This is a genomic window from Acinetobacter sp. NigerLNRRAM0016 (assembly GCF_054112845.1).
Map to the genome: position 1 here is coordinate 1 of NZ_JBSYVT010000001.1, position 57,671 is coordinate 57,671.

The 57,671-nt window shown below is 42.7% G+C and carries 57 protein-coding genes (1 of these 57 running past the window's edge); 33 read left to right on the top strand and 24 right to left on the bottom strand.

The features are described 5' to 3' along the window. Nucleotides 1-50: 50 nt before the first annotated feature. The 9 genes from ACWQ4X_RS00005 (at nt 51) to rdgB (ending at nt 11,541) form a co-directional block, all read left to right on the top strand. Entirely contained in the window at nt 51-2,270 is a 2,220-nt protein-coding gene (locus ACWQ4X_RS00005; protein ID WP_457902274.1) for a TonB-dependent receptor domain-containing protein, read from the top strand. 215 nt (nt 2,271-2,485) lie between these two features. Beyond that, nucleotides 2,486-4,765 (top strand): TonB-dependent receptor, encoded by a 2,280-nt coding sequence (locus ACWQ4X_RS00010; protein ID WP_457902275.1) that lies wholly within the window; start codon nt 2,486-2,488, stop codon nt 4,763-4,765. Nucleotides 4,766-4,861: 96 nt separating this feature from the next. Further along, a complete protein-coding gene (locus tag ACWQ4X_RS00015) occupies nt 4,862-5,545 on the top strand; it encodes a Fe2+-dependent dioxygenase (protein ID WP_457902276.1) in 684 nt (227 codons plus the stop codon). Nucleotides 5,546-6,063: 518 nt separating this feature from the next. Next, on the top strand, nt 6,064-7,761 hold the full coding sequence (gene leuA, locus ACWQ4X_RS00020) for a 2-isopropylmalate synthase (RefSeq protein ID WP_100240582.1): 1,698 nt from the start codon (nt 6,064-6,066) through the stop codon (nt 7,759-7,761). Between the two features lie 101 nt (nt 7,762-7,862). Continuing rightward, nucleotides 7,863-9,023 (top strand): homoserine O-succinyltransferase MetX, encoded by a 1,161-nt coding sequence (gene metX / locus ACWQ4X_RS00025; RefSeq protein WP_142769531.1) that lies wholly within the window; start codon nt 7,863-7,865, stop codon nt 9,021-9,023. Then, nucleotides 9,023-9,616, top strand: a complete 594-nt coding sequence (gene metW / locus ACWQ4X_RS00030) for a methionine biosynthesis protein MetW (RefSeq protein ID WP_016168236.1) — start codon at nt 9,023-9,025, stop codon at nt 9,614-9,616. Before metX ends, metW begins: the two co-directional genes overlap by 1 nt. Continuing rightward, entirely contained in the window at nt 9,613-10,200 is a 588-nt protein-coding gene (locus ACWQ4X_RS00035; protein ID WP_457902277.1) for a tetratricopeptide repeat protein, read from the top strand. Before metW ends, ACWQ4X_RS00035 begins: the two co-directional genes overlap by 4 nt. A gap of 93 nt (nt 10,201-10,293) precedes the next feature. After that, nucleotides 10,294-10,788, top strand: a complete 495-nt coding sequence (locus ACWQ4X_RS00040) for a hypothetical protein (protein ID WP_457902278.1) — start codon at nt 10,294-10,296, stop codon at nt 10,786-10,788. A 126-nt stretch (nt 10,789-10,914) separates the two neighbouring features. After that, nucleotides 10,915-11,541: an RdgB/HAM1 family non-canonical purine NTP pyrophosphatase gene (gene rdgB / locus ACWQ4X_RS00045; protein ID WP_457902279.1), complete on the top strand. Its 627-nt coding sequence runs from the start codon at nt 10,915-10,917 to the stop codon at nt 11,539-11,541. 54 nt (nt 11,542-11,595) lie between these two features. Here the strand turns inward: rdgB and ACWQ4X_RS00050 are convergent, their stop codons facing one another. Beyond that, nucleotides 11,596-12,474, bottom strand: coding sequence for an AEC family transporter (locus tag ACWQ4X_RS00050; RefSeq protein WP_457902280.1), 879 nt, complete (start codon nt 12,472-12,474; stop codon nt 11,596-11,598). A gap of 152 nt (nt 12,475-12,626) precedes the next feature. Here ACWQ4X_RS00050 and tatA point away from each other — a divergent pair, with 152 nt between their 5' ends. The 4 genes from tatA (at nt 12,627) to ACWQ4X_RS00070 (ending at nt 16,440) form a co-directional block, all read left to right on the top strand. Then, nucleotides 12,627-12,845, top strand: coding sequence for a Sec-independent protein translocase subunit TatA (tatA, locus tag ACWQ4X_RS00055; protein WP_142769536.1), 219 nt, complete (start codon nt 12,627-12,629; stop codon nt 12,843-12,845). 18 nt (nt 12,846-12,863) lie between these two features. Continuing rightward, nucleotides 12,864-13,328 (top strand): Sec-independent protein translocase protein TatB, encoded by a 465-nt coding sequence (gene tatB, locus ACWQ4X_RS00060; RefSeq protein WP_457902281.1) that lies wholly within the window; start codon nt 12,864-12,866, stop codon nt 13,326-13,328. Next, nucleotides 13,325-14,107, top strand: a complete 783-nt coding sequence (gene tatC, locus ACWQ4X_RS00065; protein WP_457902282.1) for a twin-arginine translocase subunit TatC — start codon at nt 13,325-13,327, stop codon at nt 14,105-14,107. Before tatB ends, tatC begins: the two co-directional genes overlap by 4 nt. Nucleotides 14,108-14,265: 158 nt before the next feature. Then, complete coding sequence (locus tag ACWQ4X_RS00070; protein ID WP_457902283.1) at nt 14,266-16,440, top strand: PhoX family protein; 2,175 nt, start codon at nt 14,266-14,268, stop codon at nt 16,438-16,440. 40 nt (nt 16,441-16,480) lie between these two features. Here the strand turns inward: ACWQ4X_RS00070 and ACWQ4X_RS00075 are convergent, their stop codons facing one another. Then, entirely contained in the window at nt 16,481-17,275 is a 795-nt protein-coding gene (locus ACWQ4X_RS00075; protein ID WP_457902284.1) for an NRDE family protein, read from the bottom strand. 93 nt (nt 17,276-17,368) lie between these two features. Between ACWQ4X_RS00075 and lgt the strand changes: the two genes are divergently transcribed. The 3 genes from lgt to ACWQ4X_RS00090 all read left to right on the top strand — a co-directional run bounded on the left by lgt (nt 17,369) and on the right by ACWQ4X_RS00090 (nt 19,039). Next, nucleotides 17,369-18,181: a prolipoprotein diacylglyceryl transferase gene (gene lgt, locus ACWQ4X_RS00080; protein ID WP_142769541.1), complete on the top strand. Its 813-nt coding sequence runs from the start codon at nt 17,369-17,371 to the stop codon at nt 18,179-18,181. Between the two features lie 94 nt (nt 18,182-18,275). Continuing rightward, nucleotides 18,276-18,656, top strand: a complete 381-nt coding sequence (locus ACWQ4X_RS00085) for a hypothetical protein (RefSeq protein WP_457902285.1) — start codon at nt 18,276-18,278, stop codon at nt 18,654-18,656. Next, nucleotides 18,656-19,039 carry a hypothetical protein gene (locus ACWQ4X_RS00090; RefSeq protein WP_457902286.1) on the top strand — a complete coding sequence of 128 codons (384 nt, stop codon included), beginning with the start codon at nt 18,656-18,658 and terminating at the stop codon, nt 19,037-19,039. Before ACWQ4X_RS00085 ends, ACWQ4X_RS00090 begins: the two co-directional genes overlap by 1 nt. Before the next feature lie 83 nt (nt 19,040-19,122). Here the strand turns inward: ACWQ4X_RS00090 and ACWQ4X_RS00095 are convergent, their stop codons facing one another. Next, on the bottom strand, nt 19,123-19,632 hold the full coding sequence (locus tag ACWQ4X_RS00095) for a peptidoglycan amidohydrolase family protein (RefSeq protein ID WP_457902287.1): 510 nt from the start codon (nt 19,630-19,632) through the stop codon (nt 19,123-19,125). 411 nt (nt 19,633-20,043) lie between these two features. Here ACWQ4X_RS00095 and thyA point away from each other — a divergent pair, with 411 nt between their 5' ends. The 5 genes from thyA to msrA all read left to right on the top strand — a co-directional run bounded on the left by thyA (nt 20,044) and on the right by msrA (nt 23,742). Next, the gene (gene thyA / locus ACWQ4X_RS00100; RefSeq protein ID WP_374531072.1) at nt 20,044-20,886 is read left to right on the top strand and encodes a thymidylate synthase; all 843 of its coding nucleotides are present in this window, start codon (nt 20,044-20,046) and stop codon (nt 20,884-20,886) included. A gap of 70 nt (nt 20,887-20,956) precedes the next feature. Then, nucleotides 20,957-21,469, top strand: coding sequence for a dihydrofolate reductase (locus tag ACWQ4X_RS00105; protein ID WP_457902288.1), 513 nt, complete (start codon nt 20,957-20,959; stop codon nt 21,467-21,469). 23 nt (nt 21,470-21,492) lie between these two features. After that, nucleotides 21,493-22,530 (top strand): lipoprotein N-acyltransferase Lnb domain-containing protein, encoded by a 1,038-nt coding sequence (locus ACWQ4X_RS00110; RefSeq protein WP_457902289.1) that lies wholly within the window; start codon nt 21,493-21,495, stop codon nt 22,528-22,530. A gap of 112 nt (nt 22,531-22,642) precedes the next feature. Next, nucleotides 22,643-23,098, top strand: a complete 456-nt coding sequence (locus ACWQ4X_RS00115) for an META domain-containing protein (protein WP_241625802.1) — start codon at nt 22,643-22,645, stop codon at nt 23,096-23,098. 119 nt (nt 23,099-23,217) lie between these two features. Beyond that, nucleotides 23,218-23,742, top strand: coding sequence for a peptide-methionine (S)-S-oxide reductase MsrA (gene msrA / locus ACWQ4X_RS00120; protein ID WP_100240564.1), 525 nt, complete (start codon nt 23,218-23,220; stop codon nt 23,740-23,742). Between the two features lie 51 nt (nt 23,743-23,793). Here the strand turns inward: msrA and ACWQ4X_RS00125 are convergent, their stop codons facing one another. From ACWQ4X_RS00125 to ACWQ4X_RS00145, 5 genes are all read right to left on the bottom strand, one after another. After that, complete coding sequence (locus ACWQ4X_RS00125) at nt 23,794-24,198, bottom strand: ExbD/TolR family protein (RefSeq protein WP_100240563.1); 405 nt, start codon at nt 24,196-24,198, stop codon at nt 23,794-23,796. Continuing rightward, nucleotides 24,198-24,821 (bottom strand): MotA/TolQ/ExbB proton channel family protein, encoded by a 624-nt coding sequence (locus ACWQ4X_RS00130; RefSeq protein WP_100240562.1) that lies wholly within the window; start codon nt 24,819-24,821, stop codon nt 24,198-24,200. Before ACWQ4X_RS00130 ends, ACWQ4X_RS00125 begins: the two co-directional genes overlap by 1 nt. Before the next feature lie 19 nt (nt 24,822-24,840). Continuing rightward, a complete protein-coding gene (locus tag ACWQ4X_RS00135; protein ID WP_457902290.1) occupies nt 24,841-25,614 on the bottom strand; it encodes an energy transducer TonB family protein in 774 nt (257 codons plus the stop codon). 215 nt (nt 25,615-25,829) lie between these two features. Beyond that, nucleotides 25,830-26,696: a formyltetrahydrofolate deformylase gene (purU, locus tag ACWQ4X_RS00140; protein WP_100240560.1), complete on the bottom strand. Its 867-nt coding sequence runs from the start codon at nt 26,694-26,696 to the stop codon at nt 25,830-25,832. A gap of 81 nt (nt 26,697-26,777) precedes the next feature. After that, nucleotides 26,778-27,470 (bottom strand): TetR/AcrR family transcriptional regulator, encoded by a 693-nt coding sequence (locus ACWQ4X_RS00145; protein WP_100240559.1) that lies wholly within the window; start codon nt 27,468-27,470, stop codon nt 26,778-26,780. A gap of 116 nt (nt 27,471-27,586) precedes the next feature. Here ACWQ4X_RS00145 and ACWQ4X_RS00150 point away from each other — a divergent pair, with 116 nt between their 5' ends. The 4 genes from ACWQ4X_RS00150 to ACWQ4X_RS00165 all read left to right on the top strand — a co-directional run bounded on the left by ACWQ4X_RS00150 (nt 27,587) and on the right by ACWQ4X_RS00165 (nt 31,473). Beyond that, nucleotides 27,587-29,035 (top strand): coniferyl aldehyde dehydrogenase, encoded by a 1,449-nt coding sequence (locus tag ACWQ4X_RS00150; RefSeq protein ID WP_457902291.1) that lies wholly within the window; start codon nt 27,587-27,589, stop codon nt 29,033-29,035. A 165-nt stretch (nt 29,036-29,200) separates the two neighbouring features. Beyond that, nucleotides 29,201-29,437 carry a 50S ribosomal protein L28 gene (gene rpmB / locus ACWQ4X_RS00155; RefSeq protein WP_000048256.1) on the top strand — a complete coding sequence of 79 codons (237 nt, stop codon included), beginning with the start codon at nt 29,201-29,203 and terminating at the stop codon, nt 29,435-29,437. Nucleotides 29,438-29,453: 16 nt separating this feature from the next. Then, the gene (gene rpmG, locus ACWQ4X_RS00160) at nt 29,454-29,609 is read left to right on the top strand and encodes a 50S ribosomal protein L33 (RefSeq protein WP_003654787.1); all 156 of its coding nucleotides are present in this window, start codon (nt 29,454-29,456) and stop codon (nt 29,607-29,609) included. 145 nt (nt 29,610-29,754) lie between these two features. After that, nucleotides 29,755-31,473, top strand: coding sequence for a cation:proton antiporter (locus ACWQ4X_RS00165; protein WP_457902292.1), 1,719 nt, complete (start codon nt 29,755-29,757; stop codon nt 31,471-31,473). Between the two features lie 64 nt (nt 31,474-31,537). On the opposite strand, the gene ACWQ4X_RS00170 is transcribed toward ACWQ4X_RS00165, so the two are convergent. The 13 genes from ACWQ4X_RS00170 to ACWQ4X_RS00230 form a co-directional block, all read right to left on the bottom strand. Then, complete coding sequence (locus ACWQ4X_RS00170) at nt 31,538-31,816, bottom strand: hypothetical protein (RefSeq protein WP_100240659.1); 279 nt, start codon at nt 31,814-31,816, stop codon at nt 31,538-31,540. A gap of 107 nt (nt 31,817-31,923) precedes the next feature. Next, nucleotides 31,924-32,427 (bottom strand): DUF6586 family protein, encoded by a 504-nt coding sequence (locus ACWQ4X_RS00175; RefSeq protein ID WP_100240556.1) that lies wholly within the window; start codon nt 32,425-32,427, stop codon nt 31,924-31,926. A gap of 159 nt (nt 32,428-32,586) precedes the next feature. Beyond that, entirely contained in the window at nt 32,587-32,838 is a 252-nt protein-coding gene (locus ACWQ4X_RS00180; protein ID WP_457902293.1) for an RNA recognition motif domain-containing protein, read from the bottom strand. Between the two features lie 73 nt (nt 32,839-32,911). Beyond that, nucleotides 32,912-34,900, bottom strand: coding sequence for an ATP-dependent helicase (locus ACWQ4X_RS00185; protein WP_457902294.1), 1,989 nt, complete (start codon nt 34,898-34,900; stop codon nt 32,912-32,914). A 108-nt stretch (nt 34,901-35,008) separates the two neighbouring features. Then, nucleotides 35,009-36,148: a glycerate kinase family protein gene (locus ACWQ4X_RS00190; RefSeq protein WP_457902295.1), complete on the bottom strand. Its 1,140-nt coding sequence runs from the start codon at nt 36,146-36,148 to the stop codon at nt 35,009-35,011. A gap of 93 nt (nt 36,149-36,241) precedes the next feature. Then, nucleotides 36,242-36,814 (bottom strand): HdeD family acid-resistance protein, encoded by a 573-nt coding sequence (locus tag ACWQ4X_RS00195; RefSeq protein ID WP_457902296.1) that lies wholly within the window; start codon nt 36,812-36,814, stop codon nt 36,242-36,244. 133 nt (nt 36,815-36,947) lie between these two features. Next, entirely contained in the window at nt 36,948-37,706 is a 759-nt protein-coding gene (locus tag ACWQ4X_RS00200) for a hypothetical protein (RefSeq protein ID WP_457902297.1), read from the bottom strand. A 40-nt stretch (nt 37,707-37,746) separates the two neighbouring features. Beyond that, nucleotides 37,747-38,724 (bottom strand): NYN domain-containing protein, encoded by a 978-nt coding sequence (locus tag ACWQ4X_RS00205; RefSeq protein WP_457902298.1) that lies wholly within the window; start codon nt 38,722-38,724, stop codon nt 37,747-37,749. A gap of 91 nt (nt 38,725-38,815) precedes the next feature. Beyond that, on the bottom strand, nt 38,816-41,461 hold the full coding sequence (topA, locus tag ACWQ4X_RS00210; protein WP_457902299.1) for a type I DNA topoisomerase: 2,646 nt from the start codon (nt 41,459-41,461) through the stop codon (nt 38,816-38,818). Nucleotides 41,462-41,497: 36 nt separating this feature from the next. Next, nucleotides 41,498-41,947, bottom strand: coding sequence for an ammonium transporter (locus ACWQ4X_RS00215; RefSeq protein WP_142769559.1), 450 nt, complete (start codon nt 41,945-41,947; stop codon nt 41,498-41,500). 112 nt (nt 41,948-42,059) lie between these two features. Next, nucleotides 42,060-43,061 carry a PIN domain-containing protein gene (locus tag ACWQ4X_RS00220; RefSeq protein ID WP_457902300.1) on the bottom strand — a complete coding sequence of 334 codons (1,002 nt, stop codon included), beginning with the start codon at nt 43,059-43,061 and terminating at the stop codon, nt 42,060-42,062. A 22-nt stretch (nt 43,062-43,083) separates the two neighbouring features. Further along, the gene (locus ACWQ4X_RS00225) at nt 43,084-44,076 is read right to left on the bottom strand and encodes a hypothetical protein (protein ID WP_457902301.1); all 993 of its coding nucleotides are present in this window, start codon (nt 44,074-44,076) and stop codon (nt 43,084-43,086) included. Nucleotides 44,077-44,210: 134 nt separating this feature from the next. Beyond that, the gene (locus ACWQ4X_RS00230; RefSeq protein WP_100240547.1) at nt 44,211-44,456 is read right to left on the bottom strand and encodes a SlyX family protein; all 246 of its coding nucleotides are present in this window, start codon (nt 44,454-44,456) and stop codon (nt 44,211-44,213) included. A 33-nt stretch (nt 44,457-44,489) separates the two neighbouring features. Between ACWQ4X_RS00230 and ACWQ4X_RS00235 the strand changes: the two genes are divergently transcribed. Next, nucleotides 44,490-46,400: an ATP-binding cassette domain-containing protein gene (locus tag ACWQ4X_RS00235; protein WP_142769561.1), complete on the top strand. Its 1,911-nt coding sequence runs from the start codon at nt 44,490-44,492 to the stop codon at nt 46,398-46,400. 101 nt (nt 46,401-46,501) lie between these two features. Here the strand turns inward: ACWQ4X_RS00235 and ACWQ4X_RS00240 are convergent, their stop codons facing one another. Beyond that, the gene (locus ACWQ4X_RS00240) at nt 46,502-47,473 is read right to left on the bottom strand and encodes an acyltransferase family protein (RefSeq protein ID WP_457902302.1); all 972 of its coding nucleotides are present in this window, start codon (nt 47,471-47,473) and stop codon (nt 46,502-46,504) included. Nucleotides 47,474-47,674: 201 nt separating this feature from the next. On the opposite strand from ACWQ4X_RS00240, the gene lpxL reads away from it, so the two are divergent. After that, entirely contained in the window at nt 47,675-48,610 is a 936-nt protein-coding gene (gene lpxL / locus ACWQ4X_RS00245) for an LpxL/LpxP family Kdo(2)-lipid IV(A) lauroyl/palmitoleoyl acyltransferase (RefSeq protein ID WP_457902303.1), read from the top strand. Nucleotides 48,611-48,707: 97 nt separating this feature from the next. Continuing rightward, nucleotides 48,708-49,814, top strand: a complete 1,107-nt coding sequence (locus tag ACWQ4X_RS00250; RefSeq protein ID WP_457902304.1) for a glycosyltransferase family 4 protein — start codon at nt 48,708-48,710, stop codon at nt 49,812-49,814. Between the two features lie 298 nt (nt 49,815-50,112). On the opposite strand, the gene ACWQ4X_RS00255 is transcribed toward ACWQ4X_RS00250, so the two are convergent. Next, entirely contained in the window at nt 50,113-51,231 is a 1,119-nt protein-coding gene (locus tag ACWQ4X_RS00255) for an endonuclease/exonuclease/phosphatase family protein (protein WP_457902305.1), read from the bottom strand. A gap of 190 nt (nt 51,232-51,421) precedes the next feature. On the opposite strand from ACWQ4X_RS00255, the gene asd reads away from it, so the two are divergent. The 5 genes from asd (at nt 51,422) to truA (ending at nt 57,350) form a co-directional block, all read left to right on the top strand. After that, entirely contained in the window at nt 51,422-52,540 is a 1,119-nt protein-coding gene (gene asd / locus ACWQ4X_RS00260; RefSeq protein WP_100240541.1) for an aspartate-semialdehyde dehydrogenase, read from the top strand. 142 nt (nt 52,541-52,682) lie between these two features. After that, nucleotides 52,683-54,128, top strand: a complete 1,446-nt coding sequence (locus tag ACWQ4X_RS00265) for a FimV/HubP-related protein (RefSeq protein WP_457902306.1) — start codon at nt 52,683-52,685, stop codon at nt 54,126-54,128. Between the two features lie 68 nt (nt 54,129-54,196). Continuing rightward, nucleotides 54,197-55,516 carry a hypothetical protein gene (locus tag ACWQ4X_RS00270; protein ID WP_457902307.1) on the top strand — a complete coding sequence of 440 codons (1,320 nt, stop codon included), beginning with the start codon at nt 54,197-54,199 and terminating at the stop codon, nt 55,514-55,516. Nucleotides 55,517-55,562: 46 nt separating this feature from the next. Next, entirely contained in the window at nt 55,563-56,534 is a 972-nt protein-coding gene (locus ACWQ4X_RS00275) for an asparaginase domain-containing protein (protein ID WP_457902465.1), read from the top strand. A gap of 18 nt (nt 56,535-56,552) precedes the next feature. After that, a complete protein-coding gene (truA, locus tag ACWQ4X_RS00280; protein ID WP_457902308.1) occupies nt 56,553-57,350 on the top strand; it encodes a tRNA pseudouridine(38-40) synthase TruA in 798 nt (265 codons plus the stop codon). 66 nt (nt 57,351-57,416) lie between these two features. Here truA and ACWQ4X_RS00285 read toward each other — a convergent pair whose 3' ends face one another. Then, nucleotides 57,417-57,671, bottom strand: partial view of an AraC family transcriptional regulator gene (locus tag ACWQ4X_RS00285; RefSeq protein ID WP_100240537.1) — the 3' portion only. Its footprint extends 753 nt past the window's final position; the window shows 255 of its 1,008 coding nt (coding positions 754-1,008); its start codon lies off the right edge, out of view; its stop codon occupies nt 57,417-57,419.

Sequence of the window (57,671 nt, forward strand, 5' to 3'; positions counted from 1 at the left end):
TTTATATTTATTTTCAGTTATTTATCTCGTCCAACTTTGGAATTCTATTTATGAGTAAGTTCAACCTTCGCCCACTCAGTCTTGCGCTACTTGGTTTATCCACCAGTTCTGCTTTTGCGGAAAGCAGCTCCGAAAGCTCCTCCTCTACGCATCAATTATCCACCATTGTGGTTTCCGCAGCGGGGTTTGAACAAGATATTAAGAATGCGCCAGCGACAATGACTGTCATCACAGCAGAAGATTTAAAGAATAAACGCATTAATTCAATTGCAGATGCCTTAAGCGATGTTGAAGGTGTCGATATCAGCCCAACAGCAGGTAAAACGGGTGGTTTAAATATTCGTATTCGCGGCATGGATTCAGAATACAGCTTAGTTTTAGTCGATGGACGACGCCAAAACAGTACAGGTGACATTACGCCAAATGGCTTTGGAGAATCAAATAACAGTTTTATCCCCCCTATTTCTGCAATTGAACGCATTGAAGTCATCCGCGGTCCAGCCTCGACTTTATATGGTTCCGATGCAATGGGTGGCGTTGTTAATATCATCACCAAGAAAGTCAGCAATGAATGGACGGGTGCAGTTACTTTAGAAGGTACTTTACTTCCAAATAGTTCAGAATTTGGCAATCAACGCTCCGTTGATGCTTATGTAACAGGTCCAATTATTCCAAATTTACTGGGTATTCAATTAAGAGGACGTAAAGCTGAACGCGATCAATCTCATCTGACTCGTTCGGATGATGAAGGTGGTTCTTCTGAATTGAATATGGGCAACAACCCAACCAAGTCAGATTTAGAAACTATTGGTGTACGTCTTACTTTAACACCAACAGATCAACACGATCTTTCTGTTGAGTATGAACAAACTGAACAGTGGTATGACAATAGTAATGGGCAGTTGGGTACGCTTGGTGCAAATGGTGGCTATGATAAAGCTCAAGAATATAACCGTGACAAAATCATTTTAGCCCATACTTGGCGTAATCAAATCGGTACACTTGAATCAAGTATTGCCAATACTCAAACTGAAACCATTGGGCGTTTGATTCCAGCACGTGCGCAAAATATGTCTCAAGCCATCACACCTCGTTTACTGGAAAGTGAAGACACGATTTTTGATACCAAATTTACCACTCAATATTTTGATCGACATAATATAGCTTTAGGCGGTCAATGGTGGGATGCCAGTCTGCAAGATGGCTTAAGAGAAAACAAAGAAATTTCATTTACCCAAATCGGATTATTCGCTGAAGATACATGGGCACTGACGGATCATTTAGCACTTACTTTAGGTCTACGCTTTGATGATCACGATACCTTTGGAGACTTTTGGACTCCTCGTGCCTATTTAGTCTGGAATGCGAATGATAACTGGACATTCAAAGGCGGTTATTCTGAGGGCTATAAAGCGCCACGCTTAGAGCGACTCACCAACGGTATTTATAATGTTGGCGGTCAAGGGCGTAATCCCCTCTTTGGTAATCCAAATTTAAAGCCTGAAACCAGTAAGAATTTTGAGTTCGGGACATCTTTCACCAACAATAAAAACTTCGACTATAACATCACCGCTTTTTACAGCCAGATTGAAGATAAAATTGTCAGTGGCAATACTGAATTCAGCTGTAATACCGATACAACGTCAACTTCTGGAAGTAGCTGGTCTAAAGCAGACTGTGAAAAATATATGGCTTCTATTGGCACACCATGGATGATGGGCTATCACCCAACCACTGGCAAAGCTGATTCTTGGAACGTCACACGACCAACCAATGCCGAAGATGCTGAAGTCTATGGAATTGAAACGGGGTTAAATTGGGAGTTCTATCCTGCATGGAACTTCGGTATTAACTACACGTGGACCGAAACTGAAATTACAGATTCTAAGCTTGGTAACCCACCTCTCAATGACACGCCAGAACATATGGTCAATGCATCACTTAAGTGGCAAGCTGATGACAACATTCAACTGTGGGCTCGCGGTGAATACAGAAGTGAACGCGCACGCTATACAAAAACTTATGCCAATCTGACCAAAGATGAAAAAGCCATTTACAATGCTTTAGGTGACTACAAAGCATATGCTCTTCTACATGTCGGCTCCAATTTCACTGTGAATGATCATTGGGACGTTGGTGTTGCACTTTATAACGTGTTTGATAAAAACTTCACGGATTATGAAAAAGTTGCAGATATTGGCTGGTATAACCACTATAGCAACACACAAGAAGGTCGCAGAGTCCAATTAAGTACGACCTTTAAATTTTAATATTTAAAATCCCAATAAAAAACCCTGTCTTGGCAGGGTTTTTCTATATCCATATAAAATCATGCACTTATATACAAACTGTTACACAATCTCATTTATTTTTACATTTTCTTTACAACCCTTTATCGGCAATTCCAATCAATTACAATTGGTAAAATAAATAAGAATTATTATTATTCGCATACGAATTTTTACTACTCTTTGTGAGTTCAGAAATGTCTTTTATTAAAACGCGTAAAAAATTAGTGTCGACGGCAATTGCCTCTTCTTTATCGGTAATCGCTACTACTGCAATTGCACAGGATGACGCGACAAAACTTCCAACAATTCAAGCACAGGCAAGTGCAGACACACAAAAGAGTTTAAAAGTAGATAATTCTGCAAATAGCAAATATGTTGCTCCTTTATTAGATACGCCAAAATCAGTTTCGATCATTTCAAAACAACTGATTGAAGACACTAACGTTACAACGCTAAGTGATGCCCTTCGTACCGTTCCTGGGATTACTTTAGGTGCTGGTGAAGGAGGTAACCCAAATGGTGACCGTCCTTTCATTCGTGGTTATAACTCTGAAAGCTCAATGTATGTTGATGGTATTCGTAATGCATCATCACAAAATCGTGAAATGTTTGCCGTTGAACAAGTTGAAGTGACTAAAGGCTCTGCATCAACTTTAGGCGGTGCAGGTTCAGTTGGTGGCAGCATCAACATGATTTCTAAAGTGGCTAAAAAAGGCGACTTTTTAGAAGGTTCTGTTGCTGGCGGTACAGATAACTATCAACGTATTACCCTTGATGGAAATAAAGACTTTGGTAATGGTATCGCTGCACGTGTAGCTGTGATGGGACACCACAATGACAAAGCAGGTCAGTCAGACGGTACTGAATATGCTCGCGCAGGTATCGCTCCAAGTATCACCTTTGGTTTAGACAGCGACACTCGTGCTACGCTCAGTTATTACTATTTAAAAACTGACGATACACCTGATTCTGGTGTGCCATACAACAACCCAACAGGATATTCTCAATATTCAGGTAAACCGATTGATGTTAAGCAAGGGGTTTACTACGGCTGGAAAGATCGTGATTTTCAAAAACAAGAAAATCAAATTGGTACAATCAAGCTTGAACACGATCTAGCGGATGACTTAACACTAACAAACACCGCAGTTTATAGCCAATCTAAAAATGATTACCTTTGGACCAACCCAGATGACTCAAAAGGTAATATTTACAAAACTGGCACGGTATGGGCTCGTGTTAATTCACGTGTAGCAGATACAAATACCTTTACCGACCAACTTGCGCTAACTGGTAAATTCAATACAGGTTTCTTAAAGCATAGCTTTAATTTAGGTGCTGAATACTCCGACCAAGAAACTGACCGTACGCAATACATTATTAATAATTTATCATCTACTGGTGCAGCTAATAGCTCTTCTATTACTGGAAATAGCTCTTGTGATGCTACTGCGATTGCATCAGGTTGGTGTACTTCTGTCCAAAATCCTAATCGTGGTGACTGGACAGGCAGTATCAGTACAGATGGTGCTGACCGCTACAATATCCAGACAAAATCTACTTCTGTTTATATCTTGGATAGCATCGAGTTTAATCCGCAATGGTTATTAGACTTGGGAATTCGTTGGGATAAATTCGATACCGAACAAACTATGGTTGCTGGTCGTTTTAATAGCTCATATAGCGAAGGAACAATCACACAAACTGAAAGTGATACCGATTTCATTAACTATCAAGCAGGTTTAACCTTTAAACCTGTGGAAAATGGTTCAATTTACGCAAGCTTTGCAACTTCAGCTAATCCTGTCGGTGTAGATGCAGGTGATGGCTCTGAAGCGATTGGGGCAAATTACAGCAACCTAGATCCAGAGGAAAGCCGTACATTTGAATTAGGAACAAAATGGGATCTGTTTAATGATCGTCTTAATTTAACTGCTGCTATTTTCCGTACAGAAAAACAAAACGCACGTGTTCAATTAGATTCAACGACTTACGCCAACATTGGTGAAAGTAAAGTTGACGGACTTGAGCTTGGCTTAAACGGTAAAATTACAGAAAAATGGGATATTTCTGCGGGTTATACTTATTTAGACAGCGAAGCAACAAAAAATGGTGTGAGCTGCCGCGGCACCACTTGTACAGATCAATCAATCTATAATGGAAATCAGCTTCCAAACGTTCCTAAAAATAGTGCAACGCTGTGGACAACTTATCAAGTTATGCCAAAGTTGACACTTGGTACAGGTGCAGTAGCAATGGACAAGGTTTATGGTGACCTTGCCAATACCAAATGGGTTCCAGGCTATGTTCGCTATGATGCTATGGCGCGTTATAACGTGAACAAAAATGTAGATGTACAGCTAAACGTGAACAACCTTTCGGACAAACGCTATTTTACAAAAGCTTATGCATCACACTATGCCACTGAAGCTGAAGGTCGTAGCGCAGTACTTGCTGTAAACTTTAAATACTAATCCCATAAATTAATTATGGAATTGTGATATAAAAATAGCCTCTGCATGCAGAGGCTATTTGCATGTATTAAGTTATTCTAAATAAAAGGTGTTCGCGTGATTCATCATATCCCTAATGTACTGACAAAAGAACAAGTTCAATACTTCCGTGATGAAATGGACAAAATTGAATGGGTCAATGGAAAAGTTACCGCAGGCACTCTATCTGCGACAGTAAAACAGAATCAGCAGCTCCCTGAAGATCACCCGCTAACACATCATCTTAGTACGATTATTTTAGAATCGCTCGGGCAGCATCCTTTATTTCTTTCTGCAGCTATTCCCTTAGATATTATTCCCCCTCTATTTAACCGTTACGAAAACAATGAATCTTTTGGTTTTCATGTCGACAATTCCATTCGTCGTATTCGTGGTACCAATGAACGCTTGCGTACCGATTTATCCTGTACGGTATTTTTAAGTGAGCCTGAAGAATATGAAGGTGGTGATCTCGTGGTTGAGGACACTTATGGCTATCATGAAGTTAAACTTCCTGCAGGGGACATGATCCTCTACCCTTCTACCAGTTTGCATGAAGTAACTGCGGTAACGTCGGGCTGTCGTATTGCTTCCTTCTTTTGGGTACAAAGCATGGTACGCGATGATGCTGAACGCCATATGTTGTTCAATCTTGATCAAACTGTGCAAAACCTGCGCATGCAGTTGGGTGATCAACATGAAGAAGTGATTAAACTCACCAACCTTTACCACAACTTGATGCGCAAATGGGCTGAACTTTAAGACCTTAAAACCAATTTAAAATGCTCGCTACTGTAGTCGCCCACATCCAAACAGTAGCGAGAAAAATTTAAGTAAATATTGTGATTTACTTTTATAATCATTTAACCAACTACCAATACTCAATAAAAAATACTCATAAATAAAAAAAATTAGAAAAAAAATCTCATTATTTTTTTATTCAATCTGATATTCGGAAAACATTCTCAACACAAGCGCGATATGATATGACTATAGACTTAGCACTGATGCAATTTTTCCTAAAAGGTTTGCATAAGTGAAACCTTTGTATTGATCTTGATGGTTACATGATGAAAACGAATGATATTTTTGCTTTTCCGACTCACGCTCAACCTCAATTGAATCTCCTGATGCTGCGCCACGCGCGCGTATAAAAATTTTGCTTTTTTAAGCAATCCCCCCTGAATATCCCTTTAATTTTGTTTAAATAGACACCATATATTAGTAGTACGTTGCATTTTAATAAGACCGAGCAACAGGCACTACACAAGGAGTTCCTCATGATGTTGGCTGATCCAAGTAAAAAATACCGTCGCATGTACCAGCGTGTAGACTTGCCTGACCGTCAATGGCCAAACAACGAAATTACCCAAGCGCCGATTTGGATGAGTACCGACCTTCGTGACGGTAACCAAGCAATTTTTGAACCAATGGACATGGAACAGAAGTTTAAAATGTTCCAAATGTTGGTCAAAATTGGCTTTAAACATATTGAAATTGGCTTCCCTTCTGCGTCTCAAATTGACTTTGACTTCACTCGTAAATTGATTGAAGAAGGTCATATTCCTGATGACGTATACATTGAAGTTTTAGTTCAAGCACGTGACCATTTGATTCAACGTACCTTCGAATCGTTACAAGGTGCAAAACGCGCGATTGTGCATATCTACAATTCAAACTCGCCAACATTCCGCCAAAAAGTATTGAATGTGGATGTTGCTGGTGCAAAACAATTAGCAATTAACGCAGCGACAAAAGTTAAAGAATATGCAGCGCAACAACCAGAAACTGAATGGGTCTTCCAATACAGCCCAGAATGTTTCTCTGCAACTGAATTAGAAGTTGCCAAAGATGTCTGTGATGCTGTGACTGAAATCTGGGATGCACGCCCAGACCATAAAGTGATTTTGAACTTACCAGCTACAGTCGAAGTATCGACTCCAAACGTTTACGCAGACCAAATTGAATGGATGCACCGTAATATTGCCCGTCGTGACGGCGTGATTATTTCTGTACACTGCCACAATGACCGTGGCTGTGGTATCGCGGCTTCTGAATTGGCGATTATGGCAGGTGCTGACCGTGTAGAAGGTTGTGTCTTTGGTAATGGTGAGCGCACAGGTAACGTAGACGTTGCTGCGATTGCCTTGAACATGTACACCCAGGGTGTTGCACCAAACTTAGACTTCTCCAACATTAATGAAGTGATTGCGACTGTTGAAGAATGTACTGGCTTACCTGTACACCCACGTCATCCATATGCAGGTGACTTGGTCTTCACAGCATTCTCTGGTTCACACCAAGATGCGATTAAGAAAGGCTTTGAATACCAGAAAAATGAAGAAATCTGGGACATGCCATACTTACCAATCGATCCGAAAGACTTGGGTCGTGACTACGATGCGGTAATTCGTGTCAATTCACAATCTGGTAAAGGTGGTATTTCCTACTTGTTAGAATCGAACTACAACGTGGTATTACCGCGTCGTTTACAAATCGAATTCTCTCAAGTGGTACAGCAAGTGGCGGATGAAGAAGGTGTTGAAGTTTCAGCACAACAAATCTGGAACTTGTTCAAAAATACCTATGTTGAAACCAAAGACGCGCATTATTCAGCGAAAAATTACCGCTTGTCAGATGAAAATGGCAACCAAGTGATTGAGTTGGATATCGAACTTGATGGTGAAATTCAACATTTACGTGGCGAAGGCAATGGTCCAATTTCGGCAATGTTAAATGCGCTTCAATTACCAATTGATGTCTTGAACTATGAAGAACGCAGTATCAGTTCAGGTGCACATGCCAAAGCCTTGGCCTTGATTGAAATTCAGGTAAAAGGTACAGGTAAATCTGCCTTTGGTGCGGGTGTTCATGACAACATTGTGACTGCCTCAATCGAAGCCATCCTTGCATGTACCAACCGCTTAATTGCACAAGGTGTGCTTAGCACTGACCAAGTGATTGCTGCTGCGGTATAAGTATTAGCAATAATAATTAGCACTAAAATGACTTTAGAAGGATACCCTCAAGTGGTATCCTTTTGTTTATTGTTCTAAAAAATTTAAGGCGAAGTATTTCTGTGTCTTTTCCAGCTGACTCAGTGGGTCTCGTAACCCCACAAAAGTTCCAATTCGAAGAGCCGTTAGAACTAGAATGTGGTCGTGTTTTACCACGTTTCGAAATGATGGTTGAAACCTACGGCACACTCAACGCAGATCACTCGAATGCCATTCTCATTTGTCACGCCTTGTCGGGACATCACCATGCAGCGGGTTATCATCATGAAGATGATAAAAAAGCAGGCTGGTGGGATTTATGTATTGGTCCTGGAAAAGCGATTGATACTTCAAAATTCTTTGTGGTTGCCTTAAATAACATTGGTGGCTGTAGCGGTTCTACGGGTCCTACTTCGCCTAATCCAGAAAATGATAATCGTCCTTATGGTCCAGATTTTCCTTTAGTGACGGTACGTGACTGGGTCAAAACGCAAGCCATGTTGTCAGATCGCTTAGGTATTCAAACGTGGTATGCGATTATTGGCGGCTCTTTGGGGGGCATGCAGGCTTTACAATGGTCGGTGGATTATCCTGAACGCTTACAGAAATGCGTGATCATCGCCAGTGCCCCAAAACTCTCTGCACAGAATATTGCCTTTAACGAAGTGGCGCGTCAGTCGATTCTGTCGGATCCAGATTTCCATCAAGGCCGTTATTTAGAACATGACAGCTATCCAAAACGCGGCTTAATTTTGGCGCGTATGGTCGGTCACATTACTTACCTGTCTGAAGAAGCCATGAAACAAAAATTTGGTCGTGACTTGAAGTCAGGCAAATTTATGTATGGTTTTGATGTCGAATTCCAAGTCGAAAGTTATTTGCGTTATCAAGGTGAACAGTTCAGTCGTAACTTTGATGCCAATACCTATTTAATTATGACCAAGGCACTGGATTATTTCGATCCGTCACGTGAATATGAACATTCATTGACACAAGCCATGTCAAATACCCAATGTAAATTCTTGGTGGTGTCATTTACCACGGACTGGCGCTTTACGCCTGAACGTTCACAAGAAATTGTGGATGCGCTGATTAGCAACCATAAGCCTGTCAGCTATCTAGACATTGAGGCAGAACAAGGTCATGACTCGTTCTTGTTCCCGATTCCGCTCTATGTAAAATCATTACGTGCATTTTTAGGTGGTGAAGAACACCTTAAATCTACCCCTAAGGAGGCTGTGTAATGCGTATCGATCATCAACTGGCAGAAGCATGGATTAAACCAGACTCCAAAGTGCTCGATTTGGGCTGTGGTGATGGTGAATTACTGGCTCACATGAGCAAACAGCACAATATTCGTGCATATGGCTTAGAAATTGATCAGGAAAAGATTGCAATTGCCATCAGTCGCGGGTTAAATATTATTCAGCAGGACTTAAATTTAGGTTTAAGCCGTTTTGCCGACCAGTCTTTTGACTATGTGGTGATGGCACAAGCTTTGCAAGCTGTAGATGCGCCAGACGTATTGTTACGTGATATGGTGCGTGTGGGGAAACAAGCTATTATTACCTTTCCAAACTTTGCGCATTGGAAGACCCGTTCTTTCTTGGCTTTAAAAGGAATGATGCCTGTTTCAGAAGCTTTACCGTATATGTGGTATAATACTCCAAACATCCACTTATGTACTTTTCGAGATTTTGAAGCACTTTGTGCAGAAAACAACATCCGAATAATTAATCGACTCGCCGTTAATGGGGATCAGCAAGGTAGTTTACTTAGTAAACATATCCCGAATCTGTTTGGTGAAGTCGCAATTTATCGAGTGAGCGCGCTATGAAAAAATTATTATTAAGCACACTAGTTTTTGGACTTTTTAGCATTCAGTCTCATGCTGAGTACGTTTCGCCATCTGCTTCAATTTCTAGTCAAGCTGCCCAATATTCAACCATGGATATTGATAACTTAGTCAAAGCTGCTAAAGCGGGTCAACCTGCTGCACAGTTTTACTTAGGTACCAAATACCAAAAAGGTAAAGATATCAAGCAGGATGACCGTCAGGCGTTTGCTTGGTTTAAAGCTGCTGCTGATCAGGGTTTATCCCCTGCCCAGTTAAATGTCGGTCGTATGTATGCTGATGGTGTCGGTGTTGCCAAGAATGAAACTCTGGCTCGCCAATACTTTGAAAAGGCGGCTAGCCATGGTGACAACCGTGCCAGCTTCAACCTTGCCATGATGGAAGAGCAAAAGAAAAACTACATTGGTGCTTACCAGTGGTATGAACTTTCGACCCGTGATGGCATGCTCGACAATAAAGTGATTAGCATGTCAGAAGGCAAGAAAACCGCTTTGGCTGCCAACTTGACTCAAGACCAGATTCGCTTGGCACGTGACCGTGCCGACAAATGGATTCAAGCGCAATAATACGACTCTAGAATGAAATAAATTTTCTTATCAAACCGACTTTTTTAAGTCGGTTTGATAAATCTAAAAAAGTTGAAAATTATTAATAATATTATGAAGCATCAATATTTAGATGAACTTATTCACGATTGCAAAATAGCAAAACAATCAAAGCCAACAAACATTTATATTTATTCAAGTAATGATAATCTAGAAAATTTTTTGACACTTTATGGAAAAAAACTAAAACAAAATACATCCGCTATTTATATCATCAAAGAAATCAACGGCAATCCCAAGGAAACTCATTCCCGATTTATACAATTTAAAAGCAACAACGAAATGGCTTGTCCAAAGATTAATCCTCATCCCTCGGAAGTCCTTTATGTTGGATCTTCTTCCAAAAATATAATTAACCGCTTAAAACAGCATGTTTTAGGCACTCATACTAAAACTTATGCCTTAAGGTTAATAAATTGGTTTCAAGGTGATTACGAGATTGAAATTAGGACATATAGTGTTTCTTCTAATGTCCTACAACTGATTGAGGATGATTTATCGTATACCTTACGTCCGGCATTTGGAAAAACAGGAAGTAATAATAAATAGTGAATACTAAACAAAAATTTAAGGTTGGAAAGTTTTCCTACTATTAATTAGCGCCAATTACAGACTATCCTCTTCTATAAAAACAGCCTAGAATCTCACTTATTTTATGCTGATCTAAAAACTAATATGTCTACTCAATCATGGCTTAACCAAGGCACATTAGTGCTTGCCAGTAACAACAAAGGTAAAATTGCTGAATTTGAGAAACTTTTTGCTGAATTGCAACTGCCAGTAAACGTAGTACCACAAGGTCAACTCAATATTGAAGATGCCGTGGAAGATGGTCTCAGTTTTGTTGAAAATGCCATCATCAAAGCCCGTCATGCCAGCCGTATTTCAGGCAAGCCAGCGATTGCAGATGACTCGGGTATTTGTGTCCCAGTTTTAGGTGGTGCACCAGGCATTTATTCTGCACGTTTTGCAGGTGAACACGGCGATGATGCTGCCAACAATGAAAAGCTATTAGAGCAATTGAAGCCGCTACGCAAAGATGGTGAAGCGATTGAAGGGATGTTCGTGTGTGTTTTGGCACTGGTACAACATGCCGATGATCCACTCCCACAAATTTTCCAAGGCATCTGGAAAGGTGAAGTGTTAGAAGCAGCACGTGGTGAAAATGGTTTTGGCTACGACCCATTATTCTGGTTACCTGAACTGGGCATTTCTAGTGCTGAAATGAGTAAAGAAGAAAAGAATAAAATCAGCCATCGTGGTCAAGCTATGCAGTTATTCAAACACAGTCTGGAAAAATAATTTTCCAGCTCATGATGCATCAATCCCTCTCTATTCAGAAGTGAGGGATTCTCCTCAAGACAACAGATGTAATAAAACCCCATAGAGACTCACCACCACGCAACTCACCATTGTTCCCGAAGCAATATATTTGGCTGAAGTTCCCGTGCCCTGATAATGCGTTTCCAACGCCACAATATTGGCTGCTGGCGGCAAACAGAACAACAAGAACATGACTCCAATGTAGTGTTCAATCTGTGGAATCGGAACAAAACGATAGGTCAAACCACAAAGCATTACACCGCACAATAATTTTAGTGCAGCAGTTTGGCTACTTTGCCACAAATCAGCGGCTTGGACTTTGGTGTGCCGCAGCCACATCCCCAAAACACACATGCCTGAAAAGCTCATAGCCAACTTCGCTGCGGTATAAATCCAATTTACCCCATGCTGTTGTAGCCAGTGCTGTATACCAAACAACCAGAATAATGCTGCCAAACTTAAAGCAACAATTGGGGGCGAAAATGCTACTTTTTTCAAAATAGCAGCCATGGGCTGCGGCGTATCACTGACTGCGGTTACTGCCCAAAGATTGCCAAAAATAGAACCCCCAATATATAACGCCACCATGGCAGGGCTGATTTCTGCACCAAACAAAGCGATGGCAAAAGGAAAGCCCAACCATGCCATATTGACATAACTAAAGCACAAGGCACTCAGCTTGTTTTTGGCAAAATAAAGAAAAAAATAGAACAGCAGAATGGCGACCACAAAGCTAAATAGCATCAAGCTCAAGCTTCCAGCTTGGTAAAACACCATATTGTAAATAATCACGATGGGAATAAAACAACGGGCTAACAGGCTAGATAGTACTGTTTTTAATTGCGAAACAACTGGTGTCGTGGCAAGCATTAAACCTGTTAAAAATGCCAATAATGGCAACAGCAAAGCCACATCTATATTCCTTGAAATTTCACCTAATCATCATAACACCCATTGCTCCGACAATGCGCCTAATCCGCTGTCTTGAAATTGCAACCCTATCGTCACATCCCTGTCATCTTGAACTGTTGTGATAAGGCATAAATAAAAATGAGGAAATTATGATGGCTGGTTTATCAATTTGGCATGTGCTGATTTTTGCAATTGTAGTGATCTTACTATTTGGTACATCAAAACTGAAAAATTTAGGTAAAGATGTGGGTGGTGCCATTAAAGATTTTAAAAAATCAGTAAAAGACGATGAAGCGACTTCAGCACTGAATGAACCACGTACTTTAGAACATCAAAATACTGCTGAAGTGAAAACTTCAACACGCTCATAAGTTACAGGTAATCATTCAATGCTCAATATTGGAATGACTGAACTGCTGACCTTCGGCATCATTGCATTATTGGTGCTTGGGCCAGAAAAATTGCCAGAAGCTGCACGTTTTGCGGGCAAGTGGTATGGCAAATTGAAACGCATGATCAGCAATGTACAAAATGACATTGATCGTGAATTACGCATGTCTGAATTACGTGAACAAATGCAAAATGAAATGAAGCGCATTCAACAGCTTGAGCAAAAAATGCAGGCCCAAATGCAGGAATTACAACAACAAAACCATAGCGCGGTCGAACAACAACAGCAAAACAGCGTTACTCAAAATAAGAATTTAGTTTTGACTTATATTCCATGCTCACAGCAAAAACACGCCATGCTTCATCGACACCCTGCTTCTTCGCTCAAACTGCTTGAGAATGAGAAGCCCACAACTTCTCTGGATCCTCTGATTGAATTGCCTGAATTAAAGGTGGCGGTATGAACATGCCTGTAGAGTCTCAAAATCTGCCCAGTGCGATGCAACCTACGCAAGCCCCTTTAGAAGAAATGCCGATCACCAAACATTTGATTGCCTTAAGACAGCATTTATTCAAAATTGTCGGCTTATTGATTGCCCTGTTTTTTTGCTTATTGCCTTTTGCCAATCAGACTTATCAGTTGATGTCTGAACCTTTGCGCGTGCAGTTACCGCTTTCATCGTCCATGATTGCGACCGATGTCACAGCAACCTTTATGGCACCCTTTAAGCTTAACTTTTTTGTAGCACTGATGTTGGCAATGCCGTTTATTCTTTATCAAATCTGGGCATTTATTAAACCTGCACTGTATGAAAAAGAAAAAACGCTGGCGCTACCTTTATTGGTGGGCAGTATCAGCTTGTTTTATGCAGGCATTGCCTTTGCCTACTATGTGGCTTTGCCCTCAATCTTGCATTTCTTTATGAGTGTAACGCCTGAAACTGTGGCACCGATGACCGATATTAATAGTTACCTCACCTTCTGTTTAAAACTGTTTTTGGTGTTTGGTCTGACCTTTGAAATACCCGTGATCACCCTATTGCTGATTTTAATTGGTCTGGTTTCGACGCAGCAGCTGGTTGAAAAACGTCGCTTTATTGTGGTGGGATGCTTTTTTGTCTCCATGTTTGTGACCCCACCCGATGCCTTGTCTATGATTATGTTGGCAGTCCCAATGTGGATGCTGTTTGAGTTGGGCCTTTTATTTGGCAAACTAATTGAAAAGAAACGCCGCCTCGCATAAAGCACGTCATTACTTTAATTCGGCAGACTTCGGTCTGCCTTTTTCATCAAAATGACTTGATTTCTTCACCAGATTTTCACTGTTTGGTAAAAGTCTTGTCATATTTATTCCATAAGTTAATGAGGACTTTATAACTCATTGATGAATTAGGAAAAATCATGACCGAGCTGACGCCATATCATGAAGATCAGGAACTAGATAACAACACCTCTGATAATGTGCACTTCCGTGACATTTTAGAACAACGTATGACTCGTCGTAGCTTGATTGGAAAAACCGCAAGCGGTGCAGTCGCGCTAGCTTTGGCATCCTCATTAACCGCGTGTAGTGACGATGATGATAATTCAACCCCACCAAGCGCAACTGTAGATCCAGAGCAAAAGCCAACAGAATTAACCTTCTCTGTGGTTGATAAAAACCTGAATGACATTGTGACTGTACCTGAAGGCTATGAAGCAACAGTATTGTATGCACTAGGTGACTCAATTAACCCGAGCTATGCAGATTGGGACGACAACAATGTTCCATCAGGTCCAAGCTTCCAATTCCGTTCTGGTGACTGCCATGATGGTATGCACTACTTCGGTTTAAACAGCAGTACCAGTAAATTCGATGACACGGTTTCTACCGAAGGTTTACTGGTCATGAACCACGAATATATCAACCAAACCTTCTTACACCCGACAGGCGCCACCAAAGTCGATGGTCGCCGCCCTGAAGATGAAGTGATTCGTGAAACCAATGCACACGGTGTGTCTGTTGTGCATATTAAGAAAGACAGCGCTACACAAAAAGTTGAGATTGTAAAAAGCTCACTGTTTAACCGTCGTATTACCGCATCGACCGTAATGGACTTTGCAGGTGTAGCAGCAGATTCAGATTTAGTCAAAACCAAGTTTTCTCCAGCGGGTAAACAAACCCGTGGTACGCATAACAACTGTGGCAATGGTTACACCCCTTGGGGCACCTACCTCACCACAGAAGAAAACTTCATTGGCTATTTTGCTCGTAGCTCAACAGATGATGCAAACCGCAGTGCTTCAGAAATTATTGCCCTTAAGCGTTATGGTCTAAAAGCAGGTTCGAGCTCACGTTATGGTTGGGAAACTGCACAAGGTCAACTTGAATCTCAAGACCTCTATGACCGCTGGAATGCCGATGTCGTCGCTAACCTAGCGACTGAAGACTACCGTAATGGCCCAAATACGTTTGGCTGGATGGTCGAGATTGACCCATTTAGTCGTAGTGCAAACCCAGTGAAACGTACCTCTTTGGGTCGTTTTGCACATGAAGATAGCGCTTGTCGTGCGGTAGAAGGTGAACCTTTAGCTTTCTATATGGGCGATGACTCGCGTGGTGAATACATCTACAAGTTTGTCTCTTCTGCCAACTGGGACAGCAAAGATGTAAATGGTGGATATACCGCTGGCGACAAATACATGGATAACGGTACGTTATATGTCGCTAAATTCAACAGTGATGGTTCAGGTGAATGGCTAGAACTCAGCTATGGTAAAAATGGTTTAGATGCATCCAATAGTGTCTATCCATTTAGCTCGCAAGCGGATGTCGTCACGTTTGCTCGACTTGCAGCCGATGCTATGGGTGCAACCAAAATGGACCGTCCAGAATGGGCTACAGTCAACCCTGTAAATGGCGAAGTTTATGTGACTTTGACCAACAACTCGAAACGCGGCACCGACTATCCAACCGATGCAGCCAACCCACGTAACTATAGTGACCCTGAAGGTGGTAACGGTAACGTCAATGGTCATATCATTCGCTTTAAAGAAGCGGGCGACAAAACTACCGCGACAACTTTCGCTTGGGATATCTATCTATTCGGCTCTGAAGCTTCAATGGATTCAAACATTAACTTGTCGGGTTTAACTGACAATAATGATTTGTCTTCACCTGATGGCATGTGGTTCGACCCACGTGGTGTACTCTGGATTCAAACTGATGATGGCGCGTATACCGATGTCACCAACTGTATGATGTTGGCGGCACTTCCAGGTCAAATTGGCGATGGCGCAGCAACAACAGCAATCAATGGTCAAGCGACCATCGCTGGTGCTCAAGTCACTGACAAAACCTTACGTCGCTTCTTGGTGGGTCCTAAGGAATGTGAGATCACAGGCATTGCCATGACACCAGACTACAAGGCTATCTTCATTAATGTACAGCACCCAGGTGAAGATTCGGACAGCTATGATGCTGCGACCAGCCATTGGCCTGCAACGCAAACAGATGCTAACAACACGACTGCACGCCCTCGTTCTGCAACTGTGGTGATTACCCGTAAAGATGGCGGTGTCATTGCTGGTGCATAATATTCTATTTTAGAAAATGCCGACCGAGTGTCGGCATTTTTTATCTTGAAGATTGATCCATTAAGGGAATTTTTAGCTCTACGCTTTGCCCTTGTGTTTCACCTTGCTGTGATTTCTCCTGCCAATCCCAGTGCTCATGCCCCATTCTTAAAAAGTTGGAACAACGGGTGCCATAGACAGGACTTTGAATAAAGGTCGACGACAACAGTGCTTCCATCTCAGCACTAATGCCCGTATCAGGTAACAGTTCTGGAATAATTTTGCGTTCATCTTCCAAAATATCCCACACTGCATATTGCAACTCGGCTTCTGAACTTTGTTCACGTTGCAACATCGGCAATAATTCTTGGGTAAAGCGCTTGCGCAAATGTCGGGTTTTCTCCCAATGCTCGGTCATCAAACCATTGGATACCACATATACCCCTTTGGCCAATACTTGCGGTGCTTCCCCGCGATTACTCATATAAATTGCCTGCTCTCGATCCCCCAAGAACAAATTAAACCCAGCATAGTCTCGTTGCTGCTGTTCCAGCTGTTTGGCAAAACGAATGGGTGCCAGATCCGACTCTAAAAAGGCTTGTACCAAATGTCCGCGTGAGGTGGAATAAGTTTGCTGATCTCGTCCATCACGGAAATTGGTCACAATTGCCCAACGCCCTGTCGCGGTCACTCCCATCCATGTACCACCAGACTGTAAATCCTTGCCTGCAATGACAGGACTATCTGACCATGTGGATAAGGCTTGTGTAGGACGATGATAAAACTCATCCCGATTAGAAATGAGACATAACGGCGTGTGTTCTAAAATATGCCATGCGATTGCCACAATACACATAAAATTTGCTCTATATCTTTACACATTGAATGTACAACATTTTTCATTGTATTCCGCTAAAATCTGTGCAAAACAGAATGACTAGGAACAGGCATGCTCACCTATCCAAATATCGACCCAATTGCGATTTCGTTGGGTCCTTTACAAGTGCATTGGTATGGACTGATGTATTTACTGGCCTTTCTCTTTGCATGGGGCCTCGCCACCTATCGTGCCAAACTCAGAACAGGCTGGACCTCAGACATGGTCTCAGATCTGATTTTCTATGGCGCACTGGGTGTCGTCATTGGTGGTCGCGTAGGTTATGTCTTCTTTTATGGCTTTGAACAATTCCTTGCCAATCCACTGTGGTTATTCCAAGTCTGGACTGGTGGCATGAGCTTCCATGGCGGTTTCCTTGGGGTCATGATTGCAATGTTGCTTTGGTGTAAAAAGTATCAAATGACATGGTTCCAAACCTTAGACTTTATTGCACCGTGTGTCCCGACAGGCTTGATGTTTGGTCGTATCGGCAACTTTATTGGTGGTGAATTGTATGGCCGCCCTGTGTCCGATCCTAACTTTGCACTCGGTATGATTTTCCCGACCGATCCACTGCAACTGGTACGCCACCCGTCACAGCTGTATCAAGCACTGTGTGAAGGTCTTATTCTGTTTATCGTACTCTGGTGGTTCAGTTCTAAACCACGTCCACGTATGGCAGTATCCGCCCTGTTCCTGATTGGTTATGGGATTGCACGTTTCGTGGTCGAGTTTTTCCGCGAACCCGACAATGGACAACTGTTCATTGCATGGATGAGTAAAGGACAATTCCTGACCATTCCAATGATTCTGATTGGTTTCTGGATGATGTGGTATGCCTATCAGAAGAAAATTTACGATTGGGGTCCGCTCAAAAACACTTAATCGCCTTCCTCCCATGCTCTAGAGCACGATCCGTGCGTCGTGCTCTGACATATGCTAAAGTTTAAACTCTTATACTGACCCTCTCCTGAAAATTATGCTCGAATTCTGGTTTGATCCCAAAATCGCGGTGTTCAAAAAACTGGCACTGTTGGTACTGCTTGGCGCAGTGACAGCAGCACTGTATTGGATGCAACCGTTACAACCTGATGCGATTCTAATGTTCATGGGAACAGGAATTGTGTTTCTGATTTGCCGTTACTGTAAAATCCATTTTGCAGCGAAAAATCCTACAGGACTGTTCTATCGCGTGCTGACTTGGATTCCGCTGGCACTGCTCTTGGCCTTAATCTTTATGCATCTCCAGTCTGGGGACATCCTGATCCCGGGTGCACAAGGTATTGGCTTTATGACTTTAGCCATTTGCCTGTTTTCACCCTTATCACTGCTGAATCAGCATAAGCAAGACCAACACTGATGCTGGACTTTTGGTATTCACTGCGTTGTAGCCGCGAGATCAAGCTGGTCAGCAGTATTGCCGTCTGTATCGGAATTTATCTCTGTTCAACAGTCGTAGAATTGCCCGCTTTGTGGGTCGGTTTAAGCCTGATGTTGGGTATGCTGACGCATGTGCTGTATAGCGTTTATCTAAAGCTTGCACCCGCCTCAGCTTATCGAAATACGCTCCATAACGGGATTTATATCTTTCAGCTATTTGCCCTTTTCAGCCTAGCTTATCTACTCCCCTCACAGCACAAATGGATCCTGTGGTTACAGTGTCTTGGCTTTGAACTGATTGGTTTGTTCTTGGTTTCGATTTATAGCAATCGTGCCAAACGCCATGATCAACCCGATGAATAGCTGTACTTAAAATTCAGTCAAAAAAAGACCGTTTATCTGTTTCAAATAAACGGTCTTTTTTATGCCTGATTCACACGCATGGATTAGTGATCTAGGCGATAATAACTGTATTGCACATTGGCATTCTTATACACAGCATAACCTGATTGCTGAAAATCAGACACCCAACCCGAACCTGAATACCCTGCAATATGCCCATAAGTATGACCTTTGGTGCGGTCAATAATATAGATATCGCCTTTTTTCGGTTGGTCAAACGATGGGCTAATACGGCGGTAGCCTAATCGCTCGAGTGTATTGCCCCAATCCGCAGCCGCAACAGGATGACCCTGTACATTTGCACCAGCAGACTGTAATGCCAGACGAATACTCTTGGCACATTTCTGGGTGCTAGTACGGCGCGTGATACTGCTTAATTTCTGCGTGAATTTATCAATATCAACACGCTGAGAATTACTTGAGGTGTAGTTACGATTGCGTTCTGTGTTTGAGCGTTTGCTATCTGGTCTTTGTTGCGCATTCGAACGAATAATGATTTGTGTTTCGGCAGGAGCATGAACATCACTCATACCCGTATTAACATCATAAATCATCCTTAAAACCTCAAACTTCTTACATCAAACACAAAAAACTGAGTGCTGATAGTAGCTCGTGAAACTTAATTTTTCATACGTAAAATGTAAAAAAATATAAACATGTAACAGAGCAACAGATAACTTACTCTTTTTCTAGACATTGCATGATCGCTTGGGGCTGCTCTTTTGGTCAAAAAACAATCAACACTCTAATTTACTTCTCATAGAAAAACGCGTTTAATCTGGCTTGATTCAATACATTTCACATAACTTTTTATCGTAGCAGCCACCCGAACTGAGCTTTCCAATCGTGGGTGCTTTACACCACACAATTCAGTATAATCGACCCCATATTTTAGAATTTAGATTGGGACAATCAGGTCATTCCAAAACAGGTTTGCTTGCCCAAATTATTTATTTGAGAGTTTTATGAAAACGTATTTAGACCTTCTACAACACATCCTCGATCACGGCGGTGATAAAGGCGACCGTACAGGTACAGGTACGCGCTCGGTATTTGGTCATCAAATGCGTTTTGACCTGAATCAAGGTTTCCCTTTACTGACCACCAAGAAAGTCCACTTCCGTTCGATTGTGATTGAACTGTTGTGGTTCCTCAAAGGCGACACCAACGTTAAATACTTACAAGATAACAAAGTCAGCATTTGGGATGAATGGGCAACGGCTGATCAGACCGCTCGTTTTGGTCGACCTGAAGGCGAACTCGGTCCGGTCTATGGTCATCAATGGCGTAATTTCGGCGCAACCCAGATTGAAAATGGTCTGTATGCGCAAGACGGTTTTGACCAAATTGCTTGGTTGGTGAATGAGATTAAAACCAATCCAAATTCACGTCGTTTAATTGTTTCAGGCTGGAATCCGCAAGAAGCAGGACAAGTTGCGCTGCCGCCTTGCCATACTCTGTTTCAGTTCTTTGTTCAGGATGGCAAATTGTCTTGCCAACTGTATCAGCGTAGTGCAGATGTATTTCTTGGTGTGCCATTTAATATTGCTAGCTACGCTTTGCTGACGCATATGATTGCGCAAGTCTGTGGCTTAGGGGTCGGTGATTTTGTCTGGACAGGTGGCGACACACATTTGTATGCCAACCATTTTGAACAAGCCAAACTGCAACTCAGCCGCGAGCCTTTAGGCTTGTGTCAGTTAAAACTTAATCCTGAGATTCAAGATATTTTCGATTTTAAATTCGAAGATATTGAAATTGTCGGTTATGAGTCACATCCAGCAATTAAAGCCCCTGTTGCCGTTTAAGCTTCAGGTGAGATGCTTTCCAGATTGAGAAAGCATCTTTTTTCACAATAATTCAGTAGGTCAGTGATTAATGGCATTCCAAAATTTAGAAGTTGTGCATGTCGTGGCAATGGATCAGCAACGCTGTATCGGCAAAAACAACGATTTACCTTGGCATATTTCTGCCGACCTCAAGCATTTTAAAGCCATCACCCAAGGTGGTGTGGTGGTGATGGGACGTAAAACGCTGGAGTCGATGGGACGTACCTTGCCCAAGCGTGTCAATTGGGTGATTACCCGCGACCCACACTGGTCTTTTGAAGGCACCAAAGTGGCGTATAGCATTGAAGAAGCGCTGAATCAGGCGGTTGCCGATGTACACGCATCAGAAAAGCCAGAGAGCATTTTCATTATTGGTGGCGGTGAAATCTTTAAGCAAACCATGCAGATTGCAGATCGTCTGGAATTGACCCATGTCGAGCTTGATGTACAGGGTGATGCATATTATCCTGAAATTCCAGCTGAATTTAAAAAAGTCAGCTCAGAAAAACAACAAGATGAAAAAACTGGAATTGCATTCGAATTTGCAACCTACACCAAATAATCCATCTACATGAGTGGCTGAATATGCAGCAAAAAGGATCAGGTTCATTGTTGTTCAGAACACTACAATGGTTGATCCACTGTATTTTCAGTCTGTTTGTACTGCTGTCATCACTTTGGCTGTGCCTCGCTCTATGGATTCAACAACCGATTCATGCGGTCGTGACCTACGGCTTAATGCTTGCGTGGGCATGCTTTTCCCTCAGTATCTTGGGCATCTATTTTAGTCTGCATCTGATCAGTCGCAACAAAGACATTCTGCTGTATGTTTTTGGCTTTGTCTTGGCACTGGGCTGGTACTTTGGTTTAGATGCGCGACAAGACCGAGACTGGAATCCTGAAGTCTCTCGATTACTCAGTTATCAGATGCAAGGACATCAGGTGACCTTGCACAATGTACGTGATTTCCACTGGCATGCAGATGGTAGTTATCAAGCCGCATGGCAAACCCGCGTACTGGATTTAAATCAAATTACTGGGGTCAATATCATTACCTCCTACTGGACGGGACCACAAATTGCCCACACGCTGGTGAGTTTTGATTTTGCCAATCAAGCCCCACTCACCTTTTCCATTGAAATTCGGAAAGAGCAAGGCGAAGAGTTTTCTGCCATCGGTGGCTTTTTTCGGAAATATGAGCTGAATCTGGTCGCGGCCAATGAAACGGACATCATTTATACCCGCAGCAATATTCGCCATGAGCAGGTTTATTTTTTCCCAATCAAGATGTCCAAAGCGCAAAGCCAAGCGTTATTTCTGGAATATTTAGATAAAGCCAGTGAACTGGCACAGCAGCCTAAATGGTATAACACCCTCAGCAGTAACTGCACCACGCTGGTATTTGACATGATTCAAGAGGTTTCCCAAAAACCACTCCCTGTCGATTACCGTCTTTTGGTTTCGGGCTATTTACCGAATTATCTCTACGACTTAAATGCAATCTCACATCGTTACAGCATGCATGAATGGTATCGCCGTGCCCATGTCAATCCCAAAGTTCAATCTTTAGCGTCAGTCCAAGATTATTCCCGCACCATTCGTCAAGGACTACCAACGCATTAAGTTGCGTCGTCACAACGGCAAAGGACAAGAAGAAATACGATAATCAACTGGAAATTTGCATCTGCTTTGTTTATAAAATATCGGATAAAGTCAAAAAAAGTGGAATTACAACATGTTAAAAAAAACCTTAAGTGTTGCCCTCCTCGGCTCTGCCTTGCTTTTCACAGGTTGCCAATCTACGCCAACGTCTTCTGCTACTGAGATGAATAATCTACAAATGCTGCAAAACCATACTTGGATCGCGATTCAGATTGGTTCGCAAATGATTAAAACCAATCCAAGTGCCCGCAATATTCCAGCACTGCAATTTAATGAAGCAACCAAACGGGTTTCTGGTGCCGATGGCTGTAACCGTTTGATGGGCACCTATCAAGCAACGGGCGATACACTGGTACTGTCTCAGATGGCATCGACCAAAATGGCGTGTATTGATAGTACCATTCCCAACCAATTTAACGCTGCACTGGCGAATGTGACCAACTATCAGGTGTATAACAACACCCTGAAACTGATGGATCGTCATGGTAATTTACTGATTGAATTTGCCAGCGCGAAACAACCGCGTTAATCTCCTCTTTATATAAAGGTCTGTATTACAGACCTTTTTTATATTTACAACTCAACTTACATCGTTGTGCCACAATGTTCTCTTATAGTGGCGAGCAAAATTGAATTAAGGAAATTGTCATGCAACAGGCATTATTGGGCGGAGGCTGCTTTTGGTGTGTCGAAGCCGTGTTTCTACAATTGAAAGGCGTAAGCAAGGTCGTAAGTGGTTATGCAGGTGGGCTGACCGAAAATCCAAGTTATGAAGACATCTGTCGTGGCGATACTCAGCATGCCGAAGTGATTCTGATTGATTTTGATGAAACGCAAATTCAATACACGCAATTGCTTGAAGTATTCTTTGCTACGCATGATCCAACCACTTTAAACCGTCAGGGCAACGATATTGGCACACAGTATCGCTCGGTGATTTATTATTTGAATGCAGAACAACAGCAACAAGCTGTACAAATCATTGATGAATTGAAAGCACAAGGCATCAACATTGTGACTGAGCTCAGCCCTGCACCAAGCTTCTATCCTGCAGAAGAGTATCACCAAAATTTCTTTGCCCGTAATCCGTCACAAGGCTACTGTAACTTTGCCATTCCACCTAAGCTGCTCAAGCTTCACAGTAAGTTCCAGTCCCTACTCAAAAGCGAATAAGCAGGCATAAAAAAAGCGACCAATTAGGTCGCTTTTTCACCTCGAAGAGGCTTAATTTTCACTCACAAAAGCAATATCACTGAGTCCGGCTTCACTCGCACGTGACATTACTTGTGCAACGGTGTCATAACGTGATTCTTTATCTGCACGCAATTGTACCGTTGGTTTTTGCTCTGCCTGACCAGCATCATTAAAACGGGTCTGTAACTCGTCTAAAGTGATGATTTGGTCATTCCAAGCCACTTCACCATTGGCATTGATACTGACAGTAATCGCTTCAGGTGGTGGATTCACAATATCCGCAGTGGTTTTGGGTAAGGTTAATGGAATTGATGGGTTGGCAACGGTCGCAGTCACCAGAAAGATGATCATCAATACCAACATAATATCGATGAGCGGAATGAGGTTCATCTCATTCATGCCCGAATCGTTGTCTTCACCCAATTGAAAAGCCATTAAACTTGACCTCCAACTAAACCTTGTTGTGTTGCTTTCGCTTCAACTTGCTGTGTCGCAGTTTCTTGTTGCAACATGGTATCAATCAACAAGCTATGCGCTTGATCTTGTAATTCATTCGACAAGGTACGGTTGGCACGCACACAAATGTTGTACGCCAATACCGCAGGAATCGCCACAGCCAAACCAAGACCCGTCATAATCAAGGCTTCACCCACTGGGGTTGCCACTTGAGCAAGACCTGCCTGACCACTTTTACCTACCGCAACCAAGGCATGGAAAATACCCCAAACCGTACCGAATAGACCGACAAAGGGTGCAATCGATGCGATGGTACCGAGTACCGATACGCCTTTTTCAGCATTGGCTTTTTCAACAGAAATCTGGCGCAATAACGCTTGTTCAGCAACGGCTTTACGCTGTTCAAAACTGAGCGGTTGTAATTTCGCCTTTAACTTCGACAATGCTGCTGCAAGTTGAGCATGTGCTTGTTGTTTAAGCTGACGTGTGCCCATCAGACGTAAAATAAAAATCGTCCATGTTGCGATAGACATTGCCAATAATACGAAATACAGGGTTTTACTCACCGCATCCGCATGTTGCCAATAAACTGAAAAGTTCATACTCGAACTCCTGAAATAGTTAGCCGTTAGGATTCAATGTCAATTCAAATGGTTGCTCAGCACGAATTGGATAAGCAACACCATTTTCCTTGTACGGTTTGAATTTTGCACTACGCACTGCGCGTAAAATCTTTTCATCTAAAGCAGCAACACCCGTCGATTTAGTCACACGAGCATTGGTAATTTTACCTTTTTCATCCGCCTCAATCAGCACCACAATGGTACGGGTCTCACCTTTCAAGTCATTATTGCCATAACTTGGTTTTGGTGAACGACTCCATTGCACCCCAGAACCACCAATCGACACACTCTTGGTTGTCGGTGTTGGTGCCACTCTTTCTGGTACGGGTTCTGCCACAGGTGCAGGCTTGCTGACCACTTTGGTTTCGACCGTAGGTGTACTCACCACTGCAGGTTTTTGTGGCTGGATTGTCGGCTGTGTAACAGGTTTGACGGTTTCTGCTTTTTTAACTTGTTGAACTTTTTCCACCTTCTTCGGAGGTTGTGGCTGCGGTTTTTCCACCACTTTGACCTCTTTTACTTCCTTAGGCTTAGGCTGTTCTTTTTTCGGTTCAGCTTTCGGCTTTGGCGGTAAAGGTTTTGGTTGTTCTTGAATTTTGACAAATCGTACTTTTAATGGCTCTTTGTCTATGATCGGAAGTTCAGGCGCTTTCATGTGGCTGACCGCCCACAATACCCCAACATGCCCAATGGCAACTGCAATTAAGGCTGAGATGACTTTCTTTTTCATCGGATTTGGAGCTTGCATAGACGGGATAGAAATTTGACTCATTAGAATCTGCGACCTAAAAGAAGCGACTGCTCACGACAGTTTAATCGTGGATTTAACAATCAAGCTCATCGGTTAGTACAATTAAAGTATCGCAATAATAAATGAGAAGTGTTTTCATTTGCAACTATTAATTTCACTGTTTTGATGAGTTTTTTGAATCAAAATAAAAAAAGGACCGTTAAAAAAAAGGTCCTTTTCGCATATGCTAAAAATAGTTATTGGAAAACAACTGTTTTATTGCCATCCACAATAATACGGTCTTCCAAATGCCATTTCACAGCACGCGCCAAAACATTACGTTCAACGTCCTGACCCAATTCGCGCAATTGATCAACGGTAAAGTCATGATTCACGCGCTCAACATCCTGCTCAATGATTGGGCCTTGGTCTAAATCGGCCGTCACGTAATGCGCAGTCGCACCAATCAATTTCACCCCTTTCTCATAGGCTTGTTTGTAAGGGTTTGCCCCCACAAACGCCGGCAAGAACGAATGGTGAATATTGATGATCTTCATTTCCCAGTGCTTCACAAACTCTTCATCCAGAATTTGCATATAACGCGCGAGTACCAGCAAATCATTGCCTTGCATCAATTCATCAATTTTTGCATAAGCTTCGCGTTTGTTTTCTTTATTGACTGGAACCACTTCGAATGGAATACCGAAGTTTTCAACCGCTTCACGCAAATCAGGATGGTTCGACACCACTTTGGTAATTTCACAAGGCAAACCACCACGTGCATGACGCCATAACAGCTCAAGCAAAGCATGGTCGACTTTAGACACCAAAATACCGACTTTTTTCACGTCACTAACAAATGCAAAACGCCATTGCATGGCATAACGCTCTGCCACATTCACTGCAAAGGTCTGAATCAGACTTTCTTTACGTGATTGCAGATGGTCTAATTCAAACTCAACACGCATGAAATAACGCCCGCCCGTAGCTTCCGTCGCGTATTGATCAAGTGCGGTAATATTTGCTCCCTGATGATACAAAAAGCTCGATACAGCCTGCACGATACCTGGCTTATCTTCACAAGTAATCAGTAAGCGTGCCGTGTTAGCAGTGGTCATGTTCATGTTGGTTCTTGTTACACCTAATTTAAATAAGCCGAGTATTCTAGCGCGTTTTAAACGCTTTCTAAATAGCTTGTTTCAGCTTCAATTGTTTTTCGCGTGTGACAGACTGGCAAATAGCTCTGAAGGACCAAAACTTTCCAGTAAGCGCTCATACGTTTCACGGCTTTCACCGCGTAAATACGCCCCCTCAAGGAACACCATTTGACGCAGTGCCTGCCAGACCCACTTTTCTTCCAAATGATTCGAGTCACTGATATGACCCGACATATATAAGAAGTTGGTCCAGTTGGTGAGTACAATCCACAGGTTAATCACCAAGGCTTCAATTTCAGAGGCCGTCATTTGCATCAGCCCTGCATCCACAAAAGCCTGATAAATCTTTTGACCCTGTTGCATCACCTGACCGGCAAAACGCGGATACATTTTGCGGAAATCTTCATTATTTTCCACCAAGTGATACACATCACGGTGTAGGAAACGATAGGCCCACAATTGGTTGCTTAAGACTTGGAAATAACTGATTTTGTCATTTACATCCAATGCCCGATCGTCAGGAAGTGCGAGCATTTCCAGCGTTTCTCTCTGGTATTGCTCCATCAACTCCTTAATAATTTCGTTTTTATTGCGAAAGTGGTAATACAAATTGCCTGGGCTCATACCCAATTCAGCCGCAATATGATTGGTCGTGACTGAGCGTTCACCACGTTCATTAAACAGCTGCAAACTTAATTGCAAAATGCGTTCTTTGGTTTTCACCGTTTTGGAGTGAGACATCCTAAAGTAACCATATATTCAATGGGTTAGAAAACTAACACAGTAAGTGACTTGACTATTTAGAGCATTTGCTCTAAAAATTTAATTATCCGCTTTAATGTAACTGGTAGTGCGTCATGAACAGTCAAACAAAAACAACGGCAATGACACCACATGCTTTTGATCTTCAATACTTACACGACGTACTTGAACAACAAAAACATGCTTACCAACGTTATCCTTTACCCACAGCAAAGGAACGTATTGATCGTTTAGCACGGCTTAAGCGTATCTTGGTTAAGTACCAAGATCAATTCGCAGAAGCAATTGACCTCGATTATGGTAACCGTTCTATTGCCGAAACCAAAATCGGCGAATTACTCACTTGCCTCGAGCAGATTAAATATTATAGCAAGCATTTGTCTAAATGGATGAAGCCCTCCAAGCGACACGTCGGAATCATTCATCAGCCTGCCAAAGCATGGGTGGAATACCAGCCTTTAGGCGTGGTCGGCATTATTGCACCGTGGAACTATCCTTTATTACTGTCTGTCGGTCCACTGATTTGCGCATTGGCAGCAGGCAACCATGCCATGATTAAGGTTTCCAGCTCTTCTTGTAATTTTGGTCGTGTACTTGAACTGGCGTTATCTGAAATTTACCCACAGGAACTGGTTGCCGTGATTAATGGCGGTGGTGTTATTTCCGATGCCTTTAGTCATTTGGCTTTTGACAAAATTATTTTCACAGGCTCGACCAATGTCGGTAAAACGGTCATGGCAGCCGCTTCAGAAAATTTAGTCCCCGTTATTTTAGAGTTAGGTGGCAAATCCCCTGTCTTGGTCCATCCGTCTATTGATCTAGATGATGTCGCGCAGCGGGTTGCGGTGGGTAAACTCTGGAATGCAGGTCAAACCTGTGTTGCTCCTGATTTTATGTTCTTACCGAAAGGCAAAACCCCAGAGTTTATTGAAAAGTTTAAAGCCTGCGTTTTAGAGATGTATCCAGACTTCAAGGACAATCAGGATTACACTGCGATTATTAATGACAAGCAATACCAGCGTCTGCAAAGCTATTTAGATGATGCACAAACACGTGGTGCACAGATTATCGAGATTAACCCGCTGCAAGAACAGCTCAGTGATGTGCGTAAAATCGCGCCTACGCTGGTTGCTGGCGTCACCCCAGATATGCAGATTATGCAAAATGAAATCTTCGGTCCGCTCTTGCCCATCATGGAATATGAACAAATTGACGATGTAATCGACTTTATTAATAGCCGTCCTCGTCCACTTGCTTTATACTACTTCGACTTTGATCAGGCGCGTGCGGAATATGTCGCACAGCGTACCCATTCAGGGCATTTTGGACAAAACACGGTATTAACCCATGTTGCACAAGACGATTTACCATTTGGTGGCGTTGGTGCATCGGGAATGGGAAAATATCATGGTCCAGAAGGTTTCTTCAGTTTGTCGAATGAACGGTCTATGATGTCGAATCCAAAGCTTTACAGCTTTAAATACATTCTCCCACCGTTTAATAAGCCGATTCACAAATTGATTTTGAAAACTCTTCTTCGCTAAGTGATCAAGGCATGATCTATTGCACCAGATCGTGTCCCGTTTTACGAAAAATCGCTTGTCTTTTAAGCGCATTTTTGGTATAAAACGCCCCTTGAATGAATTCAATCCGTTTATTTTTGACTGGCCATACAGATTTGCTGTTGGCTAAATCAATGGAGTTACACCATGTCTAAGGTTTGCCAAGTTACCGGCAAGCGTCCAGTCGTTGGTAACAACGTCTCACACGCCAACAACAAAACTAAGCGCCGGTTCGAGCCGAACCTGCATCACCACCGTTTCTGGTTAGAAAGCGAAAAACGTTTCGTACGTCTTCGTTTAACCACTAAAGGTATGCGTATTATCGACAAATTGGGCATTGAAAAGGTTGTTGCTGACCTACGTGCTCAAGGTCAAAAGATCTAAGTAAGGAGTCAGGACAATGCGTGATAAGATTCGCTTAGTTTCTACAGCTGGTACAGGTTATTTCTATACCACTACTAAAAACAAACGTACTATGCCGGAAAAAATGGAAATCAAAAAATTTGATCCAAAAATCCGTCAACACGTAATCTTCAAAGAAGCTAAAATCAAATAATTTTAGATTCTTAAAAAGAAACGACCTATTCTTAGGTCGTTTTTTTTTGCATTTTTTTTATGCGCCTTGATAAACTTAAATAACTTTTTGGCATTCTTTGTGCTTATTTTCTTTTCACCCTTAACTTGTGTTTAAGGAGTTTTTAGTGCCACATAATGTAGACCTCATCATATTACTGGCTTTTGGTTTTGGCTTAGCGCTGATCTTTGGTTATCTTGCCGCACGTTTACGCCTCCCCCCGCTGATCGGATATTTAATTGCGGGCATTATTATTAGCCCCAACACCCCGGGGATTGTTGCGGATATTCAACTCGCCAACCAACTTGCCGAATTGGGCGTCATGTTCCTGATGTTTGGCGTAGGCATGCACTTTTCCCTGAATGACCTGTTACAAGTGCGACGCATTGCCCTACCGGGTGCGATTCTGCAAATTGCCGTGGCGACTTTGCTGGGGATTGGTGTCTCCATGCTCTGGGGGTGGAGCTTTGGCTCTGCACTGGTGTTTGGTCTAAGCTTATCCTGTGCCAGTACGGTGGTATTACTTAAAGCCTTAGGTGATCGAGGTCTACTCAATTCGGTTAATGGTAAAATTGCCGTGGGCTGGCTCTTGGTTGAAGATCTGGTGATGGTCTTGGTTTTGGTCTTGCTCCCTGCTACCGCCGTCTTGCTCGGTGGAGAGCCCATGACGGCGCATGCTGAAAGTGGCAATATCTGGCTGACACTGGGACTCACCCTTTTGAAAGTCGCTGGATTCATTGCCTTCATGTTAATTGTCGGCAAGCGTCTAGTACCGCTGATTATGCAATTTGTTGCCCGTCTCGGCTCACGTGAGCTGTTTACCCTGACTGTGGTTGCTGCAGCCGTATCAATCGCCTTTGGCGCATATAAGGTCTTTGGTGTTTCAATGGCACTTGGTGCTTTCTTTGCAGGTATGGTGGTCAAGGAGTCTGACTTTAGCCACCGTGCAGAAGAAGAAACCCTGCCCTTACGTGAAATTTTCTCAATCCTGTTTTTCGTTTCAGTCGGCATGCTGTTTGACCCAAGCATTTTATGGGAACAGCCTGAACACGTCTTGGCTGTGGTTGGGATTATCATGGTGGGTAAAACTATTGCCGCGATGGCATTGGTGCTGTTCTTCCGCTACCCAATCAATACTGCCTTGACGGTGGGTGCATCTCTAGCACAAATTGGTGAATTTTCCTTCATTCTTGCTACGCTGGGCGTATCGTTAAAACTCCTTTCACTGGAAGGACAGAATTTAATTCTGGCAGGCGCCTTAATTTCAATTACCCTGAACTCGTTTATCTTCTCTGCAATTGAACCGATTCAGAACTGGATTCGTGAACGCTCCTCCCTTGCACGCCTCTTGGAACGTAGTGGTGACCCTCTCGCCATGCTACCCGATGAAGTCTCGCAGGATTATCTGCGTGATCAGGTGGTGATAGTCGGTCATGGTGAAGTGGGACGTCGCATCACCAAAACCTTGATGGCAGAAAAAATTAAAGTCGTGATTGCCGAAGAAAACCGTGAGATCGTCGAAGACTTGCGTGAAAAAGGCATTGCTGCCGTTTCAGGTGTGGCCACTGAACCGGGCGTACTGATTCAAGCGCATATTCAACATGCACGGCTATTGGTGCTATCTCCAATGGATATTCTTGATATTCACAAAATTGTCGATATTGCCAAAACCCTGAACCCGCAAATTCAAGTGCTGATCTGCGCAGAAAGCAAACAAGAAGCCGAAGTGATCCGTAAAGAAAATATCGGTGAAGTGTATTTAGCCAAAGAAGAAATGGCGAAAAATATGAGTAATCATATTCTCAATCAAATTGAGATTGCCCATCACCAAGCACCAAGTCATTAAGCTTTAAACATAAAATAAACATAAAAAAAGCGCACTTCGTGTGCGCTTTTTTCGCTAATGGAACTCAGCTCATAAACTGTGGTTTTTCGTCCACAACCTCGGCTTGCCATTCATTCACTTGTTTTTCAAGCAAGCCAAACAACGCTGCCTGTATCATGTGCTGTGCAATCACGGCAGTTTGATCACCTAGCAATGCTTTGACTTCATCGCTAAATTGAATTTTAACCAAAGGATCTTTTTCCGAGCCTGCATTTCGCAACGCCAACTCACCATCTTCAAGTTGAACTAATTCTAGAACCGCTTCCTGATTCCCAAATAATTCTTTCAATTGCTCTATAGACATATATTTCTCCATGTTCAACATGGTGGCAAAGGCAGTTGCGCTTTGCATCCTTAGACTTATTAATATCGGGTCAAAAAACGAAACTTCAAGCATTTGCTTGGCTTTGCCTAGAATTCCACCATTTCGTTACGAAAACCATCGATTAACTGGGTCAAATCACGATGCCACTCACGTAAAATTTTGGTGTCAGGCAACCATGCCTGAGGCGTTTGCGTCACCTTAATAATGAGATTCGAAGAAGTTTCATCCTCTGGCTCTGGCGCACTTGGTTCTGGCGCATACTGACACATGCGATAAGCACGCTTAAGCTCTGCAATAAAGCCATCTTTCGAGAGTTGTTGCATCACCACGACTTCAGGTGATACTTGACCTTTGGCCGCCATCTGTTCTTCAATCGACTTTAAGGTCGGCTGAAAATCATTTAGACGGTAATAACGCACTAATTCCTGTAAAAATGCAAGAACTGCACCATGTAAATGAAAGACAGCTGCTTCACGGTAGGCCTGTGCTTGTTGGACATGATCGATTTGCTCGGCTTGCTGACACGACAAACGTGCAAAATATAATTTCTGATTGGTACGGTCGGCATGGAAGCGAGCAACACGGGACATACGAATTTCCTATTTTTTGGGCATTTGTTACAGCACTAAGATTAAACTTAATTGAATTCAATGCACAATCAAAATTATGCATGATCTAATTCAGCTCAACCAATTTCAGCCATCAAATCAGACAGCCATAAAAAAGGAGCATATTCTGCTCCTTTTCATTTAAGTCTGCGGCTTGTCTTCAGCTTGCTTGACGCGAATACCCGTGCCATGTAAACGCAAGGTGTTGAGTGCTTTAATCGCTTTCACCGCTTCGCGACCATGTGGCATTTCCACAAAAGCAAAACCTTTGGATTTACCTGTTTCAGCATCCAATACCAACTGGCAAGTTTCTACCGTGCCGTATTGTTGAAACAGCTTCAGCAATTCATCTTCTTTGACAGTACGTTCTAAATTACGAACTAAAATTTTCATCTTTAAACCTTAAAATAGGCAAATACTCAAAAGCAGCATGAAATTGGCTTTTGAGCTTCGCAATAGCGATAGTTTAATCGAGATTTATCCCAAAATCTAAATCAATTGACTGACGTTCAATTAAAGCACTTTTCACCGTCTGTTGGCGGGTTTTATGATGTGTTTCCATGGTACACAATTGGCGCTGTAAATCATTTAGAAAATAACTTTCCACTTTACGCCCCTGCTCATCTACTTGATCACGTGCCCATAAACTTAAATTCTGCTTGGTCAGAATCAATTCATTTTTCGCCCGTGTGAGCGCCACATACAGTACACGGCGTTCTTCTTCCACCTCGTCAAAATCTCCTTGTGCCCGTGCGTGTGGATACTGCCCTGGCGTCACATTCGCCACATAGCAAACTTTCTGTTCTGTACCTTTGGCCGAGTGAATGGTAATCAGCGTGACCACATCGCTATCCGACTGACGTTCAATTTCTGAAATGGAGACAGGATCAAGCACGTATTCCTCCAGAAACTCACTCAGTTGTGCATGTTTGGCTGCCAGTTGTTTCACCAAGTCAAAATCACCTTGGCGACGGTTCCAGTCTTTCTTGTAATTTTCTGCCAATTGCGTTTCAAGGGCTTGAATCCCCAAACAGACACAAGCGTGTACTTCCTGTTTCAGCACCGTCATCTGCTTCATGATCAGCAAAGTTTCATCAGGAATCCGCCCAAACTGTTCCAGTTTAGGAAAAATCGCATCAAATTCAGGTTCGATTAACAATTGCTGTGCTAGGCGGCTCGCCCCCACATCACCCACGCCATTCCACAAGGTCAAAAAACGCATCCACGCAATATCATCCAGCGGATTGGCAATGACCCGTAACAGGCTGAGTAGATCTTTGACATGCGCGGTTTCCAGCAATTTCATCCCGCCAATAAAACGATATGGCACATTGGCTGCAATACAAGCTGCCTCGATATGCCGCGCAGCAAAACTGGAGCGCACCAAGACCATATGATCCGACCATTGATGCCCTTGCAGGTAATGGCGCTCTTTAATATCAATCGCAATCCACTTGGCTTCATCAAACTCATTCGGAAAAATATGCATGCGCGGCTTAATGCCCTCACCACGATGCGCATCCAAACGTTTCTCATAACGAATTTCCGACTGATCGAGCAACCAATTGGACAAATCTAAAATTTCTTGAGTAGAGCGATAGTTCTTTTCCAGTTTATACACCACCGCATCTGGAACACGTTCTTTAAAATGGTGGATATTTTCAAAATCAGCACCGCGGAAACCATAAATCGACTGCGCATCATCTCCTACGCAAAATAAGCTAACTTTATCCTTTAACGGTTCAAGCAAAGCCCACTGCAAGGGATTGGTGTCCTGCATTTCATCGACCAGCATGTGCTTACAGATGGAGGCGACATAATCGACCAAGCCCTCAGATTGCGCGAGTGCTGAGGCAACGATTGCCAAAATATCATCATAATCCAGAAAGCCACGTGCACGCTTGCGTGTCTCGTACTCTTGCATGATCTTGGCAATTTGATCTTTAAACACCAGATGTTCAGGATGCTGCTTTTCTAAAGCATCACTCAATTTCTGACGGGTATTGCGTGCAAAAGAATATAAATCACATAGCTCTTGTGGTTTAGGTAGTTGATTGGGATTTTTCTTATCGTCTTTACCGCGAATAAGGCGGAACATCATCAACTGATCATCCCGATCAATAATTGAAAATTGTTCCAACCCAAATGCTTTCGGTACACGACGCAATAAATACATACAAAAAGTATGAAAAGTCGAGGCGCGAAGCCCTTTAGCTTGCTCGCCCAATGCCAATTCTACTCGCGCTACAATTTCACTGGCTGCACGTCGAGTGAAGGTCAAAATTTGAATTTGGTTGGCAGGAATGCCTTGTTCAATGAGATAGGCAGCACGCGCCACAATGGTTTTGGTTTTGCCACAGCCAGCCCCTGCGAGCACCAGACTGTGTTGTGATGCAGTCGTGGCAGCTTGTTTTTGTTGCGGGTTTAATTCATCAATTAGGCTGGCTAAACTCATAATGTCTCATCGTGCTAGATAGAGGCATAGTTTAGCAAATCCCCGCCATAAAACCGAATCCAGTATGGGAATGAAGATTGCAACTTTTCCATGTCAAGAGGATGAGTATCAACGCATCGCCAGCAAGCGCGCAATATTTCCACAGGTTCGCGCTAAGTTTTGTTCTCCATGGCTTAATGCCATTTGCAAATCACAGGCCCCATCTACGATACCAAAAACTGCCGTAAAGCCCTCTGTATATAGCTCCTCAATTCCTTTACCAATTGCGCCTGCACAAGCGATGACAGGCTTATTCAGCCTTTTTGCCACTTGCGCTACACCATAGGGGGTTTTGCCAAATTTGGTTTGAAAATCGATTCCTCCCTCACCAGTCAGCACATAATCCGCCTGTTCAATTTTTTCAGCCAATCGTGTTTCTTCAATGATGATTTCTGCCCCAGAGCGGATTTTTGCCCCTGCAAAAGCCATTAGCCCAAATCCCAAGCCACCTGCTGCACCAGCCCCTGCAACATGGGCATAATCAAGTTGGAGTTGGGATTGAACTAGATTGGCGAAATAAGCAAGGTTCTGATCCAATTGCTGCACCATTGCTGGACTTGCACCTTTCTGTGGTCCAAACACCCGTGATGCGCCATTTTCACCACAAAGTGGATTATTCACATCACTCGCAATCAGCATCTCAACTTGTGCCAATCGACTATCTAGATTCGATAAATCAATCTGAACAATGTGATGCAGTTGCCCGCCACCTAGAGTAACAGACTGACCCTGTGCATCTAAAAAGCATACGCCAAGGGCTTGTGCCATACCCATCCCCGCATCATTAGTGACACTACCACCTAAACCAATAATGATTTTAGACACCCCCTGATTAAGTGCCAGTTTGATCATTTCTCCTGTTCCAAACGTGGTAGTGAGGAATGGATTGCGCAATGATGGCTCAAGTAAATGGATGCCATTGGCTTTCGCCATTTCAATCACAGCCGTTTGCCCTTGATCAATCAAACCGAAATAGGTCTCAATTTTCTGTTCAATGAGAGGACCCGACACCGTACAACTCACACTCTCACCTTGTGCGGCAGCAACCAAGGCATCTACCGTTCCTTCACCGCCATCTGCCATAGGCACATGAATATATGCAGCCTCTGGAAAAACCCGCTGCAAGCCCCGTTGCATAGCCTGACAAGCCTGTTGGGCTGTCATACTTTCTTTAAATGAATCAGGAGCAAGGACAAAAGTTTTAGTCATGGAAAAATTGTATTTCGCTAAAAATCCAACTCCATCATACGCAATAAAAAAGAGTGCATATAGCACTCTTCTTCAACTAAAAGGGTAATCACCTTAGACATCAGCCGAACTCTTTGGCACTTCATGTTTGATATACGATGCCAAAGTTAAATAGTTAATACCTTGGAACAGAATATCGACCGCAAGGAACATCCCCAGCACCCAAAACGGCGCTGTTGGTGACATCAAAATAATCACCCCAGTAACAAAAGTGAGTATTCCTGAGAACAGCGTCCAGCCCCAACCTGCCAAAGGTTTGAGCATAAAGGCATTCACACTGCGCACGATCCCCGCAATCACCAAGAAAATCGCCAAGAAGCTGGTCAGTACAATCGCGGTTTTTACAGGTGTGGTAAATGCATAATAACCTGCGATGAGATAGAAAATAGCAAATGCCGCCCAGAGCCAGCGATAACCACCCTCAAAAATTTTAAATGCTGCAATCAAGTGCAATGCACCACCAATCATCATCAACATCCCAAACAAATAAACTGCCGAGAGTGTTGCAAACGGTAAAGCAGCCAATAAAACAAAACCAAAGACTGTCAGCAAAATGCCGAGTGCCAAATACCATTTTCGATTTTCATGTAATTGATGACGAACCAAATCATTTCCAACTGTTTTCATATTTTTTCTCAAGTCGTTACGATGGAATAAAATGATTGTTACCGTTTTTTCAATGAATGTCTGTTATCAAACTGCATCTTTTTTATCCACAGCAAACATCCATACTGTGGATAAAATTTAAGTTATACACAACTCATTTAATCCAGCCGATTTCCAGAGCTGTGATTTGATTTAATACGGTATCGTCTAAACGATCAGGCATTTTGCTTTGTTGAGCAGAAATAGGTAGATGTCCCGCCATCAACTCTGCTTTGGGTTGTGGAAATAGTGGCTTCTGATTAGGTGCTGCATAACCCTGCGGATACAAGGGTTGCCCTGTAGCTGCATCATATTTATCGCTTGCACCAAAGGCATGCAACAGTTCATGCACCAAAACAATCTGATTTTGCTCATTTTGTTTTTTGCTGGCATACAGATTCACTGCCCCAATACGTCCCTTTTCCAAAGCGGTCGAGTGTTTTAACTGATTGGTTAACTGTGGATCATAATAATTCAAATATAGAGTCACAGCAGATGCTCCATCACTGCGCTGGTGCTGTTTCCAATCGTAAAAGCGGAATTTCAGACTCCACCAGATGATATCCAGCAATTTCGCCTGCTCAGGTACTTTAGGTGGTTTCTGGGTTAATTCACGCCCCAAATTTAAATAAAGCTGTATAGGCTGACCACGATAATGGGTCGACATTTGCTGCAAATACGGCTGCACAGCACCGAGATCGCTCAAAGATAATTGCTGAATGTACTGTTGCGTAGTGGCTTGACCATCTGCATTGATTGGATGCAATAGCACGATGACGGGTTTATCCCAGTTCTGATTTTGGTCTCGCCATGCATTGACTGCGACAATGAGTAAAATCAGTAACAAGCACAAGATTCTAATTTTTTTCCACATACCGTACCCTCTTTTCTAAATTTCAGTTGAAGTTTGGAAATCACGGCATAACTTTATTTGTCCGAATAAATTTCGACTCGTTGATATTCTTAACTTCGATCCAGCCCTGATGGATCGACTCAATAGCTTCTTCATAGTTTCTTATATTCAAATCAGATTTTTTTAAAAACTTAATTACATCCTGAATATGCACCCAATCATTTACTGCTGAATGTTGACTGATTGCCTTCTGAACCAACTTAATAAATGAACTAAAGCTACTTTTCCTAAGATACATTTGACTACCTTGCATTCTCGTTTCAAATAGCCCTAATACCTTTACAAGCCCAGATAATTTATCATAGCCATAATTACGAGTATCAAAATCAGGTTTCACTGTAGAAATATATGTCCCAATAGTCCCCAAGTAAGCCCAACCACTTTCATCAGAGTTATCTTTAACAGCTTTATAAATAAGGTTCAAAGTCGCTTTATCTATCTGTTGTTTATTATTTTCTTGTTCAAGGGGTGCTATTTTAATATTTTCTTTATTAGCTTCTTTCTTTGGTTCTTCACTTTGTTTAATGTCTTCTTTTTCTTCAATTATCAGATTTTCTACTGAAATGAATTTATCACAAGCCTTTTTAAAGGCTTCTGGCGTAGATTTTTTGCCAAAGCCATAAACACTTAAACCATTTTCACGAATACGCGATGCTAAAGGTGTAAAGTCACTGTCACTAGATACAATGCAAAAACCATCTAATGCACCTGCATAGAGTAAATCCATTGCATCAATAATTAAAATCATATCCGTCGCATCTTTACCTTTTGTATAGGCAAATTGCTGAACGGGAGTAATTGCATGAGGTAATAAAACATCTCGCCATTTCTTCAGCGTTTCATTACTCCAATCCCCATAGACTCGCTTTACACTTGCAATCCCATATTTAGCGACTTCTTCCAAAACAGATGAAATGGCACCAATAGATGAATTATCTGCATCAATTAACACAGCAAACTTTTTCGTTTGAATGTCCACTATTCCCCCAAATATATTTTTAATTTCTTATATAAATCATTTTGACATAAAAAATGCCGACTTACGTCAGCACTCTTTATAGCATTAAAAGTTAAGCTTCAACCCATTTCCCATCTTGGAAAACCAATGACCACTTGGTCTGCTTTCCTTCAGGCGTTTCGGAACCAATATATTGCGCTTGGTTTTTACGGCTGAATTTCACCAAGGTCGGGTTGCCTTCAGGGTCGACATCTGGCGCTTGCAAAATAAATTGATATTTTGGATCAAGCTGTTCAGCCACAGAACGTAACTCAGACACTTTTGGCGCACGCGTTTCACGAATTTTCGGGAACTTACTTGCTGCCAAGAACAGACCCGCAGCCCCATCACGCAATACAAAGAAATCATCATGCTTGCTTGAGCGTAAGTGTTCCATTTTAATAGGATCGACACGCGGAGGCGCTGGCTGACCACTCTTCAAGACCTTACGGGTATTGTCACAGCTCATGCACGCAAAGTACGGTCCAAAACGCCCCGTCTTGAGTTGCATTTCACCATCACATTTGTCGCAAGGAATAGTCGGACCATCATAGCCCTTAATCTTGAATTCGCCTTCTTCTAGCTCGAAGCCCGCACAATCTGGATTGTTACCACAGACATGCAGTTTACGCCCACCATCGATGACATAACTGTCCATTGCTGTGCCGCAAATCGGACAACGCTTTTTCGACATTAAGTCTGCGGTTTCGGCAGCATCATCATCAGAGAGTGCCGCCAGTGATTCCACAGGTGTTAAATTTAGCGTTCCTTTACAACGTTCTTTGGGTGGCAAGTTATAACCCGAGCAACCCAAGAATACACCCGTCGTTCCGGTACGAATCTGCATCGGGCGTGAACATTCAGGACACTGAACCGCATCCACTTCGACAGGTTGATTACGACGCATGCCGCTATCACCTTGTGCAGTGGTTAGACGCTTTTTAAAATCACCATAGAAACTATCCAGTAATTCTTTCCAGTTCCGTTCACCATCTGCAACTTTATCTAGCTGACCTTCAAGGTCCGCAGTAAAGTCATAGTTCATCAGGTTATTAAAACTTTCATCCAAGCGATCCGTGACAATCTCACCCATTTTTTCAGCAAATAGGCGGCGATTTTCCAGTTTCACATAACCACGATCTTGAATGGTCGAAATAATCGCAGCATAGGTCGATGGACGGCCAATTCCCCGTTTTTCCAACTCTTTCACCAAAGAAGCTTCAGTAAAACGCGCAGGTGGTTTGGTAAAATGTTGTGATGGATCAAGTTTTTCTAGATTCAGCACTTCACCCACTTTCACGGCAGGCAGTAGCACATCATCATCAGACTTGTTTTGACCACGTACTTTGGTAAAGCCATCAAACACCAAGGTACGACCTTTAGCTTTTAGCTCAACACCGTTAGCATCAACCAAAATCGTAGAAGATAGATATTCTGCTGGTGTCATCTGACACGCCACGAATTGACGCCAGATTAAATCATATAAACGCTGCGCATCACGTTCTACACCAACCAAGCTATCGCCTTTTAAGCCAACATTGGATGGACGAATCGCTTCATGCGCTTCTTGTGCACCCGCTTTGTTTCCATAACGATTTGGTTTTGCTGGCAGGTATTTAGCACCAAATTCCGTTTCAATATGGTGACGCACCATATTCACCGCATCATCACTCAAGAATGTCGAGTCGGTACGCATATAGGTAATAAAACCCGCCTCATACAAACGCTGCGCCAACATCATGGTTTTCTTGACCGAGAACCCTAAACGCGTACTGGCTGCTTGCTGTAACGTCGAGGTAATATACGGCGCACTTGGATTGACCTTGGTTGGTTTATCCTCACGTGCTGAAACTTTATAATCCGCATCTTTCAAAATTTTCAATAAAGCATCAGTTTCAGCTTTATTGCGTAATTTTAGGGTCTTGCCTGCTTGTTTCACCGCTTCAAGACGAATCTCATCACTTGACGATTTGGTGTCTGCAAACACTTGCCAATATTCTTCAGGAATGAAGGCACGAATTTCTCGTTCACGCTCAACCACCAGTTTCACGGCAACTGACTGTACGCGTCCTGCAGATAGACCACGCGCAATTTTCTCCCACAATAAAGGAGAAATCATAAAGCCCACCACGCGATCAAGGAAACGACGCGCCTGTTGTGCATTAACTTTATTGGTGTCCAAACGTGCTGGATGCTTAAAGGCTTCTTGAATGGCATTTTTGGTAATTTCGTTAAATACCACGCGTTGGTAACGTGAATCATCACCGCCAATCACTTCTTTTAAATGCCAAGCAATGGCTTCCCCTTCACGGTCCAAGTCCGTTGCGAGGTAGACTTCATCGACTTGCGATGCCAGTTTCTTTAATTCTGCAACCACATTTTCTTTGCCTGGAAGCACTTCATAATGTGCCTTCCAGTCATGTTCAGGGTCTACCCCCATACGGTTGACCAAAGCTTGTTGTGCTTTTTCAGCTTTTTGTGCATCGGTCAGTTTGGCTCTGGAAGTAGCAGTTTTCTTGTCTGCAGTTTTACCTGAACCACCCGTAGGTAAGTCACGAACATGACCTACAGAGGATTTTACAATGTAGTTTGAACCCAAGTATTTGTTGATTGTTTTCGCTTTTGCAGGCGACTCCACAATCACTAAGGCACGCTTATTCCCAGCATCGGAAGATTTTGCTGTGGTGCTTTTGGATGTGGATCGAGGAGCATTCGCCATAGTTAACCGTTTTTCCTATTTCAGTGAATCTAAAAATTAAAGCTCAGCCAAAGAATGTAAATATGCTTTGATGTCTTCTAATTGGGTTGCTCTTAAATCAGCTTCTTCGTCCCAATAGGTTCCTACACAGTTTGCCTGCATATCAATAGCATAAATGCCCTTTAATGCAATGGGAAAATTATTAAATTTTTCATCACCATGCACCAGCTTAAGCTGCTGTTCTTCAACACGGGCGCGCATTAGCGGCAAACGTGCATCGGGAATCAGGACACTGTAATACGCCACCATACTGGCACGATCTGAAGATGCCTTGGGAATTTTGGTCCAGTCAGGCGCAGCCACCAAGCGTGGGTGTAAACCCATTTTACGTGCTTTCTCGCGCATTAAGCCCAAAGCCTTTTCACGCGGACTGACGCGGAGACCAAAAATTGATCCCAGCACAAAAACCACAATGATAACAGCAACCCAAATTCCAGTATGTTCCATAAAAAAACCTTTTTTATCTTTTATTAGAGTTGCATAAGCACAATATAAAACGCAAGCATCGCTAAAAAGAAAAATAAATTGGATTCTACTATTTCTATGAAATGTAGAAAGTTTATGATGCTATTTCAGAGTTTAGTTGTTCATTTATTATTGGTTGAACCAATGGTTGTGTGATACAGCTATCCTCTAAACTGGACCATGCCAATATAAGAGCATCATTATAAATCAATTTATTATTTTCATTTTTAACAAGATTTTGTTTTATTAGAATATTCATAAAATCTTGCGTTGCCTGTTGATTATTCAATCTTAAGACAGATTGTATAGAGTTTAATAAACTATTTGCTTTTGCAGGTTTACTCTTCATAATTTTGCTTAAGTAATTGCTGTATATTTTTATCCTTTGTAAATGTGGCTTAGTTTGTATTTCCTGAATTTTTGGTAATTCTACTACTAATTTTTCTGTCTCTCTTTTCTCTTGAAACTTTAAAGCTTCCTTCATTCGCGCCAATTCATAGCTGACATTTTGGTCCTTAATTTTGATAAATTGATATTCTTTCAATTGTTCAATCAAATGCTTGATGTTTATCGCTTTTCCTTTCAACCATGACTTTAGTGCATTGTTTAATGAATTAAATTGCTTAGGTTGATTTTTTATCAATAATTGAATTGCTAGAATAAGTGGCTTGAATTCATTTTTATTTGGGTCAATTGATTCTAAAGAAGATTTTATATTTTTTATTGGCATAAGCTCTTTTTTTAGTTGCCGAGCTTGAAACCCCATAATCTTAAGTAAATCAACAATATATTCAAATTTCTTATCATTAGACATAACATCAAATTCAATATCAACTTGATCCATTTGAATCGATAGCTGCCCTGCAAGAAAAGCTAATCCAAAATCCGCTGCATCAGGTCCTGCTTTCGGCATTTTAATTAAAACCAAACGCTTATTCGTGATAAATTCTGATAGCCTTTGTAAACCATCTAAACTTATTACAATAGGCGACTTCGCATAAACTAAATATACAAAAGCATAAGTCTTCAATAGCTGTAAAATTTCATTTTCTGTTTTATGCAAATTCTCTATATCTAATAACAGTATTTTTTTCATGCTTCCCCTCATATAAATTTTTCTAATTCAAGAACATTTCATGACTATATAGAACTTCATGCCCATTCCAGTAAATATATCCCTTTTCGATCAATTCTTTGAGCAGCAAACGGATATCGGCTTTGGGAAACATTTGTTCTAATAAATCACGTAAGGCATAAATGTCTTTGGGCTTATCATTTTTCAATTCACGCAGTTTTTTCGCCACTTCCAACTGTACAGGGTCTATTTTCCCGAAATCCTTAAACAAAGGATCTTGTACTGGTTGTTCCGCTGTAGTCGGAGCTTCTTGTTCTGCGGAAGCCTGTAATTGTTGCACTGCTTGATCTAAATTGGTCGACGTTACTAATTCAGCCTGATCTTGTTCCTGATGCAATTGCGCCCACTGTTTTAATACTTTCTTACGAAAATTAATCTGCTCATCATAACGTTTGACAATTTTCAGATTAATCAGCATGCCCACCAAGTGCTGTGCTTTTTCTGGCACCACTTGCAAAATATTCATTACCGAGTTTTTTAAGGAGTCTACGGTATTGGGTTTACCCGACATCTTTGCCAAAGCTTCACAATACTGTTTCACTTGCTGCAAATAGGGTTTACTTTGAATCACAGCCAGACTTGGGATTTTGTATTTCGGTTTGCTGGCGTCGCTCGTGTCTTGAATTTGAATCAAACTGCAACTCAAAGCAGAACCGCGCATTAAATCAATTAACAGTGAACTGCTTTTTGTCGCCGAAATCACTTCGACATGCGTTTCAGGTTCGAGCAAGGTCATTAACTGTCCGACCAAGACCGCATACTCAAATTCTTTTTCTTTGGCTTCGACGGTTTCTAAAATCACCACTTGCCCACTGCTAACCCACGTTGCAAATTCAGTGAGATCTTCCAGCGTATAGGCAAACTGACCTGTGCAGTTAAACAGATATAAAGTGGGATAATGCTGCACGAGATCGCGTAACATCTTTGCCGTTGGCATATTATTTTCTAGATCGAACAAAACCGCTTTAACAGACATAAACACACAGTCATGAGAGATGAGCAAAGAGGGTGCATTAGAACGGGAAGCGGGAAAAAGGTCAAGCCTTGCCCCGTGTTCCCAGATTTGAAATGAAGCGAATTCAAGCACCTCATTTCAATCTACAAATAAGATTAATAATGGGGTGGTATATTGGTTAAAGGATCAAAAACTTCAATACCTTCCGATAAATCAGCCGATTCCACACGTTGATACAACAACTGCATTTGTTTTTTTAAATCAGCAATTTCGACATTTTGGCGTGCTACCTGATCATTCAACTGATCAACTAAATCATCCAAAAATGCAATTCGGACTTGCAAATCTTCAATGGGTGCGGAAAATGACGCCTGATTATCAAGATTTTGTTGTTTAGTCATTTAAAGTCCTCATTTGAGATTTCAGGAAACATTATGGCCTATATTACTTTAAGGGATGTCCAACTTGCATTTGGTGGACCTGCCCTGCTCGACGGCGCGAATTTTAACCTAGAACGTGGCGAACGAGTGTGTTTGATTGGCCGTAATGGTGAAGGTAAGTCGACACTACTTAAACTGATTGAAGGTAGCTTACTCCCAGACTCGGGTGAAGTTTCCATTCAAAATGGCTTAACCGTATCTATGCTGGCGCAAGACGTTCCAATGGATTCAGGCAAAGTTGCCGACATCGTTGCCGATGGTGCAGGCGAAGCAGCGACTGTACTGAAAGCATATCACGAAGCGAGCGATGCCTGCACCCTAGGTGACATGGAAGCTTGCGACCGCATGGGCAACTTACAACACAAATTAGATCTGCTCGATGGCTGGGCTTTGGAAAATAAAGTCAATGCCATTTTAAGCAAGATGGGACTGGATCCGAATGCCGATTTAGCCGATTTATCGGGTGGTCGTAAGCGTCGCGTGCTGTTGGCACGTGCCTTACTGACCCAACCTGATGTGTTACTGCTGGATGAGCCAACCAACCATTTGGATGTAGAAAGTATTGAATGGTTAGAAAAATTCCTACTCGATCAAAACAATCTGACCCTACTGTTTATTTCGCATGACCGTTCGTTCGTAGACAGCATTGCAACACGTATTGTTGAGCTAGATCGTGGTGTTTTACGCAGCTATGAAGGCAACTATTCGCGCTATCTCGATTTAAAAGCGCAGCAAATGGAAGCTGAAGAAAAGCAAAATGCCTTGTTTGATAAAAAATTAGCGGAAGAAGAAGCTTGGATTCGCCAAGGTATTAAAGCACGTCGTACCCGTAACGAAGGTCGTGTTCGTGCGCTCAAAGCTTTACGTGAAGAATCCAAAGCCCGCCGCTTCCAACAAGGCAAAGTCAGCATGGCCACCCAAGATGCCAATCGTTCTGGCAAATTGGTGTTTGATATTGAGCATCTCAGTGTTTCGTATGATGGCAAACCGCTGATCAAAGATTTTTCTGCCTTGGTGATGCGTGGCGACCGTATTGGTTTGGTCGGTGACAACGGTGTCGGCAAAACCACGTTGATTAAAGCCATTTTGGGTGAAATTGAACATGGCGGTTCGGTCAAGACTGGTACGCAGCTTGAGGTTGCTTATTTTGACCAACTCCGTAATGCATTAGACCTCGAAAAAACCGTGATGGCGAACGTGTCCGAAGGCTCTGACTTCGTTGATGTCAATGGGAATCGTCGTCATATCTATAGCTATTTACAAGACTTTTTATTCTCACCAGAACGCGCACGTACGCCTGTCAAAGCCTTATCAGGTGGTGAACGAAATCGTATCTTATTGGCAAAACTATTACTGAAACCATCTAACCTCATCGTCATGGATGAGCCAACCAACGATTTGGATATGGTGACGCTGGAACTGCTCGAAGAAATGTTGTCAGACTACAAAGGCACTTTACTGTTGATCTCACATGACCGCGCCTTTATGGACAACGTAGTGACTTCAACGTGGGTGTTTGATGGTAAAGGCAATATTGATGAATACATTGGCGGTTATCAAGATTACCTCGAACAACGTCCAGATCAGAAAGTGGTTGATCAGAAAAGTGATGTGAAAAAGGCACAAGCCAAAGCTGAGGCGGCTGCCGCAGCAGCAACGCCTGCACCGAAAAAAGTGAAACTTAGCTATAAAGATCAACGTGAACTGGATAGCTTACCTGCAGAAATTGAGGCACTAGAAGCTGAACAAACTCAACTTTCAGAGAAGTTGGCTGATGGTTCTTGGTTTGTGACCGATGCAGGTGCTGCAACTCAAGCTTCACAGCGTTTGGCTGAAATTGAAGAATTATTACTGGAAAAGCTTGAACGTTGGGATGAACTAGAAAATCTTAGCAAAGGCAATTAATTTAGCCGAGCTTGAATCCTCAAATGTCTGAACAGGCATTTGAGGATCTTTTAATCATCAATAAGTTAGAACACCTTATCTTTTAAAGCATCTTTATCTTGTTATTTTTGCCAAAGTTTACTGGTCGGTTTGACCAACCATAACGACAGCTGTCGCAAGATCCGATCAAATAGGCTTTGGCGCAACACCCAACAAGTGATGATCGAAAGTAAAATACATACTGCGATTTTAATGCCAGCCGAAACATCTAACGGTATCCAATGTGCCAACCAAATCACCACAAAGCCATGCAGCAAATAAACAGGCAGTGTATTTTGTCCCAATAGCGTAAAGCGTGATCCCAGACCTTGAAATAATGCCAAAAGGGTTAAAACGCCCCAACCCGACAGCAACAAACAAGCCAATCGCGTCAAACTTCCCTGCCATACATCCTCTTTAAGTTGGGCATAGCTCAAACTGCCGTACCACCAAAATTGACTGAGCTGGGTCGAATACAGAATCAGCATGATCAAAACTAGACTGAGTCCACCCCAGATTGCAGCATGTTTCTGTTGTTGCAGCCTCGTCAATCCGGTATGTCCATAACGACATCCCAGCACGAAGAAAGGCAAGAATACCCCGATACGCCCAATCGAATAGGTATAATTATTCCACGGTGACAAACCTACTCCGAACGCAACCAAAACCGCCCACAACAGCACCCATCGACTACGATAAAACACATGCATGAACAGCGTCCACGCCATCATTCCCATGAGATACCACATCAGCCAATAAGGTCGTGCAAACAGGTTAAATCGCCATTGCCCCGTCATCAGGTAATCTGAAATGAGGTACAGCAATTGAAAGGGAATAAACAATGCGATAAAAAAGACGATGTTTTTTAGCCAGTTTTTATCTTTATACAACATGCCTGAAATAAAAATAAAAGCAGGCATATGCATGGCATAAATAGTTTCCAGCAATAAATGACTGCTCGGTTGTGACCAGCCGATCATTCGCTCCAGAAAATGCCCCAGCACTACCAGAAAAATTAGACCCGCTTTGGCGGTATCCAGTGCGTCATTTCTCATGTATAGGTACAACTAAATCAAAGTTTTATCCATTTATTCTAGCACTGAGATCATTCATTCAATGCGTACTTAGCATTTTAAATCTCGCTCATTCACTCTAACACCTTCGCGCTACATTCACGCACCTACAGCCGAACAGTGTCCAATCATTTCCGCTTCATGTTACACTCAAGGCTTTCTTTTCTATGCTTTTCATCATTTATGAGCAACAAGCCAGACTATCAACCCGGTGAATTTCAATGGTCATTTGTCCATCCTAAATATTGGGGAATTTGGCTCGGCATCGTGTTCTTAATGATACTGGCGATACTGCCGTGGGCGATTCAACACCGTTTAGCCACGTTTCTGGGAAATGTTGCTTTTAATAAATTGAAATCACGTCGTAAGACTACCGTTCGCAATTTAGAGGTGTGCTTCCCTGAATGGAGTCCAGAACAAGTTCAGGACAATGCCCATCAGGTGTTTGTCGATCAAATGCTCGGGGTTTTTGAAACCCTGAATGCATGGTACTGCCCACAATGGTTTAAAAACCGCGTCACCATTGAAGGCTTGGAACATATTCAAACTGCACAAGCTGCAGGTAAAGGCGTGCTCCTGCTCGGTACTCATTCTACCCTATTAGATGCTGGTGGCTATTTATGTGCCCAATATTTTGAACCTGATGTGGTCTATCGTCCGCAGAACAATCCATTGCTAGACATGCTGATTTATCGCTGTCGTGCCACGATTTATGCCAATCAAATTGACCATGATGACATGCGTGGTCTGATTCGCAATTTAAAAAATGGGCACGCCATCTGGTATAGCCCAGATCAAGACTTTGGCTTAAAGCAAGGCGTGATGGCACCTTTTTTTGGCGTGCCTGCCGCGACGGTGACAGCCCATCGACGTTTGCTCAAAATCTCCAAAGCGGTTGCTGTACCACTGTATTTTTACCGTCATGGCGATGTGAACAATCCGAAATATCACCTGTTGATTGAACCTGCAGTTGAAAACTTGCCTAGCGAAGATGAAGTTGATGATGCAACACGAGTCAATCAAATCATCGAACGCCAGCTGCGGATTGCACCGACACAATACATGTGGTTTCACCGCCGCTTTAAAACCCGCCCTGAAGGCTATGAAAAGATTTACTAATTGGCGAATAACAGGCACGTAATTTCAATTCTTTTACTGCATGCTGTTTTGGTTTTGTAACTTGAACAGCACAACATCTCAAATAAGGATAAATTCAATGAAAGTGATGCAGCTTCTTCCTGAACTGAATAGTGGAGGTGTTGAACGCGGTACTTTAGAAATTGCCAAGGCATTGGTCAGCCAAGGACATGAGTCACTGGTGGTTTCCAATGGCGGGCGTATGGTGGCACAACTTGAAGCCGAAGGTTCCACACATTTAACTCTGCCGATTCATAAAAAATCCCTGTCGAGCTTATGGCAAATCCGTCCGTTACGTCAGCTGATCCAACAGCATCAACCTGACATCGTGCATGTCCGCTCGCGTGTACCTGCGTGGTTAACTCATTTTGCCTTAAAGGGCATTCCTGCTTCACAACGCCCGCATCTGATTAGCACCGTACATGGTTTTTATTCCATCAATCGCTATAGTGCAATTATGACTCAAGCAGAAAAAGTGATTGCGGTGTCGGATAGTGTGGTGCAATACATCACCGATCATTATAAAAATTGTCCGCCACAAGATATTGTGCGTATCTACCGTGGTATTGATCCTAAAGCCTTTCCGCATGGCTATCAGCCTTCGGTACAATGGATTCAACACACCTTAAAAGACTACCCGCAACTCGAACATAAATTTTTGTTGTGTTTACCTGGTCGAATTACGCGGCTGAAAGGGCATGAAACCTTGATTGAATTGATTCAACAATTAAATGAACAATTCCCTTACTTGCATGCCATCGTCGTCGGTGGGGCTGATCCAAAAAAAGCCGCCTATTTAGATGAATTACAACGCAGTATTCAAAGCAAAGGCTTGGAACATCAAATTACCTTTGTCGGACATCGCTCGGATATTCGAGAATGGTTGGCCTATAGTGATGTGGTTTTATCACTCTCCAATCAGGCAGAAACTTTTGGACGCACCGCGCTCGAAGCGTTGTCCGTGGGAACACCTGTGGTGGGCTGGAATCGTGGTGGGGTGGCTGAAATATTATCGACAGTTTATCCGCAAGGTCTGATTCCTGTCGATGATCAAGCTGAATTGATTCGCGTAGTACAACAACATATTGAACATCCTAAACAAATTGCACCCGTGACCCAGTTTAGCTTGCAGGATATGTGTGATCAGACTTTAGCGCTGTATCAGAACGTTTTGAAATCGTCATAATCTTTAAATATTTTTCAGATAGACTAAAACACATAACCCGAGTTCTGCTTCCTGCAAAACTCGGGCATATGAGGTTGTGCTTTCAATCATAATTCTTGTTTTGGTGTTTGGTCATCCTAACCAGCCATCATTTCCGTGATGATTTTCCTTCAGCGTCGTCTTCCTTAGTGGGATATTCCGTTCCCTGTTCCTTGTGCTGATGAAGTAAGAATAAAAGAATTCTTCTGCTTCGACCATTCGTCAGAGACCGAAACTTTTGTAAGCAATTTCGTACACAATTTTTTCTTCAGTTTGCAAACTAATTCTCCTTTTTATAATCCTGCGCTATTTCATCGGTCACTCTTTTCTCTTCTCGTTCTGCTTTTTCAATCCCCTCCTCAATGGCTTGCTGAGCTTCTTGTTCATCGGCATCGGTTTGCTCTAGCTCTTCTTGTTGCTGTTCAAAGACACGCCCCGATTGCAACTCGACATAAATTGGGAAATGATCCGAACCGATATGCGGTAGGCGCTGCATTTGAATCAATGCGAAGTCATTACTATGAAAGACATGATCCAGAGACCATCGTAAAAAAGGGTAATCGGCATGAAAAGTATTTACATAGTGTCGCCCGACTCGCGGGTCCAGCAAACCACTAATGCGCTGAAAGAGACGGGTGGTTCTTGACCATGCCACATCATTCAAATCCCCCATCACAATACAACTTTGATCCTGTTCTTTAATTTGATCCCCGACAATCAACAGTTCTGCATCACGCAGAGTGGAATCTTTGGCTTCGGTCGGACTAGGTGGTTTGGGATGCAAACAGTACAACTGCACAGGCTGCCCCGATGGCAGCAACACCGTGGTGTGAATCGAGGGAATTTCATCACTCAAGATAAATTTGACTTCGGTCTCTTTTAACTGCAAACGGCTGTACAAATGCATGCCGTACAAATTATCCAAGGGAATCGGGACACGATAGGGATAATCTGCTTCAATTACCTGTAAGGCTTGCTGCCAACGCTGATCGGTTTCCAAGGTCAAAATCAGATCGGGCTGAAATTTGGTAATCTGTTCAATGAGTAAATGATGCTGGGTATTGGGCGTGAGCACATTGGAAATCAGCAGGGAGATTTGCCGTTCGGGTTGTAATTGTACCTCGGAAACGGTTTGTACCTGTTTTTTCCACAGAAAGGTATAGGGCAAAACCATTTTCAATTGATACGCCAGCGCTGCGATTAAAGCGGTGAGAATCAATTCACGTTGTACATCCCAAGTTGTAGGCCAGAAAATCAAGAACACAAATGCCAGCAGACCCAGTACGAGGATTTGCAAACGAGGAAAATCTGCACCGCGAATCCACCACTCATCACGCGGAATCAAAGACCAAAAAGTTAGCACCACCACCGTGACTGCCAAGACCTCAACCCAAATCATATTGTTTTTCTCAATCGTATGCCGTTTGGTAAAACTAAGTCTGGACTAACTTTATCAATTTTGTATGTATCATAAACAAGTTATTTCGTTCAATTATCGTGATGTTTTACTTATGTAGTGCTTGCAGTTGTGGTCGCTTTTGATACACTCAAACCCCTTTTAATTTTTTAACGCACCGAGGCAAAATGACATGAAAGTAGGTCTGGTCGGTTGGCGCGGGATGGTTGGTTCCGTCCTTATGCAACGTATGGTTGAAGAGAATGACTTTGCTCACTTTGAGCCATTCTATTTTTCTACCAGTAATGCAGGTGGTGAAGCGCCTGCATTTGGTGGTAAGACTGCCCCAGCACTTATGGATGCAACAGACATTAGTAGTCTGAAGCAAATGGATGTCATTATTACCTGTCAAGGTGGTGATTATACTTCTGAAGTCTTTCCAAAGCTGAAAGCTGAAGGCTGGAATGGCTACTGGATTGATGCAGCATCTACCCTGCGTATGGATGATGAAGCGATCATCGTACTTGATCCAGTCAACATGAATGTGATCAAAGACGGCTTAGTCAAAGGCACTAAAACTTTTGTGGGCGGTAACTGTACCGTTTCACTGATGCTCATGGGCTTAGGCGGTCTATTCCAAAACAATTTGGTGGAATGGGCAACCTCAATGACCTATCAAGCCGCTTCTGGTGCAGGCGCGCAAAACATGCGTGAACTGATCACTGGTATGGGTTACTTGTATAACAACACCAAAGAGTTGTTAGATGATCCACGTTCTCCAATTCTAGACATCGACTCTAAAATTGCTGAATTACAACGTGGTGAAGGTTTCCCATCTGCAAACTTTGGCGTGCCTTTAGCGGGCTCTCTGATTCCGTACATTGACAAGCAGCTAGAAAGCGGTCAATCGAAAGAAGAGTGGAAAGGTCAAGTTGAAACCAACAAGATCTTGGGCAACCAGCAAATCGTTCCAATTGATGGTCACTGTGTCCGTATCGGTGCAATGCGTTGTCACTCTCAAGCACTTACGTTAAAACTGAAAAAAGACGTACCGCTGGATGAAATCGAAGATATGTTACGCAATGCCAATCCGTGGGCGAAAGTTGTGCCAAATACACGTGAAGCATCGATGACAGATTTAACGCCTGTTGCGGTTACGGGTACATTGACTGTTCCAGTGGGTCGTTTACGCAAATTAAACATGGGCAAAGAGTACTTAGGTGCTTTCACTGTCGGTGACCAATTACTTTGGGGTGCTGCTGAGCCACTGCGTCGTATGCTGCGTATCCTGATTGATTTTAAAAATGCATAAGCATTTTTAAATTTTCAAACAAAAGCCGATCAATTATGATCGGCTTTTTATGTTACTCGAATGTTATCCATTTACAATTCATCAACATCTCGGTAATGTATAATTCTCTCGTTGCGATATATGACCAGAGTCAAAAACTAAGATGACTGTATATAACAAATTAAAAATTGCTATTCTCGCCATTATTGCATCGCAAAATCTTCATGCGATTAGTATTGATCCGCTACAGATTCAGTCTGCGACTGGGGAACTGCTTTATGCAGAAATTCCGTTTCATCATGCAAAAACCGATGTGCCTGTTCAAGTCAGCTTGGCGACTCCAGAAGAGATCAATACTTTAGGCGTCATCCATCAGCCACCTGGTCATCTTAATTTCTTTTCTCGACAAAACAGTGCTGGCGAAGGTGTGATTACCATTACTTCGTCTCGACCATTGACTGAGTCAGAGCTAAATATTGTGGTTCGCATTCAGGAAGGTAGCGCCGTACATTTGCGACATATTCGAACACCAATGCAACGTACAGCTGCACCAAAACCCATGTTTAGTGCCCAAGCCAATGAGAAAGTGCTCAGCCCGATCATGATTGTCAGTGAAAAAGATATTGCACTGAATTTACCAACCAGTACCCAGTTTCAAGCACCAATCACGACACAACAAAATTCCACCTCTAACAATGCTGCGGATTCACTCAAGATCAAAACTATTCAACCACCCAAATTGGCAAGCGTGGCTGAATCAGCTGATGCGCCTATTGTCGTATCCAGCTTGAATACACCTCCTGCACCAGCAGCAAAAACTCAAGTCACTGAACAAACTGAAAGTAAATCCAACACCCCTGACACAACAATTGCAAAACAGACCACCAACACGCCGAACGCATCCGCTCAACAGTCTGCCGATCCTTTAGTACAGCAATACCAGAAAAACTCAGCAGCAAAGACGGCTGTGACTTCAGCAGCAACTCCAGAAACCACTAAAGTCTCAACTGAAGCAAAACCACAAACGCCAAAGCCAGCCCAAACTGCGCCTGCTTCTGAGCCAAAAAATCCCGCAAGCAATCAGCATGTGGTACAAAATAATGAATCCCTATGGGCCATTGCGCAACGGGTTGCCTCAGAGCAAAACCGCCCAATTGGCGAAGTCATGCAGCAAATTAAAACCCAGAACTCGCATGCGTTTATTCAAGGGGATATCAATCGCCTACGTCGCGGTGTGACTTTAAACCTACAAACCAATACCAATAAACCACAGCAGAAGATCGTTACCCCAGCAGATACGACGGTTAAACAGTCTGGTAAAGCCAAATATCGTCTCAATCAGGCCGAAATGAGTTTAGTTGCCGAAAAGAGCCCTGAAGCGACCAATGGGACGGCAAAACAGCAGACTGAAAATGAACAAATATCAAATGAATTGTCATTAAAAGTTATGACATCTCGGGAAAAAACCGTTAAATTACAGAGAAACGTAACCCAGCTGGAATTGGCACTACGTCAAAAGGACCAGAGAATTCAATTATTAAATGCTCGTCTTGCGCAATTGCAACAACAGTTGAAAGCGCAACAAGCACAGAAAAAGCCAAACAGCTAACGTGTTATAATTTTTTTAATATTAGAATCAGTGTCTTAAGATTACATTTGATTCATAAGGGGTAAAACATGCTGATTTATGTGATTCCGTTTGTATTGTTGTTAGTCGTGGCCATTGTGCTGAAGAAACGTGAAGCAAGTAAAGAGGCCGATCAGGCACCAAAAAAAACAGCTGCTGCAGCACGTACTAAGGCCAAGACACCAGCAAACAAACGTAAAGCCCCTCAAAAAACCCAAGTGATCGAAGATCCTGTTATCGAAAAGAAACAGGAGACTCCACTTAGCAATGAATTACGCACCCAAATTCAGGGGCTTATTCGCGATAGGAACTATTTTGCGGCGGAAGCACAAATCAATCAGGCATTGAATAAAGATAATTCTCAGCATGAGTTATATTTATTACTACTCGACATTCATCTACAACAAAAAGATGAATTTGCAATTAGCCAATTATTCAACCACTTACGCTCACTTGAATTAGAAGATACTCTTATTCAAGCTGAACAGAAAAAAACTGAATACGAGAAAGAAAATCTTTCTTCAGTAGATACTATTGAATTTCAACCGCAAACATCGTCTTCAACAGAAATCGAATCAGCTCCTACACTCAATACTCAAGATTTTGATGCACTAATTAATGATAAACCAACTACATCAAATTCTTTTGATTTATTGCAGGCGGAAACCACTCAACCTGCTGCTGTTGAAGAAAAGCCATTAGAGTTTAAGTCATTTTCACTAAACCCTGAGGCTTTAGAAACAAAGACAGAAGCTACACAAAATGTAGAAGCAGCTCCTCTTAAATTTGATGACCTAGAGCTTAATCCTCAAGCAAAAGACAACGTTGCACCTCAGCCTGAAAACGAACCTCTCGTTACTGAATTGAAAGATCTAGAATTTTCTTTCAATCTAGACCCTGCTCCAACGGTTGAAAGTGCTCCTGAACCTGTAGCGGTGCCTGCTGAAGATACGGTAGAGGATAAACCTGAGTTCAAGTTTTCTTTTAACCTTGAGCAATCTCCTGCTCCGGTAGAAACAACCTCACAGATTGAAGAAGAAGCTGCTGCTCTTCCAGCTCTTTCATTTGATTTAGACTCGCAAGCATCAGACCGCGCAGCAACTCCGAGCATTCCATTTGATAATGCTGAGCCTGCTACATCCGTTACGGCTGTGGCTCAGGAAGAGGCTAATTTAGAAGATCCATTAGTCCAGTCTTTCCCTGAACTTGGGCAAATCAGTGAAACCACACTCGATCTAGATTTAGCCGAGCAATATATCCAGTTCGGTTCTTATGACGCTGCCCGCCAGCTTTTAGCTGTAAATTCGAATAAATTTTCGACGGAGCAGCAACATCGTGCAGAACAGTTACGGAATCAAATAGCATCTTAAAGCATTTCCCTCTACTATAAAGCAGTCATACATGACTGCTTTTTTTATGATGAAAAAAATTGCTTTGATTTATATGGGTGGGACTTTTGGCTGTGTCGGTGAACCACTGAGCCCGATGCCTGCAACAGAATTTCTGCCTCAACTTGAGAAAGTTTTACCACTGGATCTTGCCATTGAATGCATGGTCGCACCTGTCATTAAAGACAGTAGTGCTTGCACACCTGCGGACTGGTTGCAATTGGTCCAATTTATACAACAACTGCAATTACAACAATTCCAACATTTTGTCATTATTCATGGCACAGACACCCTCAGCTATGCCAGTGCAATTCTGTCTAGATTTTTAGGACAATCTGCGCATGTCGTGCTCACGGGCAGTCAATATCCATTACTCAACATTCAGGGGCAGGACACACGCGAATTCACCGATGCCATCGACAACCTGAGTTTTGCACTGCATGCGGTTCATACCCAACCTGTTGGGGTATATCTCGCCTTCCATCAACAACTGTTGCATGGACGCAGTGTGTTAAAACAACACACCACGGAACTAGATGCCTTTGCAGGTGTGGATAGCCAACACGAACTGCCTCAACCGAGTTCAGCATATCTGGTTCAAGCTGAAGATCTGATCAAAGCAGATCAGTTCAATTGTCTGAACTTGATGATGCAGCCGATTGCACTAGATCCTCAATTACAGAATCTACAAACCATCGCACAACGCCCACCCCAGTTCCTGATTTTACAAGGCTTTGGGACGGGCAATCTGGCGGTCAATGCTGCGTGTATAGCACTCTTTCAACAACTCCGCCAACAAGGCTGTATGGTGCTGCTTACAACTCAGGTTTGTTTTGGCAAAACTGACCAGCGCTATGCGATTAGCAGCTGGATTCCGGAAGCAGGCGTGGTGGTGAGTGATTGTATCAGCCATGCTGATTTATATGCCAAAGCACTGTTGATGTATCTAAAACATGATTCGATTGATCAATGCTTTAGCCATTGGCATGACTCGGTTTAATCAAAGGTAAATAAATTTATGCAACGCTTTGCCATTGGCATCGAATTTTCAGGCGCAGCTTATCGTGGTTGGCAAACCCAACAAGCAGGTGTGATTAGCGTACAAGAAACGCTTGAAACTATCCTGAGTAAAATTGCAGCCGAACCGATTGTGCTGCATGGTGCAGGTCGTACCGATGCAGGTGTCCATGCGACCAATATGGTGGCGCATTTCGACACACATGCCATCAGACCGCTACGTGGCTGGTTGATGGGGGCCAATAGCCAACTGCCGAAAGATATTGCCATCCAGTGGATTAAAGAAATGGATCATGAATTTCATGCCCGTTTCAAAGCACAAGCCCGTCGCTATCGCTATGTGGTCTACAATCATCCGCAACGCCCTGCTTTACTGCATAAACAAGTGACTCATGCTCACTATGCTTTAGATGTAGAAAAGATGATTGCTGCGGCAAAGAAATTTGAAGGCACGCATAATTTTGAAAGTTTTCGTGCCGCTGCCTGCCAATCCAATCAGCCTGTACGCCACGTCAGCCATTGCCGCCTCATTCGACATGGAGCTTATTTGGTGCTGGATATTCAAGCCGATGGCTTCTTACACCATATGGTGCGTAATATTATGGGGTGTTTGCTGGAAATCGGACAAGGCATGTATGAGATTGACCAGATTGACCAGATTTTTGCCGCACAGGATCGTAAAGCTGCGGGTGTGACTGCCCCACCTGATGGTCTGTATTTTATTCATGCTGACTATCCAGCGCAGTTCGATTTACCTAAAGTGCCTTTAGGCCCACACTGGTTAAACATGCCTGATTGATTCATGAGTTCTGTTATCCCTAGAATAAAAAAAACCTCCGTACGGAGGTTTTTTATTTGAAATGAATTAACGTTGTTTCCGCTTGCGGTATTCCACGGGAGTTTCATTGGTCCAGCGTTTAAATGCACGATAAAACGTACTCGGCTCGGAAAATCCAGTCAAATATACAATTCGCTCTACACTTTCATTGGTGTTGGCTAAAAGCTTTTTGGCTAAGCGGCAGCGATAATCCGAAAGGATCTGCTGAAAACTGGTATTGGCTTCACTGAGTTGGGTCCGTAAACGACGCGGGGTGATATTTAAATGCGCCGCCACGGTTTC

Bases quoted from the DNA above. Each gene is read 5' to 3' on its own strand.
- ACWQ4X_RS00150 (WP_457902291.1), top strand. From the start codon at position 27,587: ATGAACAGTCAAACAAAAACAACGGCAATGACACCACATGCTTTTGAT.
- ACWQ4X_RS00090 (WP_457902286.1), top strand. From the start codon at position 18,656: ATGCTGGACTTTTGGTATTCACTGCGTTGTAGCCGCGAGATCAAGCTG.
- ACWQ4X_RS00085 (WP_457902285.1), top strand. From the start codon at position 18,276: ATGCTCGAATTCTGGTTTGATCCCAAAATCGCGGTGTTCAAAAAACTG.
- ACWQ4X_RS00035 (WP_457902277.1), top strand. From the start codon at position 9,613: ATGAAAAAATTATTATTAAGCACACTAGTTTTTGGACTTTTTAGCATT.
- ACWQ4X_RS00240 (WP_457902302.1), bottom strand. From the start codon at position 47,473: ATGAGAAATGACGCACTGGATACCGCCAAAGCGGGTCTAATTTTTCTG.
- ACWQ4X_RS00220 (WP_457902300.1), bottom strand. From the start codon at position 43,061: ATGAAAAAAATACTGTTATTAGATATAGAGAATTTGCATAAAACAGAA.
- ACWQ4X_RS00195 (WP_457902296.1), bottom strand. From the start codon at position 36,814: ATGAAAACAGTTGGAAATGATTTGGTTCGTCATCAATTACATGAAAAT.
- rpmG (WP_003654787.1), top strand. From the start codon at position 29,454: ATGCGTGATAAGATTCGCTTAGTTTCTACAGCTGGTACAGGTTATTTC.
- leuA (WP_100240582.1), top strand. From the start codon at position 6,064: ATGATGTTGGCTGATCCAAGTAAAAAATACCGTCGCATGTACCAGCGT.
- ACWQ4X_RS00255 (WP_457902305.1), bottom strand. From the start codon at position 51,231: ATGATTTGGGTTGAGGTCTTGGCAGTCACGGTGGTGGTGCTAACTTTT.
- ACWQ4X_RS00115 (WP_241625802.1), top strand. From the start codon at position 22,643: ATGTTAAAAAAAACCTTAAGTGTTGCCCTCCTCGGCTCTGCCTTGCTT.
- ACWQ4X_RS00145 (WP_100240559.1), bottom strand. From the start codon at position 27,470: ATGTCTCACTCCAAAACGGTGAAAACCAAAGAACGCATTTTGCAATTA.
- ACWQ4X_RS00175 (WP_100240556.1), bottom strand. From the start codon at position 32,427: ATGTCCCGTGTTGCTCGCTTCCATGCCGACCGTACCAATCAGAAATTA.
- ACWQ4X_RS00250 (WP_457902304.1), top strand. From the start codon at position 48,708: ATGAAAGTGATGCAGCTTCTTCCTGAACTGAATAGTGGAGGTGTTGAA.
- ACWQ4X_RS00265 (WP_457902306.1), top strand. From the start codon at position 52,683: ATGACTGTATATAACAAATTAAAAATTGCTATTCTCGCCATTATTGCA.
- ACWQ4X_RS00070 (WP_457902283.1), top strand. From the start codon at position 14,266: ATGACCGAGCTGACGCCATATCATGAAGATCAGGAACTAGATAACAAC.
- ACWQ4X_RS00170 (WP_100240659.1), bottom strand. From the start codon at position 31,816: ATGTCTATAGAGCAATTGAAAGAATTATTTGGGAATCAGGAAGCGGTT.
- ACWQ4X_RS00225 (WP_457902301.1), bottom strand. From the start codon at position 44,076: ATGTCTGTTAAAGCGGTTTTGTTCGATCTAGAAAATAATATGCCAACG.
- metW (WP_016168236.1), top strand. From the start codon at position 9,023: ATGCGTATCGATCATCAACTGGCAGAAGCATGGATTAAACCAGACTCC.
- ACWQ4X_RS00235 (WP_142769561.1), top strand. From the start codon at position 44,490: ATGGCCTATATTACTTTAAGGGATGTCCAACTTGCATTTGGTGGACCT.
- ACWQ4X_RS00005 (WP_457902274.1), top strand. From the start codon at position 51: ATGAGTAAGTTCAACCTTCGCCCACTCAGTCTTGCGCTACTTGGTTTA.
- rpmB (WP_000048256.1), top strand. From the start codon at position 29,201: ATGTCTAAGGTTTGCCAAGTTACCGGCAAGCGTCCAGTCGTTGGTAAC.
- ACWQ4X_RS00215 (WP_142769559.1), bottom strand. From the start codon at position 41,947: ATGGAACATACTGGAATTTGGGTTGCTGTTATCATTGTGGTTTTTGTG.
- tatB (WP_457902281.1), top strand. From the start codon at position 12,864: ATGCTCAATATTGGAATGACTGAACTGCTGACCTTCGGCATCATTGCA.
- ACWQ4X_RS00275 (WP_457902465.1), top strand. From the start codon at position 55,563: ATGATGAAAAAAATTGCTTTGATTTATATGGGTGGGACTTTTGGCTGT.
- topA (WP_457902299.1), bottom strand. From the start codon at position 41,461: ATGGCGAATGCTCCTCGATCCACATCCAAAAGCACCACAGCAAAATCT.
- ACWQ4X_RS00135 (WP_457902290.1), bottom strand. From the start codon at position 25,614: ATGAGTCAAATTTCTATCCCGTCTATGCAAGCTCCAAATCCGATGAAA.
- ACWQ4X_RS00270 (WP_457902307.1), top strand. From the start codon at position 54,197: ATGCTGATTTATGTGATTCCGTTTGTATTGTTGTTAGTCGTGGCCATT.
- ACWQ4X_RS00185 (WP_457902294.1), bottom strand. From the start codon at position 34,900: ATGAGTTTAGCCAGCCTAATTGATGAATTAAACCCGCAACAAAAACAA.
- rdgB (WP_457902279.1), top strand. From the start codon at position 10,915: ATGTCTACTCAATCATGGCTTAACCAAGGCACATTAGTGCTTGCCAGT.
- lpxL (WP_457902303.1), top strand. From the start codon at position 47,675: ATGAGCAACAAGCCAGACTATCAACCCGGTGAATTTCAATGGTCATTT.
- ACWQ4X_RS00190 (WP_457902295.1), bottom strand. From the start codon at position 36,148: ATGACTAAAACTTTTGTCCTTGCTCCTGATTCATTTAAAGAAAGTATG.
- ACWQ4X_RS00095 (WP_457902287.1), bottom strand. From the start codon at position 19,632: ATGATTTATGATGTTAATACGGGTATGAGTGATGTTCATGCTCCTGCC.
- purU (WP_100240560.1), bottom strand. From the start codon at position 26,696: ATGAACATGACCACTGCTAACACGGCACGCTTACTGATTACTTGTGAA.
- ACWQ4X_RS00200 (WP_457902297.1), bottom strand. From the start codon at position 37,706: ATGTGGAAAAAAATTAGAATCTTGTGCTTGTTACTGATTTTACTCATT.
- ACWQ4X_RS00010 (WP_457902275.1), top strand. From the start codon at position 2,486: ATGTCTTTTATTAAAACGCGTAAAAAATTAGTGTCGACGGCAATTGCC.
- truA (WP_457902308.1), top strand. From the start codon at position 56,553: ATGCAACGCTTTGCCATTGGCATCGAATTTTCAGGCGCAGCTTATCGT.
- asd (WP_100240541.1), top strand. From the start codon at position 51,422: ATGAAAGTAGGTCTGGTCGGTTGGCGCGGGATGGTTGGTTCCGTCCTT.
- ACWQ4X_RS00180 (WP_457902293.1), bottom strand. From the start codon at position 32,838: ATGAAAATTTTAGTTCGTAATTTAGAACGTACTGTCAAAGAAGATGAA.
- msrA (WP_100240564.1), top strand. From the start codon at position 23,218: ATGCAACAGGCATTATTGGGCGGAGGCTGCTTTTGGTGTGTCGAAGCC.
- lgt (WP_142769541.1), top strand. From the start codon at position 17,369: ATGCTCACCTATCCAAATATCGACCCAATTGCGATTTCGTTGGGTCCT.
- ACWQ4X_RS00110 (WP_457902289.1), top strand. From the start codon at position 21,493: ATGCAGCAAAAAGGATCAGGTTCATTGTTGTTCAGAACACTACAATGG.
- ACWQ4X_RS00040 (WP_457902278.1), top strand. From the start codon at position 10,294: ATGAAGCATCAATATTTAGATGAACTTATTCACGATTGCAAAATAGCA.
- ACWQ4X_RS00105 (WP_457902288.1), top strand. From the start codon at position 20,957: ATGGCATTCCAAAATTTAGAAGTTGTGCATGTCGTGGCAATGGATCAG.
- ACWQ4X_RS00075 (WP_457902284.1), bottom strand. From the start codon at position 17,275: ATGTGTATTGTGGCAATCGCATGGCATATTTTAGAACACACGCCGTTA.
- ACWQ4X_RS00130 (WP_100240562.1), bottom strand. From the start codon at position 24,821: ATGAACTTTTCAGTTTATTGGCAACATGCGGATGCGGTGAGTAAAACC.
- thyA (WP_374531072.1), top strand. From the start codon at position 20,044: ATGAAAACGTATTTAGACCTTCTACAACACATCCTCGATCACGGCGGT.
- tatC (WP_457902282.1), top strand. From the start codon at position 13,325: ATGAACATGCCTGTAGAGTCTCAAAATCTGCCCAGTGCGATGCAACCT.
- ACWQ4X_RS00125 (WP_100240563.1), bottom strand. From the start codon at position 24,198: ATGGCTTTTCAATTGGGTGAAGACAACGATTCGGGCATGAATGAGATG.
- tatA (WP_142769536.1), top strand. From the start codon at position 12,627: ATGGCTGGTTTATCAATTTGGCATGTGCTGATTTTTGCAATTGTAGTG.
- ACWQ4X_RS00230 (WP_100240547.1), bottom strand. From the start codon at position 44,456: ATGACTAAACAACAAAATCTTGATAATCAGGCGTCATTTTCCGCACCC.